This window comes from Blautia sp. AF19-13LB, assembly GCF_003479105.1.
Lineage (GTDB): Bacteria > Bacillota > Clostridia > Lachnospirales > Lachnospiraceae > Fusicatenibacter > Fusicatenibacter saccharivorans.
On record NZ_QUGO01000007.1, the window covers coordinates 171613 to 223422 of the forward strand.

The 51810-nt window shown below is 50.1% G+C and carries 61 protein-coding genes (1 of these 61 only partly in view); 25 read left to right on the forward strand and 36 right to left on the reverse strand.

All coding sequences use genetic code 11. The features are described from left to right. The 16 genes from DWX32_RS09195 to DWX32_RS09270 all read left to right on the forward strand — a co-directional run. Window positions 1–368, forward strand: the 3' portion of a protein-coding gene (locus DWX32_RS09195) for a phage late control D family protein (protein WP_243037574.1). Its footprint begins 505 nt before the window's first position; 368 of the gene's 873 nt are visible here — the last part of the coding sequence; its start codon lies off the left edge, out of view; its stop codon occupies window positions 366–368. Next, complete coding sequence (locus DWX32_RS09200) at window positions 368–718, forward strand: hypothetical protein (protein WP_118659727.1); 351 nt, start codon at window positions 368–370, stop codon at window positions 716–718. The genes DWX32_RS09195 and DWX32_RS09200 overlap by 1 nt, the downstream gene beginning before the upstream one ends. A 12-nt stretch (window positions 719–730) precedes the next feature. After that, a complete protein-coding gene (locus DWX32_RS09205; protein WP_243037575.1) occupies window positions 731–1417 on the forward strand; it encodes a hypothetical protein in 687 nt (228 codons plus the stop codon). Between the two features lie 12 nt (window positions 1418–1429). Beyond that, a complete protein-coding gene (locus tag DWX32_RS09210) occupies window positions 1430–1711 on the forward strand; it encodes an early E1A protein (RefSeq protein WP_118043811.1) in 282 nt (93 codons plus the stop codon). After that, window positions 1708–3054, forward strand: a complete 1347-nt coding sequence (locus DWX32_RS09215; RefSeq protein ID WP_118659729.1) for a baseplate J/gp47 family protein — start codon at window positions 1708–1710, stop codon at window positions 3052–3054. Before DWX32_RS09210 ends, DWX32_RS09215 begins: the two co-directional genes overlap by 4 nt. 14 nt (window positions 3055–3068) lie before the next feature. Then, window positions 3069–3974 carry a phage tail protein gene (locus DWX32_RS09220; protein ID WP_118659731.1) on the forward strand — a complete coding sequence of 302 codons (906 nt, stop codon included), beginning with the start codon at window positions 3069–3071 and terminating at the stop codon, window positions 3972–3974. 19 nt (window positions 3975–3993) lie between these two features. Further along, window positions 3994–4305: a hypothetical protein gene (locus DWX32_RS09225; protein ID WP_004220698.1), complete on the forward strand. Its 312-nt coding sequence runs from the start codon at window positions 3994–3996 to the stop codon at window positions 4303–4305. 20 nt (window positions 4306–4325) lie between these two features. Beyond that, window positions 4326–4751, forward strand: coding sequence for a hypothetical protein (locus DWX32_RS09230; protein WP_118659733.1), 426 nt, complete (start codon window positions 4326–4328; stop codon window positions 4749–4751). A 3-nt stretch (window positions 4752–4754) separates the two neighbouring features. Beyond that, entirely contained in the window at window positions 4755–5123 is a 369-nt protein-coding gene (locus DWX32_RS09235) for a hypothetical protein (RefSeq protein ID WP_118659735.1), read from the forward strand. Window positions 5124–5143: 20 nt separating this feature from the next. Beyond that, a complete protein-coding gene (locus tag DWX32_RS09240; protein WP_118659737.1) occupies window positions 5144–6241 on the forward strand; it encodes an SUMF1/EgtB/PvdO family nonheme iron enzyme in 1098 nt (365 codons plus the stop codon). 71 nt (window positions 6242–6312) lie between these two features. Next, window positions 6313–6657, forward strand: coding sequence for a diversity-generating retroelement protein Avd (avd, locus tag DWX32_RS09245; RefSeq protein WP_004220709.1), 345 nt, complete (start codon window positions 6313–6315; stop codon window positions 6655–6657). Window positions 6658–7084: 427 nt separating this feature from the next. Beyond that, window positions 7085–8230: a reverse transcriptase domain-containing protein gene (locus DWX32_RS09250; RefSeq protein ID WP_243037576.1), complete on the forward strand. Its 1146-nt coding sequence runs from the start codon at window positions 7085–7087 to the stop codon at window positions 8228–8230. Continuing rightward, the gene (locus DWX32_RS09255) at window positions 8209–8565 is read left to right on the forward strand and encodes a serine/threonine protein kinase (RefSeq protein WP_118043805.1); all 357 of its coding nucleotides are present in this window, start codon (window positions 8209–8211) and stop codon (window positions 8563–8565) included. The genes DWX32_RS09250 and DWX32_RS09255 overlap by 22 nt, the downstream gene beginning before the upstream one ends. A gap of 12 nt (window positions 8566–8577) precedes the next feature. After that, entirely contained in the window at window positions 8578–8958 is a 381-nt protein-coding gene (locus DWX32_RS09260) for a hypothetical protein (protein ID WP_118659741.1), read from the forward strand. 11 nt (window positions 8959–8969) lie between these two features. After that, window positions 8970–10553 carry a phage tail tip lysozyme gene (locus DWX32_RS09265; protein ID WP_118659743.1) on the forward strand — a complete coding sequence of 528 codons (1584 nt, stop codon included), beginning with the start codon at window positions 8970–8972 and terminating at the stop codon, window positions 10551–10553. Window positions 10554–10709: 156 nt separating this feature from the next. Further along, a complete protein-coding gene (locus DWX32_RS09270; RefSeq protein WP_005933351.1) occupies window positions 10710–11237 on the forward strand; it encodes a hypothetical protein in 528 nt (175 codons plus the stop codon). Between the two features lie 65 nt (window positions 11238–11302). On the opposite strand, the gene DWX32_RS09275 is transcribed toward DWX32_RS09270, so the two are convergent. Further along, window positions 11303–11941, reverse strand: a complete 639-nt coding sequence (locus tag DWX32_RS09275; RefSeq protein ID WP_118043803.1) for a hypothetical protein — start codon at window positions 11939–11941, stop codon at window positions 11303–11305. Between the two features lie 126 nt (window positions 11942–12067). Between DWX32_RS09275 and DWX32_RS09280 the strand changes: the two genes are divergently transcribed. The 4 genes from DWX32_RS09280 to DWX32_RS09290 all read left to right on the forward strand — a co-directional run bounded on the left by DWX32_RS09280 (window position 12068) and on the right by DWX32_RS09290 (window position 14051). Continuing rightward, window positions 12068–12316 carry a helix-turn-helix domain-containing protein gene (locus tag DWX32_RS09280; RefSeq protein ID WP_009299062.1) on the forward strand — a complete coding sequence of 83 codons (249 nt, stop codon included), beginning with the start codon at window positions 12068–12070 and terminating at the stop codon, window positions 12314–12316. A gap of 160 nt (window positions 12317–12476) precedes the next feature. After that, window positions 12477–12602: a hypothetical protein gene (locus DWX32_RS20450; RefSeq protein ID WP_004220727.1), complete on the forward strand. Its 126-nt coding sequence runs from the start codon at window positions 12477–12479 to the stop codon at window positions 12600–12602. Between the two features lie 80 nt (window positions 12603–12682). Beyond that, window positions 12683–12943, forward strand: a complete 261-nt coding sequence (locus DWX32_RS09285) for a helix-turn-helix domain-containing protein (protein WP_004220730.1) — start codon at window positions 12683–12685, stop codon at window positions 12941–12943. A gap of 64 nt (window positions 12944–13007) precedes the next feature. Beyond that, window positions 13008–14051, forward strand: coding sequence for an IS30 family transposase (locus tag DWX32_RS09290; RefSeq protein ID WP_199671274.1), 1044 nt, complete (start codon window positions 13008–13010; stop codon window positions 14049–14051). Window positions 14052–14136: 85 nt separating this feature from the next. On the opposite strand, the gene DWX32_RS19580 is transcribed toward DWX32_RS09290, so the two are convergent. From DWX32_RS19580 to DWX32_RS09340, 12 genes are all read right to left on the reverse strand, one after another. Next, window positions 14137–14289, reverse strand: a complete 153-nt coding sequence (locus DWX32_RS19580; protein ID WP_156338179.1) for a DUF6198 family protein — start codon at window positions 14287–14289, stop codon at window positions 14137–14139. Between the two features lie 134 nt (window positions 14290–14423). Further along, complete coding sequence (locus DWX32_RS09295; RefSeq protein ID WP_055267915.1) at window positions 14424–15668, reverse strand: glutamate-5-semialdehyde dehydrogenase; 1245 nt, start codon at window positions 15666–15668, stop codon at window positions 14424–14426. Between the two features lie 40 nt (window positions 15669–15708). After that, window positions 15709–16257, reverse strand: coding sequence for a 5-formyltetrahydrofolate cyclo-ligase (locus DWX32_RS09300; protein ID WP_055228183.1), 549 nt, complete (start codon window positions 16255–16257; stop codon window positions 15709–15711). Then, window positions 16235–16453 carry a DUF896 domain-containing protein gene (locus tag DWX32_RS19850; protein ID WP_055267865.1) on the reverse strand — a complete coding sequence of 73 codons (219 nt, stop codon included), beginning with the start codon at window positions 16451–16453 and terminating at the stop codon, window positions 16235–16237. The genes DWX32_RS09300 and DWX32_RS19850 overlap by 23 nt, the downstream gene beginning before the upstream one ends. Window positions 16454–16731: 278 nt before the next feature. After that, window positions 16732–17886, reverse strand: coding sequence for a DUF3048 domain-containing protein (locus DWX32_RS09305; RefSeq protein ID WP_055267863.1), 1155 nt, complete (start codon window positions 17884–17886; stop codon window positions 16732–16734). 50 nt (window positions 17887–17936) lie between these two features. Beyond that, window positions 17937–18440 (reverse strand): rRNA maturation RNase YbeY, encoded by a 504-nt coding sequence (gene ybeY, locus DWX32_RS09310; protein ID WP_055228185.1) that lies wholly within the window; start codon window positions 18438–18440, stop codon window positions 17937–17939. Beyond that, window positions 18437–19468 carry a PhoH family protein gene (locus DWX32_RS09315; protein ID WP_055267861.1) on the reverse strand — a complete coding sequence of 344 codons (1032 nt, stop codon included), beginning with the start codon at window positions 19466–19468 and terminating at the stop codon, window positions 18437–18439. Before DWX32_RS09315 ends, ybeY begins: the two co-directional genes overlap by 4 nt. After that, window positions 19455–20753 carry a sporulation protein YqfD gene (locus DWX32_RS09320; protein ID WP_055267859.1) on the reverse strand — a complete coding sequence of 433 codons (1299 nt, stop codon included), beginning with the start codon at window positions 20751–20753 and terminating at the stop codon, window positions 19455–19457. The genes DWX32_RS09315 and DWX32_RS09320 overlap by 14 nt, the downstream gene beginning before the upstream one ends. Before the next feature lie 45 nt (window positions 20754–20798). Further along, on the reverse strand, window positions 20799–21092 hold the full coding sequence (locus tag DWX32_RS09325; RefSeq protein WP_055267857.1) for a YabP/YqfC family sporulation protein: 294 nt from the start codon (window positions 21090–21092) through the stop codon (window positions 20799–20801). A gap of 515 nt (window positions 21093–21607) precedes the next feature. Beyond that, a complete protein-coding gene (locus tag DWX32_RS09330; RefSeq protein WP_055217961.1) occupies window positions 21608–22147 on the reverse strand; it encodes a DUF2284 domain-containing protein in 540 nt (179 codons plus the stop codon). A 21-nt stretch (window positions 22148–22168) separates the two neighbouring features. Then, entirely contained in the window at window positions 22169–23149 is a 981-nt protein-coding gene (locus DWX32_RS09335; protein ID WP_118594418.1) for an alpha/beta fold hydrolase, read from the reverse strand. Window positions 23150–23156: 7 nt separating this feature from the next. Then, entirely contained in the window at window positions 23157–23852 is a 696-nt protein-coding gene (locus tag DWX32_RS09340) for a YjjG family noncanonical pyrimidine nucleotidase (RefSeq protein ID WP_158564995.1), read from the reverse strand. Between the two features lie 168 nt (window positions 23853–24020). Between DWX32_RS09340 and DWX32_RS09345 the strand changes: the two genes are divergently transcribed. Further along, complete coding sequence (locus DWX32_RS09345) at window positions 24021–24299, forward strand: type II toxin-antitoxin system HicB family antitoxin (protein WP_055228190.1); 279 nt, start codon at window positions 24021–24023, stop codon at window positions 24297–24299. 65 nt (window positions 24300–24364) lie between these two features. Here the strand turns inward: DWX32_RS09345 and DWX32_RS09350 are convergent, their stop codons facing one another. Continuing rightward, entirely contained in the window at window positions 24365–25060 is a 696-nt protein-coding gene (locus tag DWX32_RS09350) for a DNA alkylation repair protein (protein ID WP_022462562.1), read from the reverse strand. A 160-nt stretch (window positions 25061–25220) separates the two neighbouring features. On the opposite strand from DWX32_RS09350, the gene DWX32_RS09355 reads away from it, so the two are divergent. Beyond that, window positions 25221–25682, forward strand: a complete 462-nt coding sequence (locus tag DWX32_RS09355) for a hypothetical protein (RefSeq protein WP_117812766.1) — start codon at window positions 25221–25223, stop codon at window positions 25680–25682. Window positions 25683–25746: 64 nt separating this feature from the next. Here the strand turns inward: DWX32_RS09355 and DWX32_RS09360 are convergent, their stop codons facing one another. The 13 genes from DWX32_RS09360 to DWX32_RS09415 all read right to left on the reverse strand — a co-directional run bounded on the left by DWX32_RS09360 (window position 25747) and on the right by DWX32_RS09415 (window position 38216). Further along, a complete protein-coding gene (locus DWX32_RS09360) occupies window positions 25747–26688 on the reverse strand; it encodes a GTP-binding protein (protein ID WP_117812765.1) in 942 nt (313 codons plus the stop codon). 57 nt (window positions 26689–26745) lie between these two features. Then, entirely contained in the window at window positions 26746–27243 is a 498-nt protein-coding gene (locus DWX32_RS09365) for a pyridoxamine 5'-phosphate oxidase family protein (protein ID WP_117812764.1), read from the reverse strand. Window positions 27244–27269: 26 nt separating this feature from the next. Further along, a complete protein-coding gene (rlmH, locus tag DWX32_RS09370; protein ID WP_117508974.1) occupies window positions 27270–27749 on the reverse strand; it encodes a 23S rRNA (pseudouridine(1915)-N(3))-methyltransferase RlmH in 480 nt (159 codons plus the stop codon). A gap of 105 nt (window positions 27750–27854) precedes the next feature. After that, the gene (gltA, locus tag DWX32_RS09375; RefSeq protein WP_022462566.1) at window positions 27855–29249 is read right to left on the reverse strand and encodes an NADPH-dependent glutamate synthase; all 1395 of its coding nucleotides are present in this window, start codon (window positions 29247–29249) and stop codon (window positions 27855–27857) included. Next, complete coding sequence (locus tag DWX32_RS09380; RefSeq protein WP_055217977.1) at window positions 29249–30136, reverse strand: sulfide/dihydroorotate dehydrogenase-like FAD/NAD-binding protein; 888 nt, start codon at window positions 30134–30136, stop codon at window positions 29249–29251. Before DWX32_RS09380 ends, gltA begins: the two co-directional genes overlap by 1 nt. 123 nt (window positions 30137–30259) lie before the next feature. Next, window positions 30260–32800, reverse strand: a complete 2541-nt coding sequence (locus DWX32_RS09385) for an FtsK/SpoIIIE family DNA translocase (RefSeq protein WP_118659747.1) — start codon at window positions 32798–32800, stop codon at window positions 30260–30262. 24 nt (window positions 32801–32824) lie between these two features. Continuing rightward, entirely contained in the window at window positions 32825–33691 is an 867-nt protein-coding gene (locus tag DWX32_RS09390) for an undecaprenyl-diphosphate phosphatase (protein WP_022462569.1), read from the reverse strand. A gap of 121 nt (window positions 33692–33812) precedes the next feature. Beyond that, entirely contained in the window at window positions 33813–34472 is a 660-nt protein-coding gene (locus DWX32_RS09395) for a ClpP family protease (protein ID WP_022462570.1), read from the reverse strand. 83 nt (window positions 34473–34555) lie between these two features. Next, window positions 34556–35284, reverse strand: coding sequence for a YebC/PmpR family DNA-binding transcriptional regulator (locus DWX32_RS09400; RefSeq protein WP_022462571.1), 729 nt, complete (start codon window positions 35282–35284; stop codon window positions 34556–34558). 137 nt (window positions 35285–35421) lie between these two features. Continuing rightward, window positions 35422–35769 (reverse strand): type II toxin-antitoxin system PemK/MazF family toxin, encoded by a 348-nt coding sequence (locus DWX32_RS09405; RefSeq protein ID WP_022462572.1) that lies wholly within the window; start codon window positions 35767–35769, stop codon window positions 35422–35424. 6 nt (window positions 35770–35775) lie between these two features. Next, the gene (locus tag DWX32_RS20455) at window positions 35776–35898 is read right to left on the reverse strand and encodes a hypothetical protein (RefSeq protein ID WP_256372849.1); all 123 of its coding nucleotides are present in this window, start codon (window positions 35896–35898) and stop codon (window positions 35776–35778) included. 63 nt (window positions 35899–35961) lie between these two features. Then, on the reverse strand, window positions 35962–37470 hold the full coding sequence (locus DWX32_RS09410) for a bifunctional ADP-dependent NAD(P)H-hydrate dehydratase/NAD(P)H-hydrate epimerase (protein WP_022462573.1): 1509 nt from the start codon (window positions 37468–37470) through the stop codon (window positions 35962–35964). Between the two features lie 89 nt (window positions 37471–37559). Then, window positions 37560–38216 (reverse strand): redox-sensing transcriptional repressor Rex, encoded by a 657-nt coding sequence (locus tag DWX32_RS09415; protein WP_022462574.1) that lies wholly within the window; start codon window positions 38214–38216, stop codon window positions 37560–37562. A gap of 154 nt (window positions 38217–38370) precedes the next feature. Between DWX32_RS09415 and DWX32_RS09420 the strand changes: the two genes are divergently transcribed. Next, complete coding sequence (locus tag DWX32_RS09420; RefSeq protein ID WP_117812762.1) at window positions 38371–40296, forward strand: ABC-F family ATP-binding cassette domain-containing protein; 1926 nt, start codon at window positions 38371–38373, stop codon at window positions 40294–40296. A 98-nt stretch (window positions 40297–40394) separates the two neighbouring features. On the opposite strand, the gene DWX32_RS09425 is transcribed toward DWX32_RS09420, so the two are convergent. The 4 genes from DWX32_RS09425 to DWX32_RS09435 all read right to left on the reverse strand — a co-directional run bounded on the left by DWX32_RS09425 (window position 40395) and on the right by DWX32_RS09435 (window position 44462). After that, a complete protein-coding gene (locus DWX32_RS09425; RefSeq protein WP_055217983.1) occupies window positions 40395–41597 on the reverse strand; it encodes an NADP-dependent isocitrate dehydrogenase in 1203 nt (400 codons plus the stop codon). A gap of 165 nt (window positions 41598–41762) precedes the next feature. Further along, a complete protein-coding gene (locus DWX32_RS09430) occupies window positions 41763–42608 on the reverse strand; it encodes a S8 family peptidase (RefSeq protein WP_055227885.1) in 846 nt (281 codons plus the stop codon). Window positions 42609–42696: 88 nt separating this feature from the next. After that, window positions 42697–42870, reverse strand: a complete 174-nt coding sequence (locus DWX32_RS19585; protein ID WP_158578914.1) for a hypothetical protein — start codon at window positions 42868–42870, stop codon at window positions 42697–42699. Between the two features lie 224 nt (window positions 42871–43094). After that, window positions 43095–44462: an MATE family efflux transporter gene (locus tag DWX32_RS09435; RefSeq protein ID WP_118596001.1), complete on the reverse strand. Its 1368-nt coding sequence runs from the start codon at window positions 44460–44462 to the stop codon at window positions 43095–43097. Between the two features lie 123 nt (window positions 44463–44585). Here DWX32_RS09435 and DWX32_RS09440 point away from each other — a divergent pair, with 123 nt between their 5' ends. Next, on the forward strand, window positions 44586–45473 hold the full coding sequence (locus tag DWX32_RS09440; protein WP_117508979.1) for a LysR family transcriptional regulator: 888 nt from the start codon (window positions 44586–44588) through the stop codon (window positions 45471–45473). On the opposite strand, the gene DWX32_RS09445 is transcribed toward DWX32_RS09440, so the two are convergent. From DWX32_RS09445 to DWX32_RS09455, 3 genes are all read right to left on the reverse strand, one after another. Continuing rightward, window positions 45442–45936 (reverse strand): GNAT family N-acetyltransferase, encoded by a 495-nt coding sequence (locus DWX32_RS09445; RefSeq protein WP_055227881.1) that lies wholly within the window; start codon window positions 45934–45936, stop codon window positions 45442–45444. The genes DWX32_RS09440 and DWX32_RS09445 overlap by 32 nt on opposite strands. A 78-nt stretch (window positions 45937–46014) precedes the next feature. Beyond that, on the reverse strand, window positions 46015–47238 hold the full coding sequence (locus tag DWX32_RS09450; protein ID WP_118596002.1) for a M28 family metallopeptidase: 1224 nt from the start codon (window positions 47236–47238) through the stop codon (window positions 46015–46017). Window positions 47239–47380: 142 nt separating this feature from the next. Continuing rightward, on the reverse strand, window positions 47381–48988 hold the full coding sequence (locus DWX32_RS09455) for a spermidine synthase (RefSeq protein WP_117804095.1): 1608 nt from the start codon (window positions 48986–48988) through the stop codon (window positions 47381–47383). Window positions 48989–49039: 51 nt separating this feature from the next. On the opposite strand from DWX32_RS09455, the gene DWX32_RS20870 reads away from it, so the two are divergent. Beyond that, window positions 49040–49114 carry a DUF6783 domain-containing protein gene (locus tag DWX32_RS20870; protein ID WP_373141018.1) on the forward strand — a complete coding sequence of 25 codons (75 nt, stop codon included), beginning with the start codon at window positions 49040–49042 and terminating at the stop codon, window positions 49112–49114. Between the two features lie 38 nt (window positions 49115–49152). Here the strand turns inward: DWX32_RS20870 and DWX32_RS09460 are convergent, their stop codons facing one another. Both DWX32_RS09460 and DWX32_RS09465 read right to left on the reverse strand, forming a co-directional pair. Beyond that, the gene (locus tag DWX32_RS09460) at window positions 49153–49674 is read right to left on the reverse strand and encodes a hypothetical protein (protein ID WP_243037577.1); all 522 of its coding nucleotides are present in this window, start codon (window positions 49672–49674) and stop codon (window positions 49153–49155) included. A 206-nt stretch (window positions 49675–49880) separates the two neighbouring features. Further along, window positions 49881–51461: an ATP-binding cassette domain-containing protein gene (locus DWX32_RS09465; protein ID WP_118596003.1), complete on the reverse strand. Its 1581-nt coding sequence runs from the start codon at window positions 51459–51461 to the stop codon at window positions 49881–49883. Window positions 51462–51810 lie beyond the last annotated feature (349 nt).

A 51810-nucleotide genomic window follows, 5' to 3' on the forward strand; every position in this document is an offset into this window, starting at 1 on the left:
TCTCCTATGAGGACAACCGGGGCGGAATGTACGGATCCTGCGAAATTGCAAGCGGAAGCTACTCCGGAAAATTTATAGCCGACAGCTCCAACAGCTCAGTGCTCCGCCCTGCGGTGCCTGTTCAGGTAACCAGCAATGCAGAGGCGGCACGCTTCGCCAAGGGGCTACTGCGGAACGCGAACAAGTTCGCCCGCTCCGGGTACTTTTCTAAGTCACTTATGACCGGATATGCAGCCGCCAGCATTTTGACACTATCAACACCAAGGGCAACCATGTGGGACGGTACCGTTTTTGTGTATAAAGTCCGGCATGATTTTGTCGGAAATAAATCCACGATCTACTTCCGGCACATTCTGGAGGGCTACTAATGGGAAATATCAACAAAGGCACGATCGCCAGCATATCGGGAAACACGGCCCGCGTTGTACCGTCTGACGCCGGAGCCAAACCAACCGCAAAGATCACGATCCCGTGGCACCTCCGCGGATCCACCGGAAACCTCTCAAAAGGCACGGCGGTGGTTTATGTGGAGTTTGACGACTCCACCGGGCTACTGCTGGGCCGGGCGGACGGTGAATGGGGGTGCTACCTGCCGAGCCTCACGGCCGGTAATATCAACGTACCGAAGGGCGACGTCACAGCTCGCGGCATAAGCCTGAGCGGGCACACCCACGGAGGCGTCGAAACAGGCAGCGGATCCACTAAAAAACCAAATTAAGGAGGTGCAGCCATGCCAACAATGGCACAGTGGGGCTCAAAAAAATGGGCCGTATCATCAAAGCAAGTCGTCGCGCTGGAGGGGCTGGCCTTTTCCTACGAGCAGGTGGCCGACGAAAACACCAGCACCGAGGACAAAAAGACGACTAACGAACGAGGCACCGAGCTTTTCCCTCTCTCATTCACCACCGTGCTGCACTCAGGCGCAGGCGTTGACGTATGGGCGGAGATCCAGAGCTGGAAGGCTCTCGTCACAAAAGTGAATTATTTCTATCTCGGCGGAAAGAAACTGGGGCCGAAGCTCCAGCTCCGAAAAGTCGCGGTAAGCAACACAAAGGTGGACGGCAAGGGGCGGCTGCTTCTGGCCACTCTTTCCTTCACGTTCAAGGAATACGATCCGGCCACCACCAGCGTAAAGGTAAGCACCACCGCGCTGAATGTGAAAGCGAGCACCTCCTCGAAGTCCGTCAAGAAAACAACCAACACAGCGGCTAAAAAGGCCACTAAGAAAACGATCAAAGTCGGCGACTATGTGAAACCGACCGGCAGCAGGTACGCAACCGGCCAGAAGATCCCAAGCTGGGTAAAACAGCGAAAGCATAAGGTGAGCCAGATCAAGAGCAGCCAAAACAAGGTACTGCTGGGCCACCCTAACGGGATCAATAGCTGGGTGTATCTGTCCGAAGTAACTCTCGCATAAGGAGGTGACGCCATGAGAGCAAGCGGAAACGGAAGCCCGGAAGTGTGCGCCGCCAATCTACTGAGGATCGTCCGCGGTGAAGTCGCATACGATCGCGTGCGCGGCGTTGACGGGACTCTGATCGACAAACCGAACGCGACCGACGAGGCCGTGGCTGACGCGGAGTGGGTTCTGGAAACCTTCGAGCCCCGCGTGGAGTCTGACAGTATCACCTCGGATCCGGCGGCCGCCTTCTCTGGCGACTTCGGCATGATCGTGAACATTATCCAAAGAAAGGAGGACGAGGACGCATGAGCGAGCTCAAATTCATAGAGACAACCGACGAAACGGTCTACACTGACATGCTGGAAGAATTAGAGAACGGCGTCGGCGAACCTCTCTACCCCGGAGACGAGCGCCGGATCTTCGGCGACACTATGGCGAAGGTGATCGTCGCGGTTTACAACACAGTGAACGACGCTTGCCGCCAGAAAATGCTCCGATATGCAAGGGGCCCCGTTCTGGACGCTCTGGGAGAAAACAGAGACGTGATCCGTCTCGATCCTACCTATGCCACTACCACCCTACGGTTCACAGTTACCGAAGCGGTGGGCTCTAATATCATCATACCGGCCGGACTTCGGGTAACTGGTGACTTCGTTCACTATTTCCTGACAGACACCACGGCCGTGCTTTATGCAGGCAGCCTCTATGTGGACGTGGCAGCAACCGCCGAGGAAGGCGGCACGGACTACAACAACATAGACGAGGGCGAGATCTCAGAGATCGTGGACGTCTCCGACGTTCCACTACTCGACGGAGTAACAAACCTGACCATAACAGAAGGCGGAGGCGACCGTGAGGAGGACGAACCGTACCGTGAAAGAATCCGAGAAGCTGAGAACAAGCTCAGCACCGCAGGCCCGGCCAAAGCCTACAAATACTGGGCGCTGTCCGCGAACTCTCTCGTCACGGACGCGGTGGTGGAATCCGAAAAGGAAACGATCACCAGAACCCTGAAAACCTACGCCGGGCACGCCTTCCAAGGCGGCGCCAATCTCCTACCGGACACTCTGGTGGTTTTCCTGAGTGACGGATCCGAAGCCACAGCAGGGGCCGACTATACGGCTGAGTATGCCGACGAGCTTCTGACTCTCTCACTCTCCGGATCTCTCGCTGGAGCTGAGACGGTAAAGATCCAGATCGTCCGTAATATGTACGGCCGTGTCAAGATCGTGCCGATCTGCGCCGGTGGACAGCTTCCGAGCGAGGAAGTGCTGGCCGACGTGCTGGCCGCCTGCTCTGCGGACGACGTTCGCCCTCTCACTGACATGGTAACGGTGGAGGCTCCGGAAACTCACGAGTATGACATAGAGCTCACCTACTACACCACCAAGGCCAACGAGTCCGAAGTGGTGCAGAACGTGGAGGGATCCGGCGGAGCCATTGATCGGTATATCAACTGGCAGGGTTCCACGCTGAATCAGGACATAAACCCGGACGAGCTCTGGAAGAGGATCCTCTGCCCTGACTGGGCCGACGATCTGATCGGGGCCACCCGCGTGCAGATCATCAAACCGGAATACACCGAGCTAAACAGCACGACCGTGGCCAAGTTCTCCGGTAAAAAGACCGTGAAGCATATCGTCAAAGGATAAAGGAGGTGGACAGCATGGGCGGCATGAAAGTGTCAAACATGGATTTTATAAAACTGCTGCCCGCCTTCATGCAGGACGACGAGGCAGCGATCGCACTCAGCAAGGCTGTGAACAAACTCATAGGTGAGCCGGGCAAACGTCTGGCCACGATCCGCACATGGGACAAGGTGGGCGAGCTCACAGAAGCGGAATGCAACGAAATGGCGTGGGAGTTGGACATTGACTGGTACGACTCCGAAGGCATGAGCCTGACAGAGAAGCGGAACACGATCAAACTCGCGCAGCAGATCAAAAGAAAGCGCGGTACAAAGTGGGCCGTTGAGCGCCTGATCAGTGCATACTTCGGCGAAGGGTATGTCATGGAGTGGTTCGAAATGGACGACTCCCCGTACACCTTCGCAGCTCTAACCACGAACGTGAACACCGACAGCGAAAATTTTAATAAATTTGTTGACGCCGTTCAGGCTGCCAAAAATGTGCGCTCGCATATCGCGGGCGTTTTCTATTACTGGCAACAGGGGCCGGATCCCGGTATTGAGTGTGCGCTGAACACGGAGCTACACCGTTATGATTTTGTGAAATGCGGTACCAACCCGCGAACGGCCACGATCGGCTTCGTGATAAAGCCGAGCATTGAAACAGATCCGGAAGTGAAACCGTACCTATACGGCTACACTCACGCCGGAACGATAACCTGCGGAACATATCCGCAGCCCGGAACACTCGGCGCCGTCGTAAAGCAGGCGGCTGCAGCCGAGCCTGACACCGAGGTGTTCCGCTACAACTACCCTGAATGTGGAATAACTCCACGGCCGGGGACGTTGGGCTCAGTTATAAAACGCGCAGCAGCCACGAACGAAAAGGCGGCCCTGTTCTGCTATCCGTTCGTAAAATGCGGAACTAAACGCTGCGGGGAATAAACCGAAAGGAGGGCACAAAATGGCATACTTCGGCGAAGCCTACATGGGACGAAGGCGGCAGCAGTGGCTCCGCTCTCTCGCCTATGTCGAGGCTCAGACAAACGGCACATGGCACCGCGGAACGATCAACCAGAAAAAGATCGAAGGCGAAAACGTGGTAGTTATGGCGACGTTCCCGACGCTGGACTCTATCGCCTGCACGATCAACGCCTCCCGTCTGATCGACACCTACGGGGAGCAGGCAGCATACCAGCAGAGAACTATCAACAAAGTGGCCGGACAGGGAACCATGATCAAGATCACGATCCCGATCTATGAAGTCACAGCATAAAGGAAGGAGGAAGCAGACACATGTATAACGCAACAAAATGGCTCGACAAAGTGGTAGACGTCGATAGCGGCGAGGTCATTCAGGCCGGAACCGATCAGAGCGCCGCCCACTTCAACAACATGGAGAGCGGGATCACAGACGCCAGCGTGGCCGCTGCCATGCTCCTGATCGCAGCCGGAGAGCTCCAGTCTCAGACAGAGATCGAGCGCCACGTCGTAGAACTGAAAAACACGGCGAGCTATCCGTTCAACAACTCCGCCAAGACCGTGAGCCTTGCGATCACTCGCGACAACACAGACTACACCGTGGACGTGGATATTCAGGCCCACACCGGAAATGTCGGCGAGATCCAGATCTACGACAAGCAGCTCAACGGCTTCAAGGTCAGGTACGACGGAAGCGCCGAGAGCGCCACCCTTATTTTAAGAATCAAAGGAGGTAAATAAACCATGGCAAAAATCAACGACGTGCAGGTGATCGAGAAGAACACCGGCGAAAAGATCCAGTGGGAGCAGGACGGCTACCGTCTCAGCTTCGACGACGACGCGCTCAGCGTCAAGGTTACAAAGTATCAGGGCGACGAGGCCCGCACCCTCGACGTGTGCATGGATCGCGGCGGTGATCTCATGCTCGGCACCCAGCCCGGCGGCCGCTATGTGGCCCAGATCGAGATCCCGGCCGCAACCTACACCGAGACACCGATCGAACCGGAGGAAGGCGCCGACGAATCCGACGACACCAACCGCCAGACCGTAGAGCGTACAAAGAACCCGCTCGACATGGCAGAGGTGAAGCTGATCCTCTGGAGTATTGAATAAGCAGAAAGGAGCACAAGAAAATGGCAAATTTTGACCTCACAACTCTGGCAGTGAAAATGATCTGCCCGAATAACGTCGTCAAGACAGACGACACCGATATTCCTTCCGTTCTGGTGTATATCCCGAAGTTTAAGAACTCGGACGTGCTCACCGGCGGAAATGACAGCACCCACCCGGCTTTTATCGTCAACGGCGTGGAAATTCCCGGCTTCTACTATGGAAAATTTCAGGCTAAAGTTTACAACTCCGTAGCGTATAGTCTGCCAGCAGAAGATCCGACCGCAAGTATCAACTTCGACACCGCACGCGCACGCTGCGAGGCCAAGGGCGCAGGCTGGCACCTGAGCACTAACGCAGAATGGGCCGCGATCGCTCTCTGGTGCAAGAAAAACGGCTTCCTCCCGTATGGTAACAACAACTACGGCAAAGACAGCCGCGAAAGCAATTACAAAGCCGTGCCGAGCTACTACGAAAGCAACAAGATCGCAAGAGTCGCAACCGGTACCGGCCCGATCTCGTGGAGCCACGACAAGACCATGGCCGGTATCTGGGATCTGAACGGTAACGTGTGGGAATGGCAGGGAGGAATCCGCCTTGTTTGGGGCGAGCTCCAGATCCTTGCAAATAACGACGCAGCCGATCCGGACAACCCTCAGAACGCAACGAGCACATGCTGGAAGGCTATCAACGCCGCAGACGGCGCCCTCGTGGATCCTGAGAGCAAGACAACCGACAGCTCCGCCCATGTTTCCGGTAAAACCGTAAAACTGGACTATGTGAACAACAAGTGGACGTACTCCACTTCGATCACCAACGCCAAAGATGAAAGCCGAAGCTGCGCCTTTTATCAGGTTACTGCCGACAGCTCGATCGGAGACGCTGCCAAGGTTATGCTGCGCGCTCTCGCCCTTCTCCCTGACTCTGACGTCACTACGGACGTATACGAGGGCGACTACATGTGGTGGAATAACGGCGTAGCCGAGCGCTGCGTGTTTCGCGGGGGCGCCTGGTCCGACGGTGCGTACGCTGGTGTGTTCGCCCTCTCCGGCAGCCCCTCCCGCGGCGGTGCGAGCACGGGCATCGGCTTCCGTGCCGCTTATATCCCGGAAATCCGGTAATCTGGCAATCTGAAAATCTGGCACGAGGGTGGCCCACCAAGCCACCCTCTACCCTTTTAAGGAGTAACAACATGGACAACTTACAACTGCGGCAGCGTATCGTCCGGAGCATGATCCGGGTGAGCGAACGCACCGCAAACATGAGGAAACCCGAAAAATTCGAGTATCGCAAACACATGACGGCGGCATTCATGGATATGCTGGAGCTCTGCATTGAGGCCAACCGGGCCAGAGGCTCACGCCGGGTAGAACTCCAGAACAAAATGGACACCAAGCTGGACGTGCTGCGCTCTCTCGTAGACACGGCAGTTTCTCCGGAGGATCGCCTGATCTCTCCGGGGCTCCACGAGATATGGAGCAAGGAGCTGAACGAAATCGGGCGTATGCTCGGCGGCTGGAAAAAGTCGAACGAGTAAAGCCCGTGGGGAATGTGTCGAGATAAAGGAGGCGCTGCGTGTATCGCGGGGGCAACTGGAACAACGGTGCGAACGCTGGTGTGTTCTACCTCAACGGCAACAACTCCCGCAGCAATGCGAACACGAACATCGGCTTCCGTGCCGCTCTTGCCTTATTTGTTTATTTTCTGAGGGCCAAGGCCCAGCAGAAACACCAAGGCAAAAGGGATGCATTTCCCGGCCGACAAGGCCAAAGATATACGCTCGTGCTGCTCTGCCGGTGGAGGCCACCGGGGACACCGAGCAAACCGCGCAGGCTGGCCGTTGTCTGCTATGCGGGCAGAAGGGGGATCCGGATCCTGCGGCGTGGCGGCCGCAGAGGAAAGATCTCGCCGAGGAATGTCACAACGCGGGCCATAATTATGACAACACAAGGAGGAACGAGGACATGGATCCAAGAAACCAGCCCTCCCTTCTGGAGAGAATATACTCGTGGGAGAATCTTCTGGACGCATACCACGAGGCAGCAAGCGAGAAGTGGTACCGCAACGACGTGACCGCCTTCGCGGCGAATCTGGAGGAAAACCTGATCGGCATACAAAACGACTTGATCTGGCACACCTACAAAGTGGGCCGGTACCGGCAGTTCTACGTCCATGAACCGAAGAAACGGCTCGTCATGGCTCTGGGCTTCCGGGATCGTGTCGTGCAGTGGGCGATCTACCTCCAGACAAACCAGCACCTCGACAATGGCATGATATACCACAGCTACGGGTGCAGGGTGGGAAAAGGAACCACCAGAGCAGCCGACCGGCTTCAATACTGGTGCACGCTCGTGGATCGAAAGCCGGGCAAATGGTACTACCTGAAACTGGACGTATCAAAGTATTTTTACCGGGTGGATCACAGGGTACTGCTCGACATACTCCGCCGGAAGTTCCCAAACGAGGACGGCTACCTCTGGCTTATGGAAACGATTATAAATTGCGACCATACGCCCTTCGGACTACCTCCGGGGAAGTCCGCCGACGAGATCCCACCGTCTGAAAGACTGTTCGAGGTAGGTATGCCGATCGGAAACCTCACGAGCCAGCTACTCGCGAACGTCTGCCTCAATGAGCTGGATCAGTATATCAAGCACGAGCTGAAAGCCCATTTTTACGACAGATACATGGACGACATGGCACTGCTCTATCCTGACGCGGCCACCCTGAACCGGTGGAGGACTGCGATCGAGAAGTATCTGAACGAAGTACTGCACCTCGAATTGAACAGCAAAACCACGATCGGACTCGTCAAGCACGGGATCACCTTCGTGGGCTGCCGAATCTATCCGGGGTACCGCAAACCGACAGCTCAGTCGGTCAAGAAAATGAAGGCACGTATGCGCTACATAGCGAAAGAGTACGAGGCCGGGCTGATCGACTTCGACGCGGTAGACGCGACCATGCAGAGCTACTTCGGACTTATGAGCCACTGCTCCACTCACGGGCTCCAGAAATGGATCGAGAAAAATATTATTTTCAAACGCAAAGAAATGGCAGACATAGAGCTGCCGCAGGAGGTGACACAATGGGAATTGAATCAGTTTTGATCGCCTGCCTTCCTTCGGCGATCACTGGGTTCTGCTTCTGGTGTATCGAGCAGAAAATCCAGAAACAGAGCAAGAAACTGGAGGAAGAAGAAAAACAGCGACGAGAAGCTCAGGACAAGCGCGAAAAGCTCCACGAACAGCAGGAGCTTTTTTTAGTGCAAGGAGTGAACGCTGCGATCGCCCTCGGAGAAGCCACGGCCAGAGCCGTGCAGCGGATCCCGGACGCCCACTGCAACGGTGATATGCACGCGGCCCTCGACTATGCCGCCAAAGTCAAACACGAGCAGAAGGACTTCCTGACAAGGCAGGGGATCGAGTCCATTTATGAAAGCTAAGGAGGTGACACCATGACCGAGGAAACACTGGAACCGGTAGAAACCGGAACAGATCCGGAGGAACGGATCCAAGAGCTGGCAGTCGAAAACCGTCGGCTCCGGAAGCAGATCAAACGAATGAGAGAGGCTGCAGCCACCAGCAAAAAGGTGGAATTTTCAAAAATTATTTTCTGCGGCGTATCAATCGTGACGATCTTAATTACCGTCTTTTCCTGCTGGATTATTTACTCCACCATGGACACCTCAGCCCTCGCCTACCTGATCCCGGCCGTGTTCGCTGAAATGGCGAGTGCGACCGGTTTTTACTACACGAAGGCCAAGGCTGAAAACAAAATCAAATTGATGAACGCCAACGGCGTGCAGCCAGAGGCGGACAACTTCAACGACTTCTAAGGAGGTGGAACATGTCACTCACTGGAAAAAGCAACGAGGAAAAGATCTGGAATTTCCTCACCGGCAAGGGCCTGAACTCATACGGGGCCGCCGGACTCATGGGGAACCTGTTCGCGGAGAGCGGGCTCAACCCTCACAATCTCCAGAACACCTACGAGAAAAAACTCGGCTACACAGACGACGACTACACAGACGCGGTGGACTCCGGAAAGTATACCGGCTTCGTGCATGACTCCGCAGGCTACGGCCTCGCGCAGTGGACATTCTGGAGCCGTAAGGAGGCGCTCCTGAATTATGTCAAGGCTGCCGGTGCCTCAATCGGAGATCTGGAGACTCAGCTCGGCTTCCTCTGGAAAGAACTCGCCGAAAGCTACGCCGCCGTGCTGTCCGTGCTGAAAAAAGCCACCAGCGTGAGACAGGCTTCCGACGCCGTGCTGCTCAAATATGAACAGCCAAAGGATCAGAGCGCCAGCGTCCAGACGAAGCGGGCCAGCTACGGGCAGACCTACTTCGACAAATACGCAACCAAGACAACCAACGACACACAAGGAGGTAAAACCATGAGCAATAGCCCATTAGTGGACTGCACAGTTTACAGCCCTAACCACAGCGGAAAAAGAACCCATTCGATCGACCGCCTGACTCCGCACTGCGTAGTCGGCCAGTTATCCGCCGAAACGATCGGCGCCTGCTTCCCTAAAGGTAGGGACGCAAGCTGCAACTACGGGATCGGGTACGACGGCCGCGTCTGCCTGATCGTGGACGAGTGCAACCGGAGCTGGTGTAGCTCCAGCAACGCAAACGACCAGCGAGCGATCACGATCGAGTGCGCCAGCGATAAGGCCGAACCATACGCCATGGAATCCGCAGTTTACGAGAAACTGATCAAGCTCTGCGCTGACATCTGCAAGAGAAACGGAAAAACAAAGGTGCTCTGGCTCGGCAGCAAGGAGAAGGCTCTCGCATACGAGCCGAAGGCGAACGAGATCGTACTCACCGCGCACCGCTGGTTCGCGAATAAATCGTGCCCCGGCGACTGGCTTTATTCCAGATATGGGGAGCTCGCAGACAGAATCAACGCACTGCTCGGCTCTGCTGACTCCGGCAACTCCGGCGGAAATAATACCCCGTCCGGCGGTTCCGGCGTGAAATACTACGTCCAGACCGGAGCCTATAAGCAGAAGGCAAACGCTGACGCTCAGCTCAAAAAGGTGAAAGCTGCCGGTTTTGACGCTATTCTCAAACAGTCCGGCGGCTTCTACAAGGTGCAGACTGGAGCCTACTCCAAGAAAGAAAACGCCGACGCCGAAGTCAAAAAGCTGAAAGCGAAGGACTTCGACGCAATCGTAACGACCGACGGCGGAAACGCTGCCGGATCTGCAAGCTCTGAGATCAAAGTCGGCGACGTGGTTCAGTTCTCTGGTGGCCCTCACTACGGAAGCGCTGCAGCTTCAACTGCTGCCGGATCTCCGAAAGCTGGCCCGGCCAAAGTCACCAGAATTGTGAAGGGCGCAAAGCACCCGTACCATATCGTACACACTGACAGCCAGTCCAATGTCTACGGCTGGGTGGACGCGGCCAACGTCTCAAAATGAGCACGGCTGCCAGTGTCCTGCTGCTGATCGTGGCCATGGCCGTCCATGTGATCTGGATCCGCTCCCTCGCGGAGTGGGACGGCTCACCGTGCGACGCAGCAGACTGTAAAAACTGCCCGTACTATCCGGGAGAAAACAGAAAGGAGAACCAACACCATGAACGAAGCTATGACTCAGATCCTCAACGCAGCGACGCCGATCCTCTGCCTGCTCATTACTGCCGGTGGCGCCTACCTCGTGGCGCTGCTCAAACGCCAGACAGCCCAGATCGAGAAAGATCTGGACAATGAGACAGCCACCAAATACATGAACATGGCAGTGGACGCCGTAGCTCAGGCCGTGGCCTACACGGCCCAGACGTTCGCGGACTCACTGAAAGCCGAGGGCAAATTCACCAAAGAGAAGCAGCTCGAAGCCTTCGAGAAGTCCAAAAACAAGACGCTGGAGATCCTCGGCGACACAACCGTGGCCGCCCTCCGTGAGATTTACGGCGACTTCGACGCATGGCTCGAAACCAAGATCGAGCAGGTATGCAGAGAAACCAAGGCCGCCAGCGAGTCCCAGATCAAGGCAGCAACGGCCGACGCAGCAACAACCGCGGCAAGCGTAGCGGCAACGATCGCCACTACTGCGGTGCAGCAGCTCGCAGCCGAAGCTCCGGCCGCTGAATCTAAAACAGAATAGGCCCCTGACATGTTCAGGACATAAAGAAAGCCCGGCGGGAGTGTTATCTCCTACCGGGCTATTTTTTATAAGCAGGCCAGCGCCGCCTTGTATGCCTTCGATCTCGTGTTTGGCTTCTGGAAGTCGTAGCGATCGCGGCCCTCTACCGACTTCGCAAGAGCGGGATCCGCCGCCACCTGATCGGCAAACTGGCAAAACTTCAAATACTGCGGAGTTTTTCGAGGATCCACCAGACCGGAACCGGCCGCGCTGGCAGCAACCGCATGGGCGAAAAGGATCGCCTTCTCCCTGATTGGAAGCTGGCAAACCATACAGTCAAGCAAGCCGCCCTCTCCGGCCAGCGTAGAAAAGCAAACGCCACAACTCTGAGCATACTCCACAAGACCGGGAGCAGGATCCGGATCGTTTCCACTCTCCGCCCTGCTGATCAACGCGGTGGCATCCACAACCGTGCAGCCTTCCGGCAAACGAACGCCAAGATCTGCGGCGTACCGCTGCTGCTTTTCAGACGGCGGGAGGAATGGGATCACCTCGACACTCTGCGGATCCACGCAGCCAAGAGTCGCCGCCTTCTCTACTGCTGCCGCTTCCGAAACGGCGTCCACCTTTTTGTACTTTTTCTTTCCTGTCCCCGGATCTTTTCCCCAGATCCCAAAAATTCCATAATTACAAAACCCGCCGAACGGGCCCTTCTTTCCAACCATGCCATGCCCTCCTAATTCTTTTTCGCGTCTATTCGCTTTTAGTCATGTTTGGGATAATTATAGGCGCCCGGCCATGGTAAAGTCAAGAAGCTATCAGTCATGTTTGGGATAAAGGAGGGTGAAAGTTTGAAACTCTACAAGCACACGAACGGAACGTGCAACGCCTCCGGCCCTGCGATCCGGGCCCTCCGAGAAAAGGCGGGAATATCTCAGGAACAGCTCGCCGCCAAGCTACAACTGGCTGGGCTGAATCTGAACCAGAAAGCAGTGAGCCGGATCGAAACCGGCGACCGCGTTGTGCCAGACTTCGAGCTGAGCTACTTCGCGACAGTGCTCGGCGTGCCAGTTTGCACACTGCTGGAATATGAAAAATGAGACGGGAAACCGCCTCTTTTTTTTATGCGAAAAAGCGCGAAAATAAAGGAAATGAGCTTGACTATATACACCTATGGGTGTATAATAATATTACAAGGTAAGGGAAAACCTGAGTAAGAAAAAAGGAGGAAAACAGAAAGAACGAAAGGAGGGCACAACGGTGGACGAACAGAAAGAAAAGCAAACAAAAGAACTGCTCGAAGTTCTCGAAAAGGCTTTAAGAAGTGAAGCGGTGGAACGGATCACGATAACAATAAAGCCAAATCAAAAACCTAAGCAGTCCTAAAGGTTCGGCGGTGGGAAATTCCCACCCACCGCCTTTATTATATCCACCGGCTACAACAAAGTCAAGAAGGAGGCCGACACATGGAAATCACGGTAAAGGTAAATTATAAAAACGAAAAACTGCAAAAGCTCAGACAGGCCGCTGGCCTCTCCCAGTCGCAGCTCGCGGAAGCCGCCGGGGTAAACGTCCGAATGTATCAGAAATACGAACAGGGCGACCGGGATATAAGCAAGGCGCAACTCTCCACGCTGCTGCGGATCTGTAAAGCGCTGAGTTGTAAACTCTCAGATATAGTGACAGACGCGGAAACGTCCGAGCTTTTAGCAGAGTATGAGAAATAAGCACCACACATTCAAGGGGGCGGCTTCGGCTGCCCCTCATTTTTTGTATATTGGAGGTAAACCCATGAGAAGATTCAAACACTTAAGTAAATCCGACAGGATCCGGATCGAAACCCTGAACAATGACGGCAAGACTCCGAAAGAGATCGCGGAAGCTGTCGGCGTGCATATTAGCACAATATACCGCGAGCTGCAGCGCGGACAGTACACGCACCGGAATAGTGACTGGACAGAGGAAACCCGATACAGTTCAGACCTCAGCGAAATGAAATACCGGGCCAACCTTGCGGCCAAAGGCGCCGACCTGAAAATCGGAAACGATCACCGCCTCGCTGAATATATAGAAACCAAGATCGCAGACGAAAAGTACAGCCCGGAGGCCGTGCTGGGAGAAATCAAGGCGCAAGGGCTCCAGTTCAACACAGAGATCAAGAGTAAAAACACCATTTACAGTTATATCGAGAAGGGGATCTTCCTCAGGCTCACAAACAAAAACCTCCCGGTCAAGGGTGACAAGAAGCGCAGCTACCACAAGGTACAGACTCAGAAGCGCGCGCCGAAAGGCGAAAGTATAGAAAAGCGCCCGGAGATAATCGGCGAGCGTTCCACCTTCGGGCACTGGGAAATGGACACTGTAGTGAGTGCCAGACCGGGCAAGGCTGCGATCCTCGTCCTGACCGAGAGGCTCACCCGTAACGAGATCACGGCCAAGCTCCCGGACAAGAGCGCGGCCAGCGTAGTGCAAGCCCTCGACGATCTGGAAAAGGAATGGGGCGAGCTTTTTCCTCGCGTGTTCCAAACGATCACCGTAGACAACGGCAGCGAGTTTGCGGACTGCCCCGGCATAGAGCGCAGCATACTGGCGGAGGGATCCCGGACGAAGTGCTACTACTGCCACCCGTACAGCTCATACGAGCGCGGAAGTAACGAGAACCTCAACAAGATGATCCGCCGCTGGCTGCCAAAGGGGACGAACTTCGACGAGATCGGCGCCGAAGTGATCCAGACAATAACAAACTGGCTGAACAACTACCCGCGGAAGATCCTCGGATTTTTGCCAGCCAGTGCAGTATTTCAAGAGCAAATGGACGCCCTTTTGGGGGCCTAATAAAATTTATTTAATTTTTTTCGCATTTACTCTTGACTTTTCCCTTTTTTTCTAATTTTTTACGATCAAATATCAGCCCTGCATTTTACGGTCTTTCCGGTGATAAAACGGAGACAAACGCAAACTTTTTATCCAGCAGTTTTCCCATCAGCACAATGCCTTTTCCCATCGTAAAAGCAGCTGCTACCGTTCCGATTCCAAGACCTTCGATTCTTCCAAGTCCGAAGAAGGTGAACAATGCGGCTGTTGTCTGGGCTGTTGATCCAGAAAAGGGACAGTTGGGAGTTGGTCAGTGATCGGGTGACGGGTGGTCGTCAGCAATCGGTCACTGGATCAACTGGGTTGCCCTTTGACAACAAGATCTTTCTTCTTTTATTTTCGGATCTGTCCCGTTCCGTATACGATATTTTTAATCGATGTCAGCGCCAGCAGTCCCATCGGGCCTCTGGCGTGGAGTTTTTGGGTGCTGATTCCGATTTCGGCGCCGTAGCCGAATTCGAAGCCGTCGGTGAAGCGGGTGGAGGCGTTGACGTAGACTACAGCTGCATCGATTTCGTCCAGGAATTTCTGGGCGTGGGTGTAGTTGTTGGTGATGATTGCTTCGGAGTGTTTTGTGTTGTAGTGGTTGATGTGTGCAATCGCTTCGTCGATGGAAGAGACGGTTTTGATGGACACGATGTAGTCGAGATACTCTTTTCCCCAGTCCTCTTCTGTCGCTTCTTCTGCTTCCGGCATGTATTCTCTTGCCTTTTCGTCTGCGCGCATTTCCACATGTTTTTCTTTTAATCGTTCCTCCAGAACCGGGAGCAGTTTTTCACGTACATTTTCGTGTACCACAATCGATTCACATGCATTACATACGCCAACGCGCTGTGTTTTTGCGTTCAGAATAATATCCACTGCCATGGAAAGATCGGCTGTCTCATCCACGTAGATATGACAGTTTCCGGTTCCCGTCTCAATGACAGGAATCGTGCTGTTTTCCACGACAGCGCGGATCAGTCCGGCGCCGCCGCGTGGGATCAGGACATCGACATAGCGGTTCATCTTCATAAACTGCGCCGTCGTCTCGCGGGAGGTATCTTCGATCAGAAGCAGGGCGTCTTCCGGCACCTGCTCCTCTTTCAGTGTTTTCCGAAGAGAGGCAACAATCGCCGTATTCGAGTGGATTGCATCGCTTCCGCCTTTTAAAATCACGACATTTCCCGTTTTGAAGCAGAGTGCAAATGCATCCGCCGTCACATTTGGGCGTGCCTCGTAGATGATGCCGACAACACCGAGCGGAACACGTTTCTGTCCGATCAGAAGACCGTTCGGGCGTTTTTTCATTCCCAGCACTTCCCCGATTGGGTCGTCCAGTTCGGATACCTGACACATGCCTTCTGCCATTGCTTCAATCCGGCTTTTGTCCAGAAAGAGCCGGTCCAGAAGTCCCTGAGACATGCCTTTTTCTTTTCCATGCTCCATATCCAGCGCATTGGCCGCGATAATCGTTTCGGCGTCTGCCACAAGGTTTTCCGCTGCTTTTTTCAGCACACGGTTTTTCTTCTCCGTCTCCATGATTCGAAGCACAGGCTCCGCCTGGCGGGCTCTCGTTCCGATTTCTTCCAGCTTCATCATACTCGTCTCCTCCTCGTGTTGTCTTATCGTAATTGGCTTAACGGTAAATCTTCTGCTCTGTCACCAGCATCTGCGGCAGAACATCCGTCTCTTCAAACGGCACCGCATCAAACAGCTGAAACTCAAACGCCGCTGCAACCGTTGTAAACCCTGGATGTGCGGCAAGAAAGCGGTCATAAAATCCTTTTCCATATCCTACTCTGTGGCGCGCCGGATCAAAGGCCACACCGGGTACCAGCAGAAAGCCCTCTTCCCGCGTGCAGACCTTTCCGCCGTCCGGCTCCATAATGCCAAAATAGCCGGATTTCAGCGTGGAGAAATCTTTGATCTCATAATAAACCATATCATCGCCTTCCACGCGCGGCACAGCGACCGTCTTTCCCATTTGCAGGGCCTTCTCGATCAGATCCCGTGTCATGACTTCTTTTTTGAAGTCCATATACGCAAAAAAGCAGTCCGCATCCAGAAACTCCGGCAGAGCCGTGATTTTTTCATAAATCATACGGCTCTTTTCCTGAATTTCTTCCTGTGTGGCTGCTCTTCTTCGGGCAAAAACTTCTTTTCTAATGTTTCCTTTTGCTTCCATAGCGCTCCCCCAGATTTACAATTGTTCCGTCTTTCTCCTGCACATCAATATTGTCGAGCTGGGTACGGAGGTTCATTTTCACGGCTGCAATATATTCTCTCCGCAGCTTCTGCTGCTCTTCTTTCTCCGCCGGTGTCAGCCCCTCTGCTTTCGCCTTGCGGGCAAGTTCGTTGATTCTCTGTATATTAATTTCCATTTTCTGTATTTTTCTCCTTTGTTTCAACTCACAGTCGGTATTTTCACAGAGTCTGACATGTCGAAAATAGTTCGACTGTGACTCGCCTCATGTCAGTGGAGGATACCGATTTCTCTCCGCCTGCCACTACCGTTATGTTTCTTTTAACAATTCATCCCACCGCTTTAGAAGCGAGGGACTTGCTTGATTCGGTTAAATGACCGGATTTTCTTTTTATCTTACCGCAAAACACAGGATCTGTCCAGCCGATCTGAGAAAAATCCTGAAATCCAGCTTTATCACCGGATTTCAGTCTCATCTGCATAATTATCTAAAACAATCAGAACCCATGTTTTTCCAAGATTCAGTTTAATCTCCTCTCCATTGCTGTCCCGGTACTTTGTGACACCCCACGGATCATCCTTGCTCCATGTCACGTCGATGGCCTTTCCGCTTGTGATATACGTTCCCATTCCGCCGTTTACCACATCAATATCGAGATATTCCGCATTGTCATCATACTTTTTCCAGGAACAGTACTGCACGATAATGTTCTTCACCGCAAGCTGTTCCTGTGTCATCTCATCGATCTGCGGTTCCCCGAACTGATAACGCAAATACGTGCCGCTCGCCTCATCGTACGAAAACCATGGATTATTGTGGAAATATCCGCCCGGTGCCACATAGGCGGCATTTCGTCCCTGTTCCAGCGTTTCCGGTTCTGTCTCGGATGCAAACTGGAAAAATCCGTCATAACCGTCTTTGTAAGATGTCCGGTAGCCGCAGAGATCGATTCCCGCTGCAATCCCGGCCGCATCCAAATACGCATTGTGCGGCGACGGACGATCCGACGTCCGGTAATACACCTGTTCCGAATACTCCATGCCATTCACATTGTCTATGTGATCCGATTCGAGCAGCGGAATCGCATACGCCGCCTGTCCATAGTGGTAATACAGAGCGTCAAATCCCGCTGCCAGATACACATAATATTCGCGGCAACTCCGCACCGATCCGATCTTTTCGAGATCATCATAGTTTTCAAACAGCCCCATCAGGCGCGTAATGCCGCCTTCGACCGGCGCTTCATAGATCACTCCCGCACGGCTGATACCGCTCTGCGGGCAGGCGCTGATGATATTGCTCAGCATAACCGCCACCGGGCGCCTTCTTCCCTGTACTTCGGCGACAGGTTCTCCTGTCAGATAACTTTTCACCATACCTTCCGGCAGCGCATCCTCCGCGGGTGTCGGCTCAATCGCTTCCGGAACCAGCGGTTCCGGTGCCGGATCTTCGGTCGGGGCCGGTGGTTCCGTAGCTTTCGTTTCTGTCTTGCTTTCCCCTGCTGTCTCTTCTGAGACATAAGAAGTTCCTGCCGATGCAGTTTCCGGTGCCGTTTCCCCAATTTTCCGGCATCCGAACAGCATCATGCTTCCCAGCAGAGCAATCCCCAATGTGTAAAACCCTCTCTTTTTGATAAAGACCCCTCCTTTTCTTCTTTCAATCAGTCTCTTGTGATACCGAGACGCTGCAGCACCTCTTCCTGCTTTGCCTCCATCACGGCTGCTTCCTCCGGTGTCATATGATCATAACCCAGAAGATGCAGCATACTGTGTGCAACAAGAAAAGCAAATTCGCGTCTTAAAGAATGACCGTATTCCTCCGCCTGCGCTCTTGCGCGCGCAACAGAAATCACAATATCACCCAGCATCAGCTCACCGCTGTCCGGGTTAAAACAGTCATCTCCCTCTTCCGTCTCCAGAAAATCGAACGAAGCCGGAGAAGGATAATCTACCATCGGGAAAGAAAGCACGTCTGTCTCCCGGTCAATGTTTCTGTGTTCCCGGTTCATGGTGCGGATATTTTCCGGATCAGTCAGAATCAGTTCTACTTCTGCCTCATACGGGCACGCTTCCTGATCCAGCACACCATTGATTACCGCTGCTGCAACCTCTTCCGGATCAAATCCAAGGTCAAAATCCTGTTCATTTTCAAACGTCAGTGTCATTTATTTTCCCTCCGTTTTCTCGTCGTACTTTTTGCTCTGCCGCTGTGATTTTCCGGCTTTGCTTTCTTTTCATATTCATCGTAAGCCTGTACAATCTTCTGCACCAGCGGATGACGGACAACGTCCTTGCTCGTCAGCTCGCAGAAGGAAATTCCGTCTACTTTTTTCAGTACCTGCATTGCCACATCAAGGCCGGAGCGTGTACCGGAAGGAAGGTCCTTCTGAGAGGCATCTCCGGTTACAATGACTTTGGAACCGAAACCGATACGGGTCAGGAACATCTTCATCTGCGCCGGTGTCGTATTCTGTGCCTCATCAAGGATAATAAACGCATTGTCGAGCGTACGGCCTCGCATGTACGCGAGCGGCGCAACCTCAATCAGGCCTTTTTCCATGTTTTTCTGGAAGCTCTCTGCTCCCATGATCTGATACAGCGCGTCGTAGAGCGGCCGCAGATACGGGTCAATTTTACTCTGCAGGTCGCCAGGCAGGAAACCGAGTTTTTCACCCGCCTCAATCGCCGGACGCGTCAGGATAATACGGCCTACCTCATCGTTTCGGAATGCCGTGATCGCCATCGCCATCGCAAGGTACGTTTTTCCGGTTCCGGCAGGGCCGACGCCGAAGACGATCATCTTTTCCCGGATCGCATCCACGTACGCTTTCTGACCGAGTGTTTTCGGTTTGACCGGACGGCCTGCGACCGTGTGGCAGATGCAGTCACTGTCGATTTCAGCAAGGCTGCTTCCGCTGTCCTCCATAACAAGTGAGATTGCATAATTGACGTTCTGTGTGTTGATATCATTTCCGCGGCGTGAGAGCTCCAGAAGCTGTGTCAGACATTCCTTTGCGCGCGCTGCATTCGATGCCGGGCCCACAATTTTTAAAACGCCGTCCCGGGAGATCAGCGTAACCGCCAGGGATCTCTCCAGGATTTTGATGTGTTCATCAAACTGGCCGAATACTTTCTTTTCATGTTCGATGGGCAGTTCCATCTGCAGTTCTATCATGTTGTTATTGCTGTTCATCTACCATTGTTTCCTTTCCATCCGACATCTTCTGCATTTCGCAGGGCTGTGCTTCTACGGCCCGTTCTATCACGCGAAGTGTCCCTTTTGTGATACATGACGTATCGTTAAGTTCTATTGTAACATGATTCTCCGATATTTGAAGTCCTTTTTCTGATAAATTTCTGTGGAATTTCTGATAATTCTGCGAGGCTTTTTCTTTTGCCTCGTGTTCTGAGTAGGTTTCTTTCTGAACTTCAAAAGGAAATTTCTGACGGTAGCCGAAATAAAACGGAAGGGCAAAGTTTTCTGTCAGATAAAGCTGCTGAAGGGACACTTCCTCGTCTGCTCCATTTTCCCTTTTCTCTGTTTTCTGATCCGCCGTTCCGGTCATGCTCCGCAAACTCTCCACAAAATTCTCCGGCAGCAGATTTCCAAGGAAAAATCGGTAAGCAGAAATCTGGAATACCGGCGTTTTTTTCTCTGCTTTCTGATATGTCCGTACCGTATGGGAAAGCGGAAAGGTATCATAATAGTACCACGTCGTCTCAAGGTCAATATCCGCGTCTGCGTGAACATAAGAATAATCATACGTTTCCCCACTGTCATTCACAAGCGGAATCTCGCCCTTTACAAGAATGTCTCCCGCTTGACATGTATCACCGGGGAGCACCTGCGGAATGCCGTTCCGTGTGATAATACGCACGACCGTCCCTTCTTTTTTCGCCACAAGATTCTGCGGATCATCTGCTTTTTCTTCGATCACATAGCCGTCTACGTTTTCTTTTACCGCAAGGACAAGCTGCGTCCCTTCTATTTTTGCGGACACCCAGGTCAGATTCGGAAACTGCTCCCGCAAATACGATGCGGTCTGGCTGCAGTCCACACGTTTTTTCCAGCTTCCATGATGAATCCCGGCCGCGTCAAGGCTGTTTAAGATCGTCTGCGTACTGTTCGCGTAATTTCCTTCCACATGAATATTCCAGATGAACTGCGACAGCGTGTAAAGTCCCGCCAGGCAGAGAAAAATACCAATAAAAAATGCCTTTCTTTTTAAACTTCGCCGGTAAAAGAAAGGCAGTCCCTGTTTTTTCTGTATTCGGATGCGCACACCGCTCTTGCGGCGGATCGGCAGGAGGCGGAAAAAATCTTCCGGCAGAAGGCTCATCTCAAAGCAGCCCTGATGTTCTGTCACGTCCCACAGTGTGATGTTATGGTGCCCGCACAGATTGAAAAAACGCTCCGGTTCACGGCCCGTCACACGAATCCGCACACTGCCTTTCCAGAAAACCTTTCCCCTCTGCAAACGCACACCCCCTTTTCAGCATTGGAATGATTGGAATCATTACACTTATTGAAACGTCGCCTGATCGATTCTCCCTTCCACCCGCATCTCCTCCCCGGAATACGAAACAATCCGGATTCCCTCTCCCACAAGGAGCAGCCTGCCATATTGTGTAAGCACACAGAGGCGGCACGCATTATATTCCAGAATCCTGCGGAAATTTTCAATCTGCACTTCTCTCCCGCCGTAAAACGTCACAACCGGCTCGCCAAAAGCAAGATCTGACGGAACCTGCATCGCCGAAAGCAGCTCCCCGCCCGGCGGATGGAGTGATTTTTTCTGCTTTTTCTTTTTTCGCATCCAAAACCTCCTCCGCTTTGCGGGTCTGCTTTTTGTTCTATCGCTATTTTATGCAGAAAAAAGCACAAAAATACCCCACAGCCGCTGGGGTTTCCTGCCCGATCAGGCTGCGGGGTTTCATTTCTCTTTTTTAAAAACATTTTTTGCAGGGTTCATACCCCTGGGCTTCTGCATTTTCTCTCGTCATCTGAGCTTCCGTTACCTGTGGTTCTTCAGCAGTCACTGCCGGCTGCGTTTCTTCCGCTGCCTGCGTTTCAACGGTTTCTTCCGCCGCAGCTTCTATGGTTGGCTCAGGGGTCGGCGTTTCGGTTGGAGCAGCCGTTGGAGTTGGTGTCTCAGTCGCTGTCGGTGTTGGTGTTTCGGTCGGCGTCGCTTTTTTCGCCGGCTCTGCCGTAGCGCTGACGGAAACAGACTCCGCAGATGCTTCATTCCCCCTCCTGTGTATTTTCTGAATTTCTTACAGCGAAATCCTCTATTATAAATACGTTTGAAAGAATGGAAAATTACATCACAGATTACGATTCTTTATAGAAAATCATGCTGAACCATATGACCATATGCTCGCCGAGGTAATAATCCATCATGTTTTTTTCAATCAGGTTTGCAACAACGATGCCGTGGCTCTCGATGCATGGATGCATCAGTTCAAGATGGCGGCAGCCGCCTCTCGGGTAGGTACATTTATCACAGAGCTGGCAGGAATCGGAGGAAAGGGCGAAGGTGAGCAGGGTTTTGTCTTTTAAATGCTGCTCGATTTCGCGTGTGATTTTTTCGTGCTCCGATTTTGTTTTTAATGTCTCATCCATATCCATGATGTTGTCCACTTCTGCGATGCTGGAGAAGAACAGAACGTGATCGTAGTTCATGCAACGCTCCTTACAGACTTCAACAGTGCCGACCGCCGGCGGGCAGGACCAGGAGGCTCCGTAGCGGGAGCACTCCTTTTTGCAGATCTGGCGGACCCGGTCATTGAATTCGATGTCCTCCGGTTTTACAAATGCATACTGATAGATAGGAAACTGGGTAATATATTCTTCGATTTCTGTCTGTGTCATTTTGTCATCCCTTCTCTTTTGTTACAGATCTTTTTCAAAAAAAGCAAATACCATATTCCAGTACGTCTGGAGCATGCGCCCTCTGGTTCCAAACAATTCATGCTTTGCGCCCGGTACTTTTACCATTTTTGCCATGCCGGGACGGCGTTCTGCCATTTTCCGGATCATCCGCTCCTGGGCACGGTTGGACACAAGATGATCGTTCTCCGCCTGAAATAAAAGGACAGGAGCCTCGATCCGTTTCCATCCGCTCCGCATCAGATCGCGGTACAGATGTGCGGCGGCATGGAGCCATCCGTAAGAAGCGGCATTTAGGTGATACAGCGGCTCTTTTTCCCGCTTCTGCTGGTAATAGAGAAAGCGCGGACGGGAGAGGGACGAACTTTGTTTAAAGCTTTCGATTCCCTGGTATGGTTTCTGTCCTACCACATACTGTGTGCCTCGTTCTGTGGCACAGGCAAAAGCTGCGATCCGTTTTGCATCGGCGAACGGCACTTTTCCGGTCAGCGGACGGATCATCGGCGAACTCAAGACCACTTTCCGGAACAGATGCGGCGCTTTGGCGGCCGCTGCTGCTGCGATTCCGCCGCCCATCGAGTGAGAATAGAGAACGAGCGGAAGACCGCATGCCTCTGCTTTTGCTTTTCGTGCAACAAAGAGCAGATCTTCTACATAACGATGGTAGGAATCGACATAAACAAGCGACGGATCATCCACCAGACGGTAGCTCTTTCCGTGGCCGCAGTGTTCCGGCAGATAAACATGAAAATGCTCTTTGATAAAATAATACACGATCTCTTTATATTTCTCTGCATTTTCCGTAAAACCGTGTGAGATTACAACAACACCTCTCGGGCGGAATGCGCGGTAACGAAGAACATGAATCGGATGACCGCTCTCCCTTTCCCAGTAAAATTCTTCTGCATGAGCGGCGAGGTACGGCTCCACACCATTCTGCATCCGCTCCGCGTAATTTTTTTCCTGTAATACGCGTGTTCTCATTAGCAAATCACCTGCTTTCATCCAGATACGAAAGGATATCCTGAAGATTGTCGATGGTACAGTCCGGTGTAACTTCAATTTTGTTCGGAAGATGATCCGGGTTGTACCAGCAGGTCAGGATTCCTGCATTTTTTCCGCCGCGGATATCACTTGTGAGGGAGTCGCCGACGATCACAACCTCATCCGGTGCATAACTTCCGATTTCGTTCCATACCGCATCAAAAAAAGCCTTCTGCGGCTTGTCCACACCGACCTGTTCCGAGATAAAAACGCCGTCCAGAAGCTGATCAAGCCCGGAAAAGCGGAGTTTACGCTCCTGTGCAACAGTGGTTCCATTTGTTACTGCATACTGTTTTACGGTAGCTTTCAGCCGTTTTACCAGTTCATCTCCGTGATCGCAGAAGAAAGCCTTATCGCCGAGGCGGATCTGATATTCATCATTGAATACCTTTACCTGATCCGTCGGCAGTCCTTCCGATTCAAAAAATTCATGGAATCGTCCAAGCATCACCTGTTCTCTCGTAAGCTCTCCCGTCTCCAGCCGCTCCCAGTAACCGCGGTTGATCACGCTGTAGCGCTGCAGCATTTCGTCCGTGCAGGTTCCCATATGAAACTTGTTGAAACAGTACTCAATTGCATATCGTTCCGACATCTTAAAATTCAGAAGTGTTCCGTCGATGTCCCACAAAATTACTTTTATCAAAGAGAAATCCTCCCTTGGTTTCATTTGTATTTTCCAATTATCTGTTTTTCATTCTAGCATAGATTACAAATACGATCAATTGTATTTTAGGCATTGTATCTTTTGAGAAAAAGTGCTACGATAAAAAAGAATTTCCGTGAAAAAGAAAAGGAAGAAGGAAGAAACACTATGAAATTTACTTATCCAGCCGTTTTTCATAAAACCGAACAGGGAACCTACGAAGGTTATTTTCCAGATCTCGCCTGCTGCTATGCAAAAGGGGATACCCTCGACGAGGCGCTGGAAGATGCCATTCACTCCGCCTATGACTGGATCTCTCTGGAACTGACGGAAGAAGAACCTGATTTTCCGCCGGTATCGGATGTGGCAGATCTCGGGAAAAGCGAAGGTGAAATTGCAAGAAATATTGCCGTCAACATCCGGCTTTTTGAGGGATGGGACGAATAAGTTCAAAAAAGAGAAAGAAAACCGTATTGCTGCGATATTCAAAACGCGGCGATACGGTTTTCTTTTTATCTCTTCCAGGTTTTCAGCATCTCTTTTTCTTCTTTGCTGATCCGCAGCGACTCTCTGATTTTCTGAATTGTTTTGTTATGTGTCCAGTCATCGAGACTGTTTTCTTTCAGCAGTTTCTGTGTTTTTTCCGGAAAATGAATATAACAGATCGATACTGCCCAGGCGACGGCCATTTTTACGTAATAGCCATCGTGATGAATCTTTTTCATCTCCTCCAGCACAGCATCGATATACGCTTCGTTGATAAAAAAGTCCAGCAGACACACAACACCAAACCGGATTTCATATTCCCGGCTGCTTTTCAGCCATTTCTGCAGATATCCATACCAATACTCCTGGTCTTTCTTCATAAAATGGCACGTTGCACAGGAGCTGTCACAGATTCCCCAGCTGTTGATCATCGGCACGAAGCGGTCCAGTTCTGCCGTCTGTTCTTCACGGGTCAGCTTTCCGTAGCCGATCATCATTCCGCGGATCAGAAGCTCCTCGTAGACTTCCGGATTAAACTGTTCGGTATAAACTTCATAATGGTCTCTTGCTGTCGCTTTTGCAATCCGTCGCGAAACCGGAATGCGGACACCAAGAATCCGACAGTTCTGTCCCGGAACAAGAGAGCTGTGAAATTCCCGGTATTTTGCATCTATATTGCTTTCCAGTTCTGCCCGAATGGCCTGCATTACTTCCTGTTCCATATGATTTCCCCTCTCTTTTCTTTCTCTTTAAGATGTTTTACACGCTTTTTACAAATGTTTAACCCTGTTATTTCTGCACTTCTGATAAGATAAAATTAAAGTAAACGATAACATCCACCCTGCCAAATGCCAGATCTTTTCCGGCTGAAAGGTGAGTCTTATGAGAAAGAAATATACATTTTTTCAAAATATCCCATTCCTGTGCAAATTTCAGAAGCAGCCAGCCCTTGCAGAAGAAGCGCCAGTTGTTTCCACAACGCTGTCTATTCCGTTTTCCGGACCCGCAGAAAGATCCTTATATTTTACCGAAAACCCGGATTTTACCGCTCCCTCTGCCGGTATCCATTCCCGTCGTTTTCCGGGAAGCCGGATCTTTCTATATTCCAGCGATCCCGAGCACGATCTTGCGGCAGTTCCATCCTCTCTTTTCGATGTGCTGCACCGCTATTTTGCCGTCCATTCACCGGATGATGTCGTTTTATGGAAAGATGGCATTCTCTCCTTCCAGACCATGGAAAATCAGCCGCAACCGTTGACTGCTCTTTGTACACCGGATGATGCACGGGATTCCAAAATCATTCCGTTCCCCACACTGTCAGAACGGCAGCGCATTTTACAGTAACTGCTATTTAGCCAAACCAGCAGGAGCATGATGGAAAATACCCCTTTCCGTCATGCTCCATTTTTTACTTAATTCCGAGAATTCCACTAATCCGCTCTTTCGAAAGCCCCGCGCCGATTACAATCAGCACTTCCTGGCTCTCCGGCACTGCCTGGAATGTCATCTGTTCCCGCGTCGCATTGATTTCGCTCCACACAGTTTCGCCCGTCTTTACAATTCCTTTGATCCGGAATACATTGCCGCATGATGAATCCGCAAAGATTGCTTCTGCTGCCTTTTTCAGCGCTTCTTCCGTAATCTTCGGCTCCAGAAAGCAGAGCGAATCAAATGTCTGCTGCTCGCCGAAATCCAGCTTCCGGTAATCCTCCGAACGGTAATTGCATTCGGAGAGCATTTTGAAATCATCCTCTGTCAGATCATCCCAGTTTTTCTGTAAAATTTCTGCATCAGAAAACTGTCTTCTGCAGCCTGCCTGCTCGAGCGTGCGGTTCAGATGGGCAATCGTTTCTTCTTTCTTTTCCTCCGAAACATTCTGTACTTTGCTCAGCACGATTTTACCAGCGTTCGCCGCCTCGGAAGCCAGCAGATACTCTTCTTCCTCCGACAGCTTCTCATCGAGCCCGGCATCCAGAATCGTGATGACGCTTCCCGCCTCATACCAGCGGTTCAGCGGCTCGTCATACAGCGTGTCAAAGAACTCATCCACATCGTAAATCCCCGACGGTTCCACGAGAATGCGGTCGTAGCCGCTCATGCCCATCGAGATCAGTTTCGTGCGGAATCGTCTGCGGTGTGTCTCTTTGTCGCATCCGCCGGAAATCATCTCCAGCTCGCACTGATCGCCGCGCAGTTCCTGCAGAAGCAGCATATCCACATTGACTGCCCCAAAATCATTCTCCAGGATGCCGATGTTCTTTCCCTGTGCCATCAGATACTTTGCGTACTGTTTCAAAAAAGTCGTCTTCCCTGAGCCAAGGAAGCCTGTAATCAGATCAATTTTAATCATTTCTGCTGTCCTTTCTGCTGTCTTTTTCCGTCTGCAGCCTGCGGAGCTTCGAACACTCTATTTTCGTCTGCGCTCTTTGCCGGTAAATATATCGATGTCTATGCGCCATACGGCAACGCGCTCCACCATCTCCGGCAGAAAAGCGATCTTCGCCTCCGGTGCGATATGCGCCATGATTTTTTCCAGGCCTTTCTTCTTTACCTCCGGATCTGTCACCTCCGTGATGGTTCCGTTTCCCATGATACTGCGGTACGCATAGGAATACGCACACGTATAGTCACCTGTAATCACTTCATGGTTGTAATCCATCTCCACCGCCACGCGCGGATCCGCTGCAAATGCAGCCGCCTTCCGCCCTTCTTTTGCCCCATGCAGGTACAGACAGACGTGAAGAGTTCCATCTTCTTCCCGGACATCATATCCATAATTCATCGGCACGATAAACATGCCTTCCTCATCCATCGCCCCGATCCGCACAACCTCGCAGCTTTCCAGAATTTCTCTTAAAATTTCAGGATCTGTAATCTCCCGCTTTTTTAAACGCATTTCACGCATCGCAATCACACCTCTCTTATTCGCAGCTATTTATGATATGGCTCCCCGCAGTTAATGCGGTAGCTCCGGTAAATCTGTTCCAGCAGAATAACCCGCATCAACTGATGCGGAAATGTCATTTTCGAAAAACTGAGCGCATAGTTCGAACGCTTCAGAACTTCCTCGCCAAGCCCTAAGGAACCACCGATCACAAAAATAATATGGCTCGTTCCCTGCACGCCGAGCGTATCTATTTTCTGGGCCAGCTCCTCGGATGTGAGCTGTTTTCCCTTAATTTCCAATGTAATCAGATAAGCGTCATCCCGGATATATTTGAGAAGGCGCTCTGCTTCTTTGTTTTTGATATTTGTCTCTACGGTTTCACTCGCGTTGTCCGGTGTCTTTTCATCCGCCACCTCGATAATTTCCAGCTTTGCATAGCGGCTGAGGCGCTTCGAATACTCGGCAATCGCATCCCGCAGATATTTTTCTTTGATTTTTCCTACTGTCAATACTGTAATTTTCATTCTGTAATCTTAAAACCCTTTCGGATATCTGTCAAAAACACCAAAAGCCATATAGATCACTTCTTGTCCGCGTCTATATGGCTTTTAGTTTAGAAAAGCAATGCCTTATGCATTTTTGCTTTTGATATACTCATCAATTCCTTTAGCTCCGGCTTTTCCGGCACCCATAGCAAGGATAACGGTTGCTGCACCTGTTACAGCGTCACCGCCGGCGTAAACGCCCTCTTTGCTGGTCTTTCCGGTTTCTTCCTCAGCTACGATACATTTTCTTCTGTTGACATCCAGACCGTAGGTGGTGGAAGAAATCAGCGGGTTCGGGGAAGTACCAAGAGACATGATAACTTCGTCTACTTCAATTTCGAACTCAGATCCTGGAATCTCAACCGGTCTTCTTCTTCCGGAAGCGTCCGGCTCGCCAAGTTCCATACGGATGCAGCGGATACCGGTTACCCAGTCTTTGTCGTCGGTCAGAATTTCTACCGGGTTGGTCAGAAGGTCGAAGATGATACCTTCCTCTTTTGCATGATGAACTTCCTCTGCACGGGCCGGAAGCTCTGCCTCAGAACGACGGTAAATAACGTGTACCTCTGCGCCGAGACGAAGTGCGGTTCTTGCAGCGTCCATAGCTACGTTGCCGCCGCCGACTACAGCAACTTTCTTGCCGTGTGCGATCGGGGTATCGTAATCATCGCGGAATGCTTTCATCAGGTTGTTTCTGGTCAGGAACTCGTTTGCGGAGAATACGCCGTTTGCGTTCTCACCCGGGATTCCCATGAACATCGGAAGGCCTGCACCGGAACCGATGAAGACTGCTTCAAATCCTTCGTCTTTTAACAGCTCGTCGATGGTAACGGATTTTCCGATGATAACGTTGGTCTCAATTTTAACACCGAGAGATTTTACGTTCTCGATTTCAGCGGCAACTACTTTGTCTTTCGGAAGACGGAACTCCGGAATACCGTAACTTAATACACCGCCGGCTTTGTGAAGTGCCTCGAAGATGGTTACATCGTAGCCAAGTTTTGCAAGGTCTCCTGCGCAGGTAAGACCTGCAGGGCCGGAACCGATAACCGCGATCTTGTGGCCGTTTTTCTCTGCTGCCGGAACCGGTTTGATACCGTTTTCTTTTGCCCAGTCAGCAACGAAACGCTCCAGTTTGCCGATGGAAACAGCGTCGCCTTTGATTCCGCGGACACATTTGCCCTCGCACTGGCTCTCCTGCGGACATACACGGCCGCAGACTGCCGGGAGTGCACTGGACTCACCGATAATTTTGTATGCTTCCTCGAAGTTTCCCTCTTTTACCTGTGCAATGAATGCCGGAATGTTGATATTAACCGGGCATCCTGTGATACATTTTGCATTTTTACAGCCCAGGCAGCGCTGTGCTTCTTCTACTGCTTCGTCTTTGTTGTATCCAAGACATACCTCGTCAAAATTTGTGGCACGTACCTTCGGCTCCTGCTCACGTACCGGTACTCTGTTTAATCCCTTTGCCATTATTTGTCACCTCCGCACTGGCCGCATCCACCGTGATGGGTTGCGCCTTCCTGGTATCTTAAGAGAGCTCTTCCCTCTTCTGTCTTATACATCTGCTGACGTTTCATAGCCAGGTCGAAGTCTACCAGATGACCGTCAAACTCCGGTCCGTCTACGCAGGCAAATTTTACTTCATTGCCTACCATTAGACGACAGGCACCGCACATACCGGTTCCGTCTACCATGATCGGGTTCATGCTTACAACGGTCGGGATGTTCAGTTCTTTTGTCAGAAGACATACGAATTTCATCATGATCATCGGTCCGATGGCAACACAGACATCATACTGTTTGCCCTGGTTCTGTACAAGGTCGCGGAGTACATCGGTACCCATACCTTTTCTTACGTAAGAACCATCGTCTGTGGTTATGTACAGATTGCTGACAGCAGACATTTCTTTCTCGAGAATAACGAGATCTTTTGTCTTTGCTCCGACAATGGCGTCAGCAGTGATTCCATGCTCATGCAGCCATTTTAACTGCGGGTAAACCGGTGCAGTTCCAACACCGCCGGCTACGAATACGATCCGTTTTTTCTTCAGTTCTTCGATATCTTCGCTGCAGAACTCGGACGGCTGCCCCAGAGGTCCTACGAAATCCATGAAAGCATCTCCCGCTTTGAGATCTTTCATTTTTTTGGTAGATTCTCCGATCGGCATGAATACGATGGTGATAGTTCCTGCTTCTCTATCGTAATCACAAATGGTCAGAGGAATTCTTTCTCCTTCTTCATCTGCCTTGACAATAACAAACTGTCCAGGGAGGCAGTGCTGTGCTACTCGCGGTGCTTCTACTACCATACGGTAGATATTATTCGCGAGCATTTCCGCTTCTTGAATCTTGTACATAATATCCTCCTAATCTTGTTAGAAATATTTTAACAAAAGCACGACTTGGATTTTCGCGCATTTTATGTTAATACTTTATCACGTTTCCGGTTATTTGTAAACAACGGACAACATCTTTTCCCATCATCCGTGTTCCTCCAGATAATTTTCGAACTGTTCCATGGACATCAGAACTTTTCTCGGCTTGGTTCCTTCCTCCGGTCCTACGACACCGGCATCCGCGAGCTGGTCCATGATTCTGGCCGCGCGGTTGAAACCGATTTTCAGCACTCTCTGGAGCATGCCGATCGATGCCTTATCTTTTTCGATGATAAATTTTCCGGCTTCCACGAAGTAATTATCGCGGTTATCTCCGCCGCCTGCGGCAGAACCGCCATCCAGGCTTACGGTGTGAATCCGTTTTTCGATATCCGGATCATAAGCGTTCTCGCCGTAGTGATCTTTTAAGTAGGCAACGACATCGCTGACCTCTTTATCCGAAACAAAGGATCCCTGCAGACGGGCCGGTTTCTGGTAATCCTGCGGCTTGTAGAGCATATCGCCTTTTCCAAGCAGTTTTTCCGCACCTCCCATGTCGAGGATCGTACGGGAATCTACGCTGGAAGAAACCGAGAATGCAATACGGGACGGCATATTTGCCTTGATAAGACCAGTGATGACATTGACGGAAGGTCTCTGTGTTGCAATAATCAGATGGATGCCGGCCGCACGGGCAAGCTGTGCCAGACGGCAGATCGCATCCTCCACTTCTCCCGGCGCAACCATCATCAGGTCGGCAAGCTCATCCACGATAATGACGATCTGCGGCAGTTTTTCCGGTTTTTTGCCGTTTTCATCCGGCGGCAGCTCGGCAACTTTTGCATTGTAGCCTTTCATATCGCGCACGTTGAATTCCGCAAATTTGTTATAACGGTCTGTCATCTCCGCAACCGCCCAGTTCAGAGCTCCGGAAGCCTTTTTCGGGTCTGTGACAACAGGAACAAAAAGGTGCGGAATGCCGTTATAAACAGAAAGCTCAACGACCTTCGGGTCGATCATGATCAGTTTGACGTCTTCCGGTTTTGCCTTATAAATAATACTCATAATCAGTGTGTTGATGCAGACCGATTTACCGGAACCGGTCGCACCGGCGATCAGAAGATGAGGCATTTTCGCGATATCTGCGATGACCGGCTGACCGGCGATGTCTTTTCCGACAGCAAAGGCCAGATTCGAAGAAAAGTTCTTAAACTCCGGTGTTTCAAGAAGATCACGCAGCATCACGGCCGTGTTCGTCTTATTTGGAACCTCGATTCCGACTGCGGATTTTCCCGGGATCGGTGCCTCAATGCGGACATCTGCTGCTGCAAGACTCAGCTTGATATCGTCGGTCAATCCGACAATCCGGCTTACTTTCACGCCCTGTTCCGGCATCAGCTCATACCGTGTGACGGTCGGTCCGCAGCTTACGTTATTGACTGTAACTTTGACACCGAAGCTGTCCAGCGTCTCCTCCAGTTTCCGCGCTACTTCCCGCAAATGCGCATCGGAATCGCCCATGGCACCGCGCATCCCTTTTTTCAGAAGATTCATCGGCGGTGTTTTGTACTCCGGCCGCTTTTCCTCTGCTTTTTTCCCGATTTCCTGACGAATGCCGTCTATATCCGCCTCGATCTCTTCACAGGAAGACCGCGGATTTCTCGTATGATCCGCAGACGTTTTCTCTTTTTTCGCCTCTTCTGCAGCTTGCCGTGTCATCTCCGGTCCTGTCTTTTCCGGCTCTTCAGCCGGCACAGAACCACGGTGAATCGAAAGCTCCGGCGTCTCCATCTGATGGGTATCGTCGTTTTCGTTTAAATCAGCCTTCGATTCCACATGAGAAAGAAGGCGGGATTTCTTTTTCTTCCCGGCTTTTTTCGGTTCCTCCACTGGCTCAAGAATCAGCTCTTTTCCTTCCTCTTCCTCCATCGCAGCTTGGCGCGCCAGACGCTCCTGGCGGCGCTCCTCCGCCATCCGGCGGTGGTCATTCGTCTTTTCATGGATCGGCGCGAGAATCGGCTTCTGCGTCATCACGATCACGGAAATCACGATGGCGATCACAATAATCACCCACGCACCGATCTGGCCGAATCCCATGCCGAGAATTTTCACGACAGACCCTCCTAAGATTCCTCCGCCGAGATGATCGTAGGCGCTGTCAAAATAGTAATCCAGAAATGTCGTATCTCTCGTATAGCCGGACGCCAGAAGCTGCATAAAAGCGCAGAAAAAGACGAAGCAGCTGATCGCTCCCCCGGTTTTCCGCACAATTAAAAAGTTCTGTCTGTTTGCTATGTAAAATGCTGTTCCAAAGAAGATCAGAACCGGTGCTGCCCACTCTGTCACGCCGAAAAGGCCGAAAAAGAAGTCGCAGACAGCCTGTCCGATCACGCCGCCCATACCGAAATTACTGAGCATCAGCAGAATCGAAACAGCAAGCACGGAAAGCAGAATAATTTCTGCGCGCACTCCCTCGTCCATCGGCTCACGGACTGTGTTTTTCCTTGTGCCGGAGGTACGTTTTGCGGTACTGCTCTTTTTCGCCGTTGTTTTTCTGGCCGTTGTTTGGGTCTGTTTCTTTTTTGCTGTTCCGGAAGCAGAAGTTTTTTTCTTTGTCTTCCCGCTTCCCTTTGTTGTATTTGCCATGCAGAACTTCTCCCCTTTCTCGTATTACAGCAGAAAATATCCTGCAATGGAGAATGTCCCGACAAGAAGACAGTACAAAGCAAAATATTTCAGTTTCCGTTTTTTCACCACACGCATCAGAATGCGGATCGTAAAGTAACCGGCAAGTGCCGCCATGAAAACGCCGACCAGATATACCGGATGAAAAACAATTTTATTTTTTCCCATGGTCGCAATTTCAACGATCGTTGCCCCGATAATCGCCGGAACACTCACAATCAGAGAGTATTTCACAGCGTACGAACGGGTCATGCCGCCGATCACACACGCAGAAATAGTCGAACCAAGACGGGAAAGACCCGGAATCGTGGAAAAGCCTTGGAAGAATCCGGCAATCAGTGCATCTTTCGGCTTCAAATTTTTCTGCGTTTTTTCTCCCTCCGGAAGCATATCTGCCACCACAAGCAGAATCGCCGTCAGATACAGACCAACGCCAGGTGCCAGCAGATTCGAGGAGGTCAGTGTGACAAGGCTCTGAATCATGCCGCCGATTACAGCAGTCGGGATGGTGGTCAGAATCAGCAGGAAAGCAAGCATACGGTAGTTGCTGCCGAGTACCTTCCGGTACTGCTTTCTCTCCTGATGCTGACTGGAAAAGTGTTCCTTTAAATTATGAAACAGATCGATTATGATTCCGCACAGCGCGAGGAAGAGACGTTTCCATTCCTTCGAAAATGTGAGCAGAATTGCAATCATGGAGCCAAAGTGCAAAAGCACATTGAAAAACACCGTCTGCGTATCTTCGATCTTCATAAAGTGACGGAAGATAATCAGATGTGCGGAGCTGCTGATCGGCAGGAATTCCGTGATTCCCTGGATCAGGCCCAGAAATAAAGCTTCTATTACTGTCATTTTTTTATCCTGTTCCCTTATTTTTCTCTTTTGTGAAAGTCCGGCCAAAACTTCCGTTCGAATTTTCACAGCGAACTCATTCTAACACAAAATCCCCTGAAACACAAGCCGCGCCGTGAAGTCAATTTTCTGTCCCTGCTGCCTTTTTCATCAGCTCATTCAGCTTTTCGAGCGCGCGGGCAATGCCGCCGACCTCGTCGATCAGGCCTTCTTCCACTGCCTGCGGGCCGTCCAGCATTGTTCCGACATCCTTGACCAGCATTTTCGTATCGAGCATCAGCTCCTCGAGCCGTTCCTTGGTGATTTTAGAATGGGCCGATACAAAACCTGTGATCCGATCCTGCGTCTTTTCCATATTACGGTACGTCTGTGCAACACCGATGAACATGCCGTTTGTACGCACCGGGTGAATGACCATGGTGGCACTCGGCACGATCAGCGAATAGTCTGCTGCAACGGCGAGCGGGACACCGATCGAATGACCACCCCCTAAAACGAGCGATACCGCAGGCTTTCGCATGGACGCAATCATCTCTGCAATTGCAAGACCGGCCTCCACATCTCCGCCTACGGTATTCAGGAGAATCAGAAGACCATCAATACTTTTGTCCTCCTCGGCACGGGCAAGAGCAGGGAGAATGTGCTCATAGCGCGTCGCTTTCGTGCGCTCGCCGAGTGATTCATGCCCCTCCACCTCGCCGATGATGGACAGCAGATAAATGTTGGTCTTCAGTTCTACAATATTTTCTTTTTCTGTCTGGTTTTTCTGTGATTCTGCCATACGGATTTCCTCTTTTCTGCTATTCCAAAATAGCTTCATCAGTATGCGCAGATTCTTATGATTCTATGTAATTTCCAGTGAAATTACTCGTCCAGGTTGGTATATACGTACTGTACGTCGTCGTCGTCATCCAGCAGATCCAGGGTACGGTTCAGGTCTTTTAATGCCTGCGGATCGGTCAGCTCTACGTAGGTCTGTGGGATCATGGTAACGTCTGCCTCTGCCATGGCGATACCGTCTTTCTCCAGAGCCTCACGTACTGCGGAGAAGTCATCCGGATCGGTGATGATTTCGTAGCTGTCCTCTTCGTCTGCGAAGTCTTCTGCGCCTGCATCCAGAGCAAGCATCATCAGATCGTCAGCATCCATTTCGCACTCTTCTTTGTCGATGATGATCTGGCCTTTTTTGTCGAACATGTAGGATACGCATCCCGGTGTTCCAACGCTTCCGTTTCCTTTGGTGAAAGCGCTTCTTACGTTTGCTGCGGTACGGTTCTTGTTGTCGGTCAGAGTCTCTACGATGATCGCGATACCATTCGGGCCATAACCTTCGTAGGTGATACGCTCGTAGTTGTCTGCGTTTGCATCTCCGGCAGCTTTTTTAATACCGCGGTCGATGGTATCGTTCGGCATGTTGTTTGCTTTTGCTTTTGCGATAACGTCACGCAGCTTGCTGTTGTTTGCCGGATCCGGTCCGCCCTCTTTGACAGCGATTACGATCTCACGGCCGATGATGGTAAAGATTTTACCTTTTTTTGCGTCGTTTTTTTCTTTCTTATGCTTAATATTGGCAAATTTTGAATGTCCTGACATACCTCTTTTGTCTCCTTTATTTAAAGTATTACTTTTCTGTAAAAAGGTTTCCCCGAAAAACGGCAGAAGCCCATATAATATAGAATATAGCACGATCTTTCTCATTCGTCAACCGTGAACCGCGCCAAAAATACCCCTTATGTAGGCAGATCTAGGCTGATTTTCAGTGCTTCGTTCACAAGGGCCAGCTGTTCCGGCGTCAGATGACAGATTTTATCTTTCAGCCTTCTCTTATCGATCGTCCGAAGCTGTTCCAGTAAAATAACAGAATCCCGTACAATCCCATAGGCGGACGCTTCGATCTCAATGTGCGTCGGCAGCTTCGCCTTATTCATCCTCGATGTAATCGCCGCACAGATCACCGTCGGACTGTGCCGGTTGCCGATGTCATTCTGAATGATCAGCACCGGACGGACACCGCCCTGCTCACTTCCCACAACGGGCCGCAGGTCGGCATAATATACATCGCCACGCTTGATTACCACTTGTGCTCACTCTCCGATTCTTTCCGTTTTGCTTTCCCATACGATAACGATCCGGCGTTTTACGCCTTTTAAAATCGTTTCCATGTATTTAATATTGCCTGTTTTTCCGGAGGTATTCACAAATTTCATCCGGCGCTTCAAAAAAGTCCGCCCGGAGTCCTTTTGGGAACCCGTGATTCTGATCTGCTTTGCTCAGATTGACTGCAATCCTCTGATAATCTCGGATGCTGTTACATAGGAAGCACTGCTTTTTTCTTCCGCAGCCTCTCCCGCCTTTCCATGCGCATATGCCGCCAGTGCCGCTGTTTTGGCAAGGCTGATTTTTTTCTCGTTTTTTTCACACTGACGTTTTGCTGCAAAGGCGCCTGTGATTCCCGCGAGCACATCGCCGCTTCCCGCCGTCGCAAGCGCACTGCTTCCGCTTGTGTTTATGTAATACTGCTCACGCCCTTCCTCTGCTGTCACGGTTACGGAATCCTTTCGTACACAGCAGGCCTGGTATTTTTCGGCTGCCCTTCCGGCGCTTCCTGCCGGGTCACGCTGGCATTCTGCAATGGTCATGTGCAGCAGCCGTGCAAGCTCTCCTACATGAGGCGTTAAAATTTTTTCTGCCCGGCAGCCCGAAAGAATCTCTGCATCTTCTGCAATCAGGTTCAGCGCATCTGCATCCAGAACAAGAGGAACTTCTGTGTGCTGCACCGTAAAAACGAGCAGTTCTTTTGCCGTCCGGCTTTTGGAAAGTCCCGGTCCCGCAACAACAGCGTCCGCCCAGGCGAGATCCTGCAGCAGGGCTTCTTCCGGAAGCGGCTCATCCTCCTTCCAGAAATCCGCCATTGCTTCCGGCAGGGCACAGAAAAGCGGCGTACGGTTTCTTTCCTCTGTCACAACCTTTACCATGCCGGCACCGGATGCAAGGACTGCCCTGGCACACAAAACAGCGGCTCCGCACATGGCACCGGAACCGGCAAGTACCAGCACCTTTCCGAAGGTTCCCTTATTTCCCATCGGCGTGCGGGTAAGAAACCGGTCCAGATCTTCTTTTTCCACTGAACCGTACCAGGGCGTCTCCTCTTCTCCTGCATCAAAGCCGATTCCGATATCACGGACCAGGACCTCTCCGGCATATCGTTTTCCGGGATCAAAGAGAAGCCCTGGCTTTGCACAGGCAAATGTCACCGTGGCTCTGGCTTTCACCGCCGCATCAAGGACCTCTCCGGTATCCGTGTGGATCCCCGAAGGGATGTCCACGGCAAGAACAGGAACACCGCTTGCGCAGATTGCTTCCACTGCCCTCCGGTACTCCCCTGCCAGCGGACGGGATACGCCAATTCCAAAGATGGCATCTATGATAACAGTATATTCCCGGAAATCCGGATTCTTAACCTCACGGACCCCATAATTTTCCGCAATTTTCTTCTGTGCTCTCATGCCTTCACTGTATTTTTCCGGATTTCCAAGACAGAACAGTTCCGCATCCACCCCTTTCGTCTTTAAAATCCGTGCAATTGCCGCACCGTCCCCTCCATTATTTCCGGGACCGCACACAGCAAGGACTTTTCCTGTATCCCATGTTCCATTTTGAAGCTCCTCCACGCAGGACAGCGCTGCGCGCTCCATCAGTACCAGGGACGGTACCCCCATGGTTTCGATCGTATTGCGGTCTGCCTGCTTCATCTGTGCTGCTGTAAGAATCCGTTTCATCGCTTTTCCTCCTTTTCCTGCCTTATCCGGAAAGTGAACAGAAAAAGTCTCCGGTTTCCCGAAGACTCTCCTGCTTTTGTTTTGGTTTCTTAATTGTTCTTTGGATGCTCCGCCTCATATCTGGTCAGATTGTAGGAGAGACGCATCAGACTTTCGGAAAGATGGACGTTCTCGACGATCACATCTTTCGGAAGTTTTAAGTTTAGATCGGTATGTGCAAAATTCCAGATTGCTTTTACACCGTTGTCCACGAGAATCTCTGCCATCTCTACCGCTTTTGCTTTTGGCAGTGTCAAAGCCGCAATCTCTACATGGTGTTCCTTGATAAATTCCGGAAGCTCGTCCGCCATGCGGATTTCAATTCCGCGCACGGAGATTCCTTTTAATACCGGGTTGACGTCAAAAATACCGACCGTTTTGAATCCGCTTCTTTCAAAGGCCGCATAATTAGCAAGCGCCTGTCCCAGATTTCCGGCTCCGACAAAAATCATATTGTGGACTCTGTCCAGACCTAAAATTTTTCCAATCTCGCTGTACAGATACCGCACGTTATAACCATACCCCTGCTGGCCGAAGCCGCCGAAATTATTTAAATCCTGGCGAATCTGGGAAGCTGTCACTTTCATCCGCTCGCTCAGCTCACCGGAAGAGATCCGTTCTACTCCGTCCTCCAGCAATTCGCCCAGGTAACGATAATATCTAGGAAGTCTTTTGATAACTGCCCGCGAAATTCCTTTTTCTTCCAAGATAAATTCCTCCTTATTTACACCTGCATATATTCATATTATATATGGTTGATAGAAAATTGTCAAAGATTTCTTGAAATTTTGTGTATTACTCTCTATAATAAGGATGGTGTATTATGTCAAAATACAGAAATATGTTATCTGGAGGAACCACATGATTCTTGCATGTCAGAATATCTCGAAAGCATTCGGGACAACGGAAATTATCAAAAATGCATCTTTTCATATAGAAGAACGCGAAAAAACCGCACTGGTCGGCATCAACGGTGCCGGAAAATCGACGCTGTTAAAAATCATCATCGGCGAAATGAGGGCCGATGAGGGAGAGGTCATCCTCTCCAAAGGAAAGACGATGGGCTATCTCGCCCAGCATCAGGATCTGACCGGACACCTTTCCATTTACCAGGAAGTGCTGACCGCGAAACAGAATCTGATCGATATGGAGGAACGCCTCCGTCAGATGGAAAGTGATATGAATACAAAATCCGGTGCAGAGCTGGATGAACTTCTTTCCACCTACACCCGCCTCTCCCATACCTTTGAACTGGAAAACGGATACGCGTACCGCAGTGAAGTCGTCGGTGTTTTAAAAGGTCTTGGCTTTTCCGAGAGCGATTTTGAAAAACAGGTGGACTCCCTCTCCGGCGGTCAGAAGACCCGCGTGGCACTTGGTAAACTGCTGCTCACCAAACCGGACATCATTCTGCTCGACGAGCCGACCAACCACCTCGATATGGACTCGATCTCCTGGCTCGAAACGTATCTTTTAAATTACAGCGGAGCCGTCCTGATCGTCTCCCATGACCGTTACTTTCTCGACCGCGTTGTCACAAAAGTCGTTGAAGTGGACAATAAAAAAGTAACAACTTTTGAGGGAAACTATACCGCCTACAGTCAAAAAAAAGCAATGCTCCGTGAAGCCGCTTACCATGCCTGGGTCAACCAGCAGCAGGAAATCCACCATCAGGAAGAAGTCATTGCAAAGCTGAAATCTTTCAACCGCGAGAAATCCATCAAACGCGCCGAGAGCCGTGAAAAAATGCTGGACAAAATGGATGTGCTGGAAAAGCCGACCGAAGTACGCTCCGATATGCGGATCCGTCTGGAACCGCGCATCACAAGCGGAAACGATGTGCTGACCGTCGAGCACCTCTCCAAAGCCTTCCCGGGACAGACGCTTTTCCAGGATCTGAATTTCGAAATCAAGCGCGGGGAGCGCGTCGCAATCATCGGAAACAACGGAACGGGAAAAACGACGATCTTAAAGATCTTAAACGAAGTCATCCGCCCGGATGCCGGCTCTTTTACACTTGGAAGCCGTGTACAGATCGGTTACTACGATCAGGAGCATCAGGTGCTCCACATGGAAAAGACCATTTTCCAGGAGATTTCCGACGCGTATCCGTATCTGACAAACACCGAAATCCGAAATGTGCTGGCCGCCTTCCTGTTTACAAACGACGATGTCTTCCAACCGATTCATACCTTGAGCGGCGGTGAGCGCGGACGAATTTCCCTTGCCAAGCTGATGCTCTCGAACGCCAACTTCCTGATCCTCGACGAGCCGACCAACCACCTCGATATCGTATCAAAGGAGATTCTGGAAAACGCGCTGAAGGATTACACTGGAACGGTACTGTACGTTTCCCACGACCGTTACTTTATCAATCAGACTGCAACCCGGATTCTGGAGCTGACGGGACAAACACTCGTCAACTATATCGGAAATTACGATTACTATCTGGAGAAAAAAGAAGAGCTGACCCGCATCTATGCTCCTGCTGCCGATGCCGCCGCTCCGGAAGAAACAGCGGCTCCTTCCGAAGCCTCCTCCACAAAGCTGGACTGGAAAGCGCAGAAAGAAGAACAGGCACGTCTCCGCAAGAAAGAAAACGAGCTGAAAAAGACGGAGAAACGAATTGAAGAGCTTGAGACACGCGATTCGGAAATTGATGAGGAAATGTCGAAACCGGAAGTCGCAACGAATGTGGCAGAGTGTGTGAAATTAAGCAAAGAGAAAGCAGAGATTGCCGCGGAACTCGAAGAGCTGTATGAAAAATGGGAAGAGCTTGCCGAATAGGCCTGGTTTTCCCCGGAAAATTCAAAACAGAAAAAGCCGGTCCGGCGCATCCCTTTTTGCGGGAATGCCGGATCGGCTTTCTTTTTTGCTTCGTTTAATTATTTCTCCAGCTCCTCGCGGATGGCCAGGATGAAATCACGGCTGTTTAATACGGTCGGATTTTCCATGGTGGTGATCAGCGCAAGGTCTTTTGTCATTTTTCCGCTCTCGATCGTTGCGATCGTTGCTTTTTCCAGACGGTCTGCAAATGCGGAAAGTTCTGCGTTTCCATCCATTTCCCCGCGTTTTCTGAGTGCGCCGGTCCATGCAAAAATGGTGGCCACGGAGTTGGTGGATGTCTCCTCACCTTTTAAGTGACGGTAATAGTGGCGCTGTACGGTTCCGTGCGCAGCCTCGTACTCGTAATATCCGTGCGGGGATACGAGAACAGAAGTCATCATCGCAAGGGAACCGAAGGCGGAGGATACCATGTCGCTCATGACATCGCCGTCGTAGTTCTTGCAGGCCCAGATAAAGCCGCCCTCTGCTTTCATGATGCGGGCAACGGCGTCATCGATCAGAGTGTAGAAGTAGGTAATGCCTGCTTCTGCAAATTTCTCTTTGTACTCTGCATCGAAGATCTCCTGGAAGATATCCTTGAAGCGGTGATCATACTTCTTGGAAATCGTATCCTTGCTTGCAAACCACAGATCCTGTTTCGTGGACAGTGCGTACTCGAAACAGCTTCTCGCGAAGCTTTCTATGGAGTTATCCAGATTGTGCATGCCCTGAATGACACCGGCGCCGGTGAAGTTGTGGATCAGCTCTCTTGTCTCGGTGCCGTCCTCAGCCGTATAAACCAGCTCTGCTTTTCCCGGTCCCGGAATGCGCATTTCTGCATTTTTATAGACATCTCCGTATGCATGACGGGCAATCGTGATCGGTTTTTTCCAGTTGCGCACGCACGGCTCGATGCCTTTTACGACAATCGGGGTACGGAAAACGGTTCCGTCGAGCATGGCACGGATCGTTCCGTTCGGGCTCTTCCACATTTCTTTCAGATTGTACTCGGTCATACGCGCTGCATTCGGCGTAATGGTGGCACATTTGACTGCTACACCGTATTTCTTGGTAGCGTTTGCGGAATCTACGGTTACCTGATCGTTCGTCTCGTTTCTGTGTTCCAGTCCCAGATCGTAATATTCCGTTTTCAGGTCAATAAACGGGAGAAGCAGCTCATCTTTGATCATTTTCCAGAGAATTCTGGTCATCTCATCTCCATCCATCTCTACCAGAGGAGTGGTCATCTGAATTTTTTCCATAGTAGGCCTCCTTTTTCTATTCCCGTTTATTGTATAAAGTATCCTATAGCTTGTCAAGTCAAAATTCGCCTGATTTTTTGGCATTTTCCCATAAATTCACACAATTTTTGCAGGATGAGAGGTGTTTTCCTTCATTTTTCTTTTTTTATGCTGCCGCACAGTGTCTCACAGAAGAGACAGAAAACGGTCTGTTTGAAGCATCCCATGCCCCTGACGGTTGCGCGGAAGGCCAAGGTCTCTCGCCGATTCGCAAAGCAGCATTTTCGCCTGGACATTTGTAAGATCCGGAACCCGTTCAAGTGCCAAAGCCACGGCTCCGGACACCCGCGGTGCCGCCATCGAGGTGCCGCTCTTCACCACATATTCCTTCCTGCTTCTTCCAGGCGCGCAGGAAATGAGACGTTTTCCAGGCGCGACAAGATCCGGTTTGCAGACGCAGTCCCGTGTCGGGCCGCATCCGGAGATTCCTCTTCTTGGCTCCAGCAGATCGCCCGCTCCCACGGTGATCACTTTTCTGCTGCTCCCCGGCGCCGTAATACTGCCCGGAGCGGGCCCCAGATTTCCGGCCGCTGTCACAACAGTGATCCCGTCATCCCAGGCGCGCTCCACCGCCTGTACTAGCAGATCATCCACCGTTTTTTCCTGCTCTGTTGTTCCCACTGAAATATTTAAAATGCGGATATTAAGTCTTATTCGCTCTTTGCACACCCAGTCAATCGCCGCGAGGATATCCTGCTTTCTTCCATTTCCCCTTCGGTCCAGAATCTTCACTACGACAAACCGGCATCCCGGTGCCGCACCCTGGTATTTTCCGCCGGACGCTCTTCCACTTCCGCCAAGGATACCACAGACATGCGTTCCGTGTCCATTGTCATCGTAAGGCGTCTCCCGCCCGTACACAAGATCCCGGAAGGCTACAATCCGGCCGTCAAAATCCATATGGGGAAAAATCCCTGTATCCAGCACGGCGGCTGTAATTCCTTTTCCTGTCAGATTTTCCTGCTCTTTCATCCATAAGCCCCTGTGTATTCTTATCTTATGGTATGCAAAAAAGGCTGCCTTTCGCAAAGAACAGCCTTTTTGTTTTTCTTTTCTATACTTAAAACTGAATCTGCTTTTCCCCTTTCCGTTTCCAGAGAGCTGCTGCAAGCGGGATGCCGCAGAGCTCAGCCAGGACAAAGGCGCCCCATATCAGATTCAGGTTTCCAAATCCTTTGAGAAGAAATGCAAACACCAGCGGCAGAATCGCCTGGCGTGTCATGGATATGTACATACTTTCTTTTCCAAGGGAAAGTCCCTGCAGCGCCGCCTGATAGATCAGACCTGGAATCGAAAGCAGATAGGCACCGACAGAATGCGGAGCGCCGGGACTCCAATGCGCATCAGATTGTCCGAGGCATCATATTGTATGTATGGCAATAAAAAACAGGAAGATATCTGCCAAAACCGTTTCGGTAAAGATCTTCCTGTCCTTTTTTCAGAAACTTTTCAAAAACATTACTTCTGCTGCTCCATTCGCTTCAGTTCCGGCAGAACCAGAATCAGCATGGTGATAAAGCAGAGACTTCCGCCGATTACGTTTGATACCGGTTCGGCAAGGAATACACCGTCCGTTCCCATGTGGAGTACGTACGGCATCAGATAGGTGAGCGGTACAACAATGAAGACTTTTCGGAGCAGGGAGAAAAAGATCGCCTGCTTCTTTTTATTCAGAGATTTGAATACGGTCTGTCCAATGTACTGCAGATCCATGAAAATGAATGCTGCAAAGTACTGCTTCAGAGCCGGAACCGCATCTGCGGTCAGTACCGCATCCGAACTGAAAATACCGATCAGCGCATGCGGCGCCAGAACAATCACGCTCCACATCACTGCGGTATAGCCGAGGATCATCGCACTCATGACACACATCGCCTTGCGCACGCGGGCCGGACGGCGTGCACCGTAATTATAGCTCAAAATCGGAGAAGTTCCCTCATTCATTGCATAGATCGGTGTCTCGACGAGCTGACGCACGCTCGATACGATCGTCATAACAGAGATGTAAATATCACCGCCGGTCACAGAGAGTACGTTGTTGCAGCAGATCGTGACAAGGCTGTTGGTCAGCTGCATGATAAATCCCGCGGTACCGAGGCTGACAATATTTTTCGCATAGCCTGCACACTCAGAAATTTCATTTTTCCGCACAAAGCGCACTTTCAGTTCCGATTTCCGGGTCAGGAAATACAGAACGAACACTGCGGAAAGTGTCTGGGAAATCACAGTTGCAATCGCAGCCCCCTGCACACCAAAGCCAAACACAAAGATAAACAGCGGGTCAAGCAGCAGGTTTGCGACCGCTCCGATCGTGACGGAAAGCATACCAACGGTCGAGTAGCCCTGCGCGTTGATGAACGGGTTCATGCCGGTTGCCACCATCGACGGCAAAGTTCCGATCAGATAAATCATCATATAAGGATACGCGTAGACCATCGCATCTGCCGATGCGCCGAACAGTGATAGCAGTGGACGGGCAAACAAAAAGCCGATCACCATCAGTATGACAGCACAGACACATACCATGGAATACGACGTATTCATAATACGTTCCGCCTTTTTTTGATCATTCTTTCCACGCTCAATCGAAAACAGCGGAGCGCCGCCGCTTCCAAACAAGTTGCTGAATGCTGTGATGATAACGATCAGCGGAAAGCACAGACCGACTGCACCGAGTGCCGCCGTTCCTACCTCCGGGATCCGCGCGATGTAGACGCGGTCTACAATATTGTACAGCAGACTCAAAATCTGAGCAACCAGCATCGGGAGCGCTGCCCCGAAGATGTTTCCGGTTACGGTTCCATGTTCGAAATCAATTCGTTTCATTTGTTCCCTCATTCCCTTCTTTTTCACTTGCTTTTCAGTATAGCATGGCGTATTCTATATGTAAATTATTGTTTTTATATTGAAATTGAATAATTTTTATATAGTTTTTTCAGGAGGATTTTTATGGAACTTCGACAACTCGAATACTTCCGCGCCATCGTGGACGCGGGAACCATCAGCGGGGCGGCACGGGTGCTGCATATGACACAGCCGCCGTTAAGTTATCAGATCAAAATGCTGGAGGAAGAGCTTCAGGTGCCTCTTCTCATCCGCGGTACAAAGAAAATCACCCTGACCGAGGCAGGAAAAACACTGTATGAACAGGCAGGAACGCTTCTGATGCTTGCGGATCTCACCAGGCGCGAAGTCGTAAAATCCAGTCAGTCTGCGACACTCCACATCGGCATGACGCCATCCACCGTTTCGCTGCTCGCCGACTATCTCCTGCGATTTTCCCGGAAATACCCGCACATCCATTTTGATGTCCACGAGGGTTCTACCTTTGCTTTAAAAGACCAGCTCGAAAATCACATGGTGGATCTCACCACGCTCCGCACGCCAATCGTTTTAAATGGCTGCGAGACGAAGACCCTTTTAAAAGAGAGCATCACCGCCATGGCACTCCCTTCTCACCCGCTTTTTGCCGGGCGTGAAACCCTTTCGCTTACGGAACTTGCCGAGCAGCCGCTGATTCTGTCGAACCGCTACCGGAAATACATGCTCTCCGCTTTCGAGCAGGCGGGTCTGTTCTGCGATATCTATCTCACCTGCGAGGACGCCCGCACGGCAATGACAATGGCAGAAAAAGGCCTTGGCATCGCTCTTCTGCCGGCCTCCATGCTGAATCTTACCCATAAATTAAAGGCCTGCACCATCACAGATGCAGACCTTACAACCGAAATCCTGCTTGCCTGGCGCAAGGGGCGCCTTCCGTCTGAACTTCGGGCTTTTCTGGAATTGTGGGATGAAAATGACTCCCTCAATAATCAAATTCATGTTCCCCAACCGTAATCGTCTGCGTCAGTTTTTCATTCTGATACGGTTTACGGATCTCAATTAGATTCAGAACGGTGTAACCACGCTTTCTCAAAAATTCAATCATCCTGTGGTTATTGGGATGGACATAGTTGTAAACCGTATCGTTTCCATAAGAAGCTGCAATTTCTTCTGCCTTGCCATGCAGTGCGGCAGCGACTCCCTGCCGGCGGTACTCTTCTCTGACAAAGATGGATTCCACCCACACCACCTCGCTCTCAATACGACAGACAACATAACCTGCGTATTCGCCATGCACCGTAGCGGCAAACACTGGAAATCCTGCTAAAAGGTATTCCTTCATTTCTTCCCGTCCGTCTTCCACGTTCGGTTTTGATGCAATTCCTTTATAGGAACGCAGTTCTACTCGAAACAGCGCAACCATTTCTGCAAGGGCATCGTTTACCTGCCTGATTTCTACCAGTTCTATTTTTTTCATGGTTTCTCTCTCCTGCCACTGTCGTTCTTTTTCCTATTTGCAATTCGTCTCGCTGCTCATATCCGTGATCGAAGTATATCAGGCTTCTTTTCTCTTGCGAAACAAATATTCATCCAATTGTTTCCGAATCGTTTCCGGTATTTCTCTTGCCACCGGGCAGACCGCTGCGTTTGCGAATCTTCTGGTAAATACTGTCAGGAAATCAATATCTTTTTGCAGCTGCTCCATCGACATCACATCTTTGACATCGTAGCGGCAGTGAATCGGGGCGACATTTCCGTTGGCAATACGCGCAAACGAAACAGCCGGAACCCCATGATCGGCAAATGGCGTGGAATCACTGGAATAGACGCCGTTTTCTGCTGCGATTGGAAAGCCAACTTCTGCAGCCATATAGCTGATGTAATGGGTAAGCTTTTCTTCTGCCGATACGCAGGCGATAAATTTTCCCATATACGTTCCGATCATGTCCAGATTGATGTTCAGTACGATCTGTCTCAACTCTTTCTCATGATCTCTGACATACGCCTTCGATCCTAAAAGTCCTCTTTCTTCGCTTCCGCAGAATACAAACCGAAGACCATAATTCAGCTCTTTCCCTTTCATCTGCTCCATGATTCCAAGAAGCCCTGCGCATCCGCTCATGTTGTCATATGCACCATGCGAAAGCGATGTCGTATCATAATGCGCGCTTAAAACGATCCATTCTTCTCTTTTTCCCGGCAATTCTGCAATCACATTATGGGATTCTCCATCGTATTCCTTCTGCCGGATTTCCAGACGGATCTGTTTTACTTTATTTTTCACAAGTTCTACTGCCTGTGCGGAGTGAATCATAGCGCAGAGCACTTTCTTTTCCTCTCCGACAACGGCTTCCCGAAGATCTCTCTGATCAATGTCTGTATGTGGGTAATAGCTGTTTCCATATTGGAACAGAATCGCTTTCGCGCCTGCTTTCATCAAATCCTGGTACGCAAAAAATCCGATTCCCTGCGTATCCATCAGCACAATTTTATCTTTTGCACCGGCAACGGAAACCGGATCGGTTCCCGGCATATAGTAGAGTTCGCCTTCGACACTTCCGCTTCCGCAGCATGTGAGAGCTTTGCATGAAATTTCCATCCCGTCTGCATACAAATGTGCCTCTTCGATTTCGCCCATCGCAACGCGGAAACCTTCCAGTTTTGCCGGGACTCCTAATGCTTCACACTGCTCCTTTAAATAGTTTGCAACCTGCAATTCTTCTTTTGTACCGCTTGCATGTACAAAATCTGTCTGGTCAAAAATAGATTTTAACTTCATATTTTTAGTTCTCCTTTATAACCATTTTTTCTGTATATCATTTGCTAACATAACCATGTTATTTCGTACAACTTTTTTAAAAAACTGTGATGGTGTATCTGTTCCTCTTTCTCATTCCCATGATTTATGTTTTTTCCAGAGCTCAGAGAGACTCGATCAGTCCTTTGATTCCCTGCTCTTTATAGATATCTTTATAGTATTGGACTTCATCCTTGATCAGCTCATCGATCACCTGCATGCCAAGCAGCTCCACCGGCGCCTGGTCATCTGTGAGGATATAATTTCCTTTCTGATATTCTGTAAGATTTGACGTAACTTCCTGCATCATATTTTTCAGGTTTACGTTTGTAAGTTCCCCCGTATGTTTCGTCAGATTCTTTACGATGTCCGAATCGTCCGACGCAAAGAGTTCCCGGTTGGACGATCCTGCCACATCCACTGTAACCGCTGTATCAAAGACACTTCCAATCGTATCCGAAAGGTACTGATTGATGTTTCCTTCCTTCATTCCACGCATATTCATGTTTACCACCATAACGCCATCGTCCTTCAGATGTGATTTGACCAGTTCAAAGAACTCTTTGGAGGACATCTGGAATGGAATTGTGATATCCTGATATGCATCGACCATAATCACATCATACGTTTTCTGCGATGCATTTAAAAACGCTCTTCCATCGTAAGTAGTCACCGGAATATCCTCGGAAAGTGAAAAATATTTCCGCGAGAGATCCGTGATCTTTTCATCAATCTCTACACCCTCAATGTTCATGTTCCCAAAATATTTCTTACACTGTGTGGCGTAGGTTCCCGTACCCATGCCAAGGATCAGCACATCCATCTGATCTGTCGGCTTGTCTTTGATCATAAGCGGCGCCGCCATCGCATAATCATAGTACATTCCGGTCAGTTCATCCTGCTTCATATAGACAGACTGTACGCCAAACAGAACATTGGTAGACAATGCTACTCTCTTATCATTTTCGTACACCTGAAGATAGTTGTATACAGACTCTCCCTCATATGTCAGGTTGTTTTCCCAGAATGCGAAGGAATCGGAATAACCTGTTCCACAGCAGAACGCGAAAATAAGTACCGATGCAATCACTTTCTTTTTCCCTGCTTTTTCCATCACAAAATACACGATGGATAACGCAAGTAAAATTCCCGCAAAGATCAGAAAAGTGATCGATGTTCCAACCGCAGGGATCGTAACAAACGTCGGCACAAAGGTACCAATAATGCTGCCGATCGTATTGAATGCTCCCAGTGTTCCCACCGTTTTTCCGTTATCATCCAGATTGCTCACCGAATATTTGACCAGCGACGGAGTTACCGTACCCAGTAAAAATAACGGGAACACAAAAATTACCATACAGGCCACAAACGCAGCCAGGATCAGAAAATTGTTATTTACGGAAAAAATCAGAACCGCAGAAATGCCAACAATGATATATTTTCCGACCACGGGAATTAACGCAATCCATAAAGCAGCTACGATGATACGTCCATAGAGCTTGTCCGGATTGGGCGACTTGTCCGCCGTTCTGCCTCCATAGATATTTCCCAGTGCCATAGCAATCATGATGGTTCCGATGATGATCGTCCATACAATCTGTGAAGAACTAAAATACGGGGCAAGCAGCCTGCTCGCACCAAGTTCTACCGCCATCACAGACATTCCGGAAAAAAATTCTGTCAGATACAAAAATAACTTGTTTTTTAAGATGCCACGATTTTTTCTTTCCATGTCGACTCCTTTTTTATTTTATCTTTTTGCTGCCATCATGCCGGCAAAAGAGTGAAACATACCGCAAAATGGAACGCACAGAATGCGGAAATGATTTTTCAAACGCGCTCTACTATCATACTATAGACTTCTTTGGAATTTTGCAATATATTTTTCCATGACTCTTAATGTCCAAACAGCCATCCCATATTTTTTTCATCCCGACAGAACAGATAACCGCCTCCGTGCTGATAAGTCACTTTCGTTCCTGCAAAGTAATTTTTCTCTTTTATATCCAGTACCAGCAAATTGTCTATTTCGGATTTTGCTAAACCCTGCTCTGCATACAGCTCATATAAAATCTGATACGCTTCTTTAAACGGTTCTGATCCATAATATTCATCACTTTCGCCAATCACAAAATAGACCGGTGTTTTTGCCTCTGTCACCGGTTCATATGCTCCATCCCATTTGGAGCTGCACATGAGCGCTGCAGTAAACAGTTCCGGCTTTTTTCCCAGGATCAGCGCCAGCGTTTCTCCTCCGCCGGAATAGCCGTTACTATATACTTTTTCCGGTTCTGCTGCCCCTTCTGATGCTGCTGCCCCTTCTGTTTCTTCCAGCTCTGTCATTTCTTCTGTGTTTCTTTTTTCTTCTGTATCCTTTGAATCCTCTATCTGTTCAGATCCCGCTGCCGGAACATCCATATTCCTTTTTCCAGCGCTTTTAAAAAACTATCTGGATAGCAGAAGCGATATATCAAAAATAGCAAAGCAAACCGTAATCAGCATTATTTTTCTTTTTGTCATAATGTGAATTCCTCCTTTTTTTACTATTTTTAATCATAGCAAAACGAGACCTCCATAAGAAGTCTCGTTTTTTTCAGTCATAACCTTTCCGTTTATTCTTCTGGTCAAAGCTCTACCACTTTCGTTGCCAGCTTTCTGGCAAACCTTGCATCATGCTCCACGATCAGCATCGTTGGCTGGAACTGCGCAATCAGTTTCTCAATCTGCATCCGTGAAAATACATCAATATAATTCAGCGGTTCATCCCACAGATAGAGATGCGCAGGTGTTAAAAGGCTGGCAGCAATCAATACTTTTTTCTTCTGTCCCTCGGAAAATTCCTCCATGTTTTTTACAAACTGTTCTCTGTCCAGATCCAGGCTGCGCAACATGGAAAGGAGCATTGGCTCATCAATTTCCTGCTTTTTGGCAAATTCTTTCAGCGTTCCGGACAGATGCGAGGTATCCTGGTTGATATAGGAAATAACGAGATTTGAGGCAATCGAACAGGTACCCGTTGCCATTATATTTTCGCCGGAAAGATTTTCGCATCCGGACATCGTAATTTTCCGCTTTTCGATTCCGCCATTGGAAGAATTTTGCAGGTTCTGCGTCAGAATATACTTGATCAGGCTGGATTTTCCACAGCCATTTTTTCCTTTCAGAAAAACACGGTCTCCTTGTTTCAGTTCAAAATTCAATCCGGTGATCACATTCTCTTTTCCATCCCGGTATTTTAAGGAAAAATCCCTGCATTCGATCAGCCGTTCTTTGTAATGGGAAAGCGGCATAATCTTTAAATCTTTTACCGTTTCGATATCTTTTAACAGCCCTTCCTTTTTCTCGATCTCCCGGTCCATTCTCTCCTCGTACGCTTTGACGCGCGACTGCATTTTCTTCGTCTTTGCTCCGATATACGATCGTGTCGATATCGATCTGTCATGTTCTTTGGCTGGATCATATCCAATCTTGGTATTTTCATTTTTTTCTGCCCAGCGCGAAGAACAATCGGCGGCTGCCTTTAGTTTTCCAATTTCTTTTACACGTTTTTCATGTTCCATTCTGGCAAAATGATCTGCTTTTTCCTTGTTTTCCCACCAGCTGGAAAAATTGCCGCTCTGTACTTCGATCGAGGCCCGGTTTAAAACCAGCACATGATCGATGCAGGCATCCAGCAGATCCCTGTCGTGGGATACCAGAATAAATCCTTTTTTTGACGCCAGATATTTTTTGATAATCTCTCTGGCGTCCTGATCCAAATGGTTGGTGGGTTCATCGATCAGCAGAAAATCATTTTCACCGGAAAAAAGGACTGCAAGCATAACCCTGGTCCGCTCCCCAAAGCTTAACGTACCAAATGGTCTGTACAAAAGTTCTGCGTCCATATCCAGTTTTTCCAATTCACAAAGAACTCTCCAGCTCTCTACTCCCGCTTTCCAGTCTTCCATCAGCTCCGCTGCTGTCCGTTCCAGATCTTTTTGTTTCACCGGATACGGAAAATAATCGAAGACAACCGAGCGGGTGATCGCTCCCTGGTATTCGTATTTTCCCAGGAGTAACTGAAGAAACGTTGTCTTTCCCTTTCCGTTTCTTCCCACAAAACCAAGCTTCCAGCTGGTGTCGATTGAAAACGATACATTTTCAAAGATTGTATCATAACTTCCTTCATACCCAAAAGTTAGATTACTGACATTGATCTGTGCCATAAAAACTCCCTTCTGCCTGTTTTTCTTTTTCTCACGCATAAAAAATTCTGCCTAGAGTATTTAAAAAGCGAGCCCGCTTTGCGTACGCAAAACAGACCCGCATCCTAAACAGACACAGCGTGCATGGCACTGGTGTCGGAACATAACGAATCGTCTGAGTATCTAATTTAAGCGTACACAAAATAACCTGTTTCAAACAGGTCCTATCAAAATACAATTGTGTTTTCCAGCTTAAATTATTTCAGATACATTCCCTCACCTTTACACGTTCATGTTCTTTCTTTTTTTCTAGTTAGCAACCACCAGTTCAACTGGTGGTTTATTATTAGCCCTCCAAAGGGCTATTGTT

Coding starts and splice junctions, on each gene's coding strand:
- DWX32_RS09200 (WP_118659727.1), top strand. CDS start 368: ATGGGAAATATCAACAAAGGCACGATCGCCAGCATATCGGGAAACACG.
- DWX32_RS09205 (WP_243037575.1), top strand. CDS start 731: ATGCCAACAATGGCACAGTGGGGCTCAAAAAAATGGGCCGTATCATCA.
- DWX32_RS09210 (WP_118043811.1), top strand. CDS start 1,430: ATGAGAGCAAGCGGAAACGGAAGCCCGGAAGTGTGCGCCGCCAATCTA.
- DWX32_RS09215 (WP_118659729.1), top strand. CDS start 1,708: ATGAGCGAGCTCAAATTCATAGAGACAACCGACGAAACGGTCTACACT.
- DWX32_RS09220 (WP_118659731.1), top strand. CDS start 3,069: ATGGGCGGCATGAAAGTGTCAAACATGGATTTTATAAAACTGCTGCCC.
- DWX32_RS09225 (WP_004220698.1), top strand. CDS start 3,994: ATGGCATACTTCGGCGAAGCCTACATGGGACGAAGGCGGCAGCAGTGG.
- DWX32_RS09230 (WP_118659733.1), top strand. CDS start 4,326: ATGTATAACGCAACAAAATGGCTCGACAAAGTGGTAGACGTCGATAGC.
- DWX32_RS09235 (WP_118659735.1), top strand. CDS start 4,755: ATGGCAAAAATCAACGACGTGCAGGTGATCGAGAAGAACACCGGCGAA.
- DWX32_RS09240 (WP_118659737.1), top strand. CDS start 5,144: ATGGCAAATTTTGACCTCACAACTCTGGCAGTGAAAATGATCTGCCCG.
- avd (WP_004220709.1), top strand. CDS start 6,313: ATGGACAACTTACAACTGCGGCAGCGTATCGTCCGGAGCATGATCCGG.
- DWX32_RS09250 (WP_243037576.1), top strand. CDS start 7,085: ATGGATCCAAGAAACCAGCCCTCCCTTCTGGAGAGAATATACTCGTGG.
- DWX32_RS09255 (WP_118043805.1), top strand. CDS start 8,209: ATGGGAATTGAATCAGTTTTGATCGCCTGCCTTCCTTCGGCGATCACT.
- DWX32_RS09260 (WP_118659741.1), top strand. CDS start 8,578: ATGACCGAGGAAACACTGGAACCGGTAGAAACCGGAACAGATCCGGAG.
- DWX32_RS09265 (WP_118659743.1), top strand. CDS start 8,970: ATGTCACTCACTGGAAAAAGCAACGAGGAAAAGATCTGGAATTTCCTC.
- DWX32_RS09270 (WP_005933351.1), top strand. CDS start 10,710: ATGAACGAAGCTATGACTCAGATCCTCAACGCAGCGACGCCGATCCTC.
- DWX32_RS09275 (WP_118043803.1), bottom strand. CDS start 11,941: ATGGTTGGAAAGAAGGGCCCGTTCGGCGGGTTTTGTAATTATGGAATT.
- DWX32_RS09285 (WP_004220730.1), top strand. CDS start 12,683: ATGGAAATCACGGTAAAGGTAAATTATAAAAACGAAAAACTGCAAAAG.
- DWX32_RS09290 (WP_199671274.1), top strand. CDS start 13,008: ATGAGAAGATTCAAACACTTAAGTAAATCCGACAGGATCCGGATCGAA.
- DWX32_RS09295 (WP_055267915.1), bottom strand. CDS start 15,668: ATGAAGCTGGAAGAAATCGGAACGAGAGCCCGCCAGGCGGAGCCTGTG.
- DWX32_RS09300 (WP_055228183.1), bottom strand. CDS start 16,257: ATGGAAGCAAAAGGAAACATTAGAAAAGAAGTTTTTGCCCGAAGAAGA.
- DWX32_RS19850 (WP_055267865.1), bottom strand. CDS start 16,453: ATGGAAATTAATATACAGAGAATCAACGAACTTGCCCGCAAGGCGAAA.
- ybeY (WP_055228185.1), bottom strand. CDS start 18,440: ATGACACTGACGTTTGAAAATGAACAGGATTTTGACCTTGGATTTGAT.
- DWX32_RS09315 (WP_055267861.1), bottom strand. CDS start 19,468: ATGAACAGCAATAACAACATGATAGAACTGCAGATGGAACTGCCCATC.
- DWX32_RS09325 (WP_055267857.1), bottom strand. CDS start 21,092: ATGCGAAAAAAGAAAAAGCAGAAAAAATCACTCCATCCGCCGGGCGGG.
- DWX32_RS09330 (WP_055217961.1), bottom strand. CDS start 22,147: ATGACACAGACAGAAATCGAAGAATATATTACCCAGTTTCCTATCTAT.
- DWX32_RS09335 (WP_118594418.1), bottom strand. CDS start 23,149: ATGAGAACACGCGTATTACAGGAAAAAAATTACGCGGAGCGGATGCAG.
- DWX32_RS09345 (WP_055228190.1), top strand. CDS start 24,021: ATGAAATTTACTTATCCAGCCGTTTTTCATAAAACCGAACAGGGAACC.
- DWX32_RS09350 (WP_022462562.1), bottom strand. CDS start 25,060: ATGGAACAGGAAGTAATGCAGGCCATTCGGGCAGAACTGGAAAGCAAT.
- DWX32_RS09355 (WP_117812766.1), top strand. CDS start 25,221: ATGAGAAAGAAATATACATTTTTTCAAAATATCCCATTCCTGTGCAAA.
- DWX32_RS09360 (WP_117812765.1), bottom strand. CDS start 26,688: ATGATTAAAATTGATCTGATTACAGGCTTCCTTGGCTCAGGGAAGACG.
- DWX32_RS09365 (WP_117812764.1), bottom strand. CDS start 27,243: ATGCGTGAAATGCGTTTAAAAAAGCGGGAGATTACAGATCCTGAAATT.
- rlmH (WP_117508974.1), bottom strand. CDS start 27,749: ATGAAAATTACAGTATTGACAGTAGGAAAAATCAAAGAAAAATATCTG.
- gltA (WP_022462566.1), bottom strand. CDS start 29,249: ATGGCAAAGGGATTAAACAGAGTACCGGTACGTGAGCAGGAGCCGAAG.
- DWX32_RS09380 (WP_055217977.1), bottom strand. CDS start 30,136: ATGTACAAGATTCAAGAAGCGGAAATGCTCGCGAATAATATCTACCGT.
- DWX32_RS09385 (WP_118659747.1), bottom strand. CDS start 32,800: ATGGCAAATACAACAAAGGGAAGCGGGAAGACAAAGAAAAAAACTTCT.
- DWX32_RS09390 (WP_022462569.1), bottom strand. CDS start 33,691: ATGACAGTAATAGAAGCTTTATTTCTGGGCCTGATCCAGGGAATCACG.
- DWX32_RS09395 (WP_022462570.1), bottom strand. CDS start 34,472: ATGGCAGAATCACAGAAAAACCAGACAGAAAAAGAAAATATTGTAGAA.
- DWX32_RS09400 (WP_022462571.1), bottom strand. CDS start 35,284: ATGTCAGGACATTCAAAATTTGCCAATATTAAGCATAAGAAAGAAAAA.
- DWX32_RS20455 (WP_256372849.1), bottom strand. CDS start 35,898: ATGAAATTTGTGAATACCTCCGGAAAAACAGGCAATATTAAATACATG.
- DWX32_RS09410 (WP_022462573.1), bottom strand. CDS start 37,470: ATGAAACGGATTCTTACAGCAGCACAGATGAAGCAGGCAGACCGCAAT.
- DWX32_RS09420 (WP_117812762.1), top strand. CDS start 38,371: ATGATTCTTGCATGTCAGAATATCTCGAAAGCATTCGGGACAACGGAA.
- DWX32_RS09425 (WP_055217983.1), bottom strand. CDS start 41,597: ATGGAAAAAATTCAGATGACCACTCCTCTGGTAGAGATGGATGGAGAT.
- DWX32_RS09430 (WP_055227885.1), bottom strand. CDS start 42,608: ATGAAAGAGCAGGAAAATCTGACAGGAAAAGGAATTACAGCCGCCGTG.
- DWX32_RS19585 (WP_158578914.1), bottom strand. CDS start 42,870: ATGTACATATCCATGACACGCCAGGCGATTCTGCCGCTGGTGTTTGCA.
- DWX32_RS09435 (WP_118596001.1), bottom strand. CDS start 44,462: ATGAAACGAATTGATTTCGAACATGGAACCGTAACCGGAAACATCTTC.
- DWX32_RS09440 (WP_117508979.1), top strand. CDS start 44,586: ATGGAACTTCGACAACTCGAATACTTCCGCGCCATCGTGGACGCGGGA.
- DWX32_RS09445 (WP_055227881.1), bottom strand. CDS start 45,936: ATGAAAAAAATAGAACTGGTAGAAATCAGGCAGGTAAACGATGCCCTT.
- DWX32_RS09450 (WP_118596002.1), bottom strand. CDS start 47,238: ATGAAGTTAAAATCTATTTTTGACCAGACAGATTTTGTACATGCAAGC.
- DWX32_RS09455 (WP_117804095.1), bottom strand. CDS start 48,988: ATGGAAAGAAAAAATCGTGGCATCTTAAAAAACAAGTTATTTTTGTAT.
- DWX32_RS09460 (WP_243037577.1), bottom strand. CDS start 49,674: ATGGATGTTCCGGCAGCGGGATCTGAACAGATAGAGGATTCAAAGGAT.
- DWX32_RS09465 (WP_118596003.1), bottom strand. CDS start 51,461: ATGGCACAGATCAATGTCAGTAATCTAACTTTTGGGTATGAAGGAAGT.